The organism is Ruegeria sp. YTSA144 (genome assembly GCF_059610125.1).
Genome location: NZ_JBXWNA010000003.1, coordinates 224672 through 281824, shown reverse-complemented (window position 1 = coordinate 281824; position 57153 = coordinate 224672). Strand labels below are relative to the sequence as shown.

At 58.3% G+C, this 57153-nt stretch carries 53 protein-coding genes and 1 tRNA gene (2 of these 54 only partly in view); 31 read left to right on the top strand and 23 right to left on the bottom strand.

Annotation, left to right across the window (positions count from 1 at the left end; all coding sequences use genetic code 11):
• Together AC2FF8_RS10170 and AC2FF8_RS10165 are read right to left on the bottom strand one after the other, a co-directional pair.
• Window positions 1-518 carry the 5' portion of a maleate cis-trans isomerase family protein gene (locus tag AC2FF8_RS10170; protein ID WP_496879607.1) on the bottom strand. 193 nt of this gene lie to the left of the window's left edge, so only the first 518 of its 711 coding nucleotides appear in the window; the start codon lies at window positions 516-518; its stop codon lies beyond the left edge, outside the window.
• Window positions 515-1660 carry a M24 family metallopeptidase gene (locus AC2FF8_RS10165; RefSeq protein ID WP_496879606.1) on the bottom strand — a complete coding sequence of 382 codons (1146 nt, stop codon included), beginning with the start codon at window positions 1658-1660 and terminating at the stop codon, window positions 515-517. Before AC2FF8_RS10165 ends, AC2FF8_RS10170 begins: the two co-directional genes overlap by 4 nt.
• Before the next feature lie 194 nt (window positions 1661-1854).
• Between AC2FF8_RS10165 and AC2FF8_RS10160 the strand changes: the two genes are divergently transcribed.
• A complete protein-coding gene (locus AC2FF8_RS10160) occupies window positions 1855-3039 on the top strand; it encodes a M24 family metallopeptidase (protein ID WP_496879605.1) in 1185 nt (394 codons plus the stop codon).
• Window positions 3040-3072: 33 nt separating this feature from the next.
• Here AC2FF8_RS10160 and AC2FF8_RS10155 read toward each other — a convergent pair whose 3' ends face one another.
• Window positions 3073-3915: a LysR family transcriptional regulator gene (locus AC2FF8_RS10155; RefSeq protein ID WP_171168415.1), complete on the bottom strand. Its 843-nt coding sequence runs from the start codon at window positions 3913-3915 to the stop codon at window positions 3073-3075.
• A gap of 106 nt (window positions 3916-4021) precedes the next feature.
• On the opposite strand from AC2FF8_RS10155, the gene AC2FF8_RS10150 reads away from it, so the two are divergent.
• From AC2FF8_RS10150 to AC2FF8_RS10130, 5 genes are read left to right on the top strand one after another with little or no spacing between them, the layout of a single operon-like run.
• Window positions 4022-4621, top strand: coding sequence for an amino acid synthesis family protein (locus AC2FF8_RS10150; protein WP_171116235.1), 600 nt, complete (start codon window positions 4022-4024; stop codon window positions 4619-4621).
• Complete coding sequence (locus AC2FF8_RS10145; RefSeq protein ID WP_496879604.1) at window positions 4593-5381, top strand: alpha/beta fold hydrolase; 789 nt, start codon at window positions 4593-4595, stop codon at window positions 5379-5381. The genes AC2FF8_RS10150 and AC2FF8_RS10145 overlap by 29 nt, the downstream gene beginning before the upstream one ends.
• Entirely contained in the window at window positions 5378-6295 is a 918-nt protein-coding gene (locus AC2FF8_RS10140) for a flavin reductase family protein (protein WP_496879603.1), read from the top strand. The genes AC2FF8_RS10145 and AC2FF8_RS10140 overlap by 4 nt, the downstream gene beginning before the upstream one ends.
• A gap of 3 nt (window positions 6296-6298) precedes the next feature.
• Window positions 6299-7333 (top strand): LLM class flavin-dependent oxidoreductase, encoded by a 1035-nt coding sequence (locus AC2FF8_RS10135; RefSeq protein ID WP_496872967.1) that lies wholly within the window; start codon window positions 6299-6301, stop codon window positions 7331-7333.
• A gap of 9 nt (window positions 7334-7342) precedes the next feature.
• A complete protein-coding gene (locus AC2FF8_RS10130) occupies window positions 7343-8821 on the top strand; it encodes an aldehyde dehydrogenase (protein WP_496879602.1) in 1479 nt (492 codons plus the stop codon).
• Between the two features lie 369 nt (window positions 8822-9190).
• Here AC2FF8_RS10130 and AC2FF8_RS10125 read toward each other — a convergent pair.
• The 9 genes from AC2FF8_RS10125 to pyrH all read right to left on the bottom strand — a co-directional run bounded on the left by AC2FF8_RS10125 (window position 9191) and on the right by pyrH (window position 19538).
• Window positions 9191-9280, bottom strand: a tRNA-Ser gene (locus tag AC2FF8_RS10125).
• 134 nt (window positions 9281-9414) lie between these two features.
• The gene (locus tag AC2FF8_RS10120; RefSeq protein ID WP_496879601.1) at window positions 9415-11841 is read right to left on the bottom strand and encodes a DUF3772 domain-containing protein; all 2427 of its coding nucleotides are present in this window, start codon (window positions 11839-11841) and stop codon (window positions 9415-9417) included.
• Window positions 11841-12875 carry a cysteine synthase A gene (locus AC2FF8_RS10115; RefSeq protein ID WP_171632905.1) on the bottom strand — a complete coding sequence of 345 codons (1035 nt, stop codon included), beginning with the start codon at window positions 12873-12875 and terminating at the stop codon, window positions 11841-11843. The genes AC2FF8_RS10120 and AC2FF8_RS10115 overlap by 1 nt, the downstream gene beginning before the upstream one ends.
• 68 nt (window positions 12876-12943) lie before the next feature.
• On the bottom strand, window positions 12944-14059 hold the full coding sequence (locus AC2FF8_RS10110) for an NUDIX domain-containing protein (protein WP_496879600.1): 1116 nt from the start codon (window positions 14057-14059) through the stop codon (window positions 12944-12946).
• 27 nt (window positions 14060-14086) lie between these two features.
• Window positions 14087-14527 (bottom strand): TrgA family protein, encoded by a 441-nt coding sequence (locus tag AC2FF8_RS10105; RefSeq protein WP_257600602.1) that lies wholly within the window; start codon window positions 14525-14527, stop codon window positions 14087-14089.
• 15 nt (window positions 14528-14542) lie between these two features.
• Window positions 14543-15751 carry a class I SAM-dependent methyltransferase gene (locus AC2FF8_RS10100; RefSeq protein ID WP_496872970.1) on the bottom strand — a complete coding sequence of 403 codons (1209 nt, stop codon included), beginning with the start codon at window positions 15749-15751 and terminating at the stop codon, window positions 14543-14545.
• Between the two features lie 69 nt (window positions 15752-15820).
• On the bottom strand, window positions 15821-17218 hold the full coding sequence (locus AC2FF8_RS10095) for a cryptochrome/photolyase family protein (RefSeq protein ID WP_496879599.1): 1398 nt from the start codon (window positions 17216-17218) through the stop codon (window positions 15821-15823).
• A 76-nt stretch (window positions 17219-17294) separates the two neighbouring features.
• On the bottom strand, window positions 17295-18521 hold the full coding sequence (locus tag AC2FF8_RS10090) for an aminotransferase class V-fold PLP-dependent enzyme (protein WP_496879598.1): 1227 nt from the start codon (window positions 18519-18521) through the stop codon (window positions 17295-17297).
• Between the two features lie 264 nt (window positions 18522-18785).
• On the bottom strand, window positions 18786-19538 hold the full coding sequence (gene pyrH / locus AC2FF8_RS10085; RefSeq protein ID WP_496879597.1) for a UMP kinase: 753 nt from the start codon (window positions 19536-19538) through the stop codon (window positions 18786-18788).
• A gap of 97 nt (window positions 19539-19635) precedes the next feature.
• Here pyrH and miaA point away from each other — a divergent pair, with 97 nt between their 5' ends.
• The 5 genes from miaA (at window position 19636) to AC2FF8_RS10060 (ending at window position 27389) form a co-directional block, all read left to right on the top strand.
• Window positions 19636-20529 (top strand): tRNA (adenosine(37)-N6)-dimethylallyltransferase MiaA, encoded by an 894-nt coding sequence (miaA, locus tag AC2FF8_RS10080; RefSeq protein ID WP_496879596.1) that lies wholly within the window; start codon window positions 19636-19638, stop codon window positions 20527-20529.
• A gap of 354 nt (window positions 20530-20883) precedes the next feature.
• Entirely contained in the window at window positions 20884-22548 is a 1665-nt protein-coding gene (locus AC2FF8_RS10075) for an ABC transporter substrate-binding protein (protein WP_496879595.1), read from the top strand.
• A gap of 136 nt (window positions 22549-22684) precedes the next feature.
• Window positions 22685-23731 (top strand): ABC transporter permease, encoded by a 1047-nt coding sequence (locus AC2FF8_RS10070; protein WP_480684460.1) that lies wholly within the window; start codon window positions 22685-22687, stop codon window positions 23729-23731.
• 13 nt (window positions 23732-23744) lie between these two features.
• Window positions 23745-25208, top strand: a complete 1464-nt coding sequence (locus tag AC2FF8_RS10065; RefSeq protein WP_425078148.1) for an ABC transporter permease — start codon at window positions 23745-23747, stop codon at window positions 25206-25208.
• Window positions 25209-25301: 93 nt separating this feature from the next.
• Complete coding sequence (locus AC2FF8_RS10060; protein WP_257600593.1) at window positions 25302-27389, top strand: dipeptide ABC transporter ATP-binding protein; 2088 nt, start codon at window positions 25302-25304, stop codon at window positions 27387-27389.
• A gap of 115 nt (window positions 27390-27504) precedes the next feature.
• On the opposite strand, the gene AC2FF8_RS10055 is transcribed toward AC2FF8_RS10060, so the two are convergent.
• From AC2FF8_RS10055 to AC2FF8_RS10045, 3 genes are all read right to left on the bottom strand, one after another.
• Window positions 27505-28491 (bottom strand): MBL fold metallo-hydrolase, encoded by a 987-nt coding sequence (locus tag AC2FF8_RS10055; RefSeq protein WP_170344599.1) that lies wholly within the window; start codon window positions 28489-28491, stop codon window positions 27505-27507.
• Window positions 28492-28621: 130 nt separating this feature from the next.
• Window positions 28622-29584 carry a LuxR C-terminal-related transcriptional regulator gene (locus tag AC2FF8_RS10050; RefSeq protein ID WP_496879594.1) on the bottom strand — a complete coding sequence of 321 codons (963 nt, stop codon included), beginning with the start codon at window positions 29582-29584 and terminating at the stop codon, window positions 28622-28624.
• A 97-nt stretch (window positions 29585-29681) separates the two neighbouring features.
• Complete coding sequence (locus AC2FF8_RS10045) at window positions 29682-30260, bottom strand: lytic transglycosylase domain-containing protein (RefSeq protein ID WP_496879593.1); 579 nt, start codon at window positions 30258-30260, stop codon at window positions 29682-29684.
• Between the two features lie 203 nt (window positions 30261-30463).
• On the opposite strand from AC2FF8_RS10045, the gene ssb reads away from it, so the two are divergent.
• Both ssb and AC2FF8_RS10035 read left to right on the top strand, forming a co-directional pair.
• The gene (gene ssb / locus AC2FF8_RS10040; RefSeq protein ID WP_170344602.1) at window positions 30464-30958 is read left to right on the top strand and encodes a single-stranded DNA-binding protein; all 495 of its coding nucleotides are present in this window, start codon (window positions 30464-30466) and stop codon (window positions 30956-30958) included.
• Between the two features lie 18 nt (window positions 30959-30976).
• Entirely contained in the window at window positions 30977-32047 is a 1071-nt protein-coding gene (locus AC2FF8_RS10035) for a site-2 protease family protein (RefSeq protein WP_496879592.1), read from the top strand.
• A gap of 9 nt (window positions 32048-32056) precedes the next feature.
• On the opposite strand, the gene aroB is transcribed toward AC2FF8_RS10035, so the two are convergent.
• Both aroB and AC2FF8_RS10025 read right to left on the bottom strand, forming a co-directional pair.
• Window positions 32057-33169 carry a 3-dehydroquinate synthase gene (aroB, locus tag AC2FF8_RS10030; RefSeq protein WP_496879591.1) on the bottom strand — a complete coding sequence of 371 codons (1113 nt, stop codon included), beginning with the start codon at window positions 33167-33169 and terminating at the stop codon, window positions 32057-32059.
• Window positions 33170-33757 (bottom strand): shikimate kinase, encoded by a 588-nt coding sequence (locus AC2FF8_RS10025; protein WP_170344605.1) that lies wholly within the window; start codon window positions 33755-33757, stop codon window positions 33170-33172.
• A gap of 79 nt (window positions 33758-33836) precedes the next feature.
• Between AC2FF8_RS10025 and AC2FF8_RS10020 the strand changes: the two genes are divergently transcribed.
• From AC2FF8_RS10020 to AC2FF8_RS10005, 4 genes are all read left to right on the top strand, one after another.
• Window positions 33837-33986 (top strand): hypothetical protein, encoded by a 150-nt coding sequence (locus tag AC2FF8_RS10020; protein ID WP_257600588.1) that lies wholly within the window; start codon window positions 33837-33839, stop codon window positions 33984-33986.
• Complete coding sequence (locus AC2FF8_RS10015) at window positions 33976-35496, top strand: hypothetical protein (RefSeq protein ID WP_257600587.1); 1521 nt, start codon at window positions 33976-33978, stop codon at window positions 35494-35496. The genes AC2FF8_RS10020 and AC2FF8_RS10015 overlap by 11 nt, the downstream gene beginning before the upstream one ends.
• Before the next feature lie 2 nt (window positions 35497-35498).
• Complete coding sequence (locus tag AC2FF8_RS10010; protein ID WP_496879590.1) at window positions 35499-36455, top strand: site-specific tyrosine recombinase XerD; 957 nt, start codon at window positions 35499-35501, stop codon at window positions 36453-36455.
• A 63-nt stretch (window positions 36456-36518) separates the two neighbouring features.
• Window positions 36519-37826 (top strand): HlyC/CorC family transporter, encoded by a 1308-nt coding sequence (locus AC2FF8_RS10005; RefSeq protein WP_170344609.1) that lies wholly within the window; start codon window positions 36519-36521, stop codon window positions 37824-37826.
• A gap of 146 nt (window positions 37827-37972) precedes the next feature.
• On the opposite strand, the gene AC2FF8_RS10000 is transcribed toward AC2FF8_RS10005, so the two are convergent.
• On the bottom strand, window positions 37973-38161 hold the full coding sequence (locus tag AC2FF8_RS10000) for a hypothetical protein (protein ID WP_496879589.1): 189 nt from the start codon (window positions 38159-38161) through the stop codon (window positions 37973-37975).
• 79 nt (window positions 38162-38240) lie between these two features.
• Between AC2FF8_RS10000 and AC2FF8_RS09995 the strand changes: the two genes are divergently transcribed.
• The 5 genes from AC2FF8_RS09995 (at window position 38241) to AC2FF8_RS09975 (ending at window position 45699) form a co-directional block, all read left to right on the top strand.
• Window positions 38241-40658 carry a GcvT family protein gene (locus tag AC2FF8_RS09995; RefSeq protein WP_496879588.1) on the top strand — a complete coding sequence of 806 codons (2418 nt, stop codon included), beginning with the start codon at window positions 38241-38243 and terminating at the stop codon, window positions 40656-40658.
• A gap of 31 nt (window positions 40659-40689) precedes the next feature.
• Window positions 40690-41289 (top strand): nucleotidyltransferase family protein, encoded by a 600-nt coding sequence (locus AC2FF8_RS09990; RefSeq protein WP_496879587.1) that lies wholly within the window; start codon window positions 40690-40692, stop codon window positions 41287-41289.
• Between the two features lie 749 nt (window positions 41290-42038).
• Complete coding sequence (locus tag AC2FF8_RS09985) at window positions 42039-43475, top strand: DegQ family serine endoprotease (protein WP_425078138.1); 1437 nt, start codon at window positions 42039-42041, stop codon at window positions 43473-43475.
• Window positions 43476-43655: 180 nt separating this feature from the next.
• A complete protein-coding gene (locus AC2FF8_RS09980) occupies window positions 43656-44336 on the top strand; it encodes a response regulator transcription factor (protein WP_152457754.1) in 681 nt (226 codons plus the stop codon).
• Window positions 44337-44385: 49 nt separating this feature from the next.
• Window positions 44386-45699, top strand: coding sequence for an ATP-binding protein (locus tag AC2FF8_RS09975; protein WP_480684474.1), 1314 nt, complete (start codon window positions 44386-44388; stop codon window positions 45697-45699).
• Here AC2FF8_RS09975 and AC2FF8_RS09970 read toward each other — a convergent pair.
• Genes AC2FF8_RS09970 through AC2FF8_RS09960 form a run of 3 tightly spaced genes read right to left on the bottom strand, consistent with a single transcriptional unit; the run spans window position 45696 to window position 48439 of the window.
• Window positions 45696-46163, bottom strand: a complete 468-nt coding sequence (locus AC2FF8_RS09970) for a CYTH domain-containing protein (protein ID WP_257600581.1) — start codon at window positions 46161-46163, stop codon at window positions 45696-45698. The two genes, AC2FF8_RS09975 and AC2FF8_RS09970, sit on opposite strands and share 4 nt — an antisense overlap.
• Window positions 46160-46915 carry a ParA family protein gene (locus AC2FF8_RS09965; protein WP_425078134.1) on the bottom strand — a complete coding sequence of 252 codons (756 nt, stop codon included), beginning with the start codon at window positions 46913-46915 and terminating at the stop codon, window positions 46160-46162. Before AC2FF8_RS09965 ends, AC2FF8_RS09970 begins: the two co-directional genes overlap by 4 nt.
• A 3-nt stretch (window positions 46916-46918) precedes the next feature.
• Window positions 46919-48439, bottom strand: a complete 1521-nt coding sequence (locus AC2FF8_RS09960) for a CHAD domain-containing protein (protein WP_496879586.1) — start codon at window positions 48437-48439, stop codon at window positions 46919-46921.
• 306 nt (window positions 48440-48745) lie between these two features.
• Here AC2FF8_RS09960 and AC2FF8_RS09955 point away from each other — a divergent pair, with 306 nt between their 5' ends.
• Window positions 48746-49093, top strand: coding sequence for a TfoX/Sxy family protein (locus AC2FF8_RS09955; RefSeq protein WP_210092247.1), 348 nt, complete (start codon window positions 48746-48748; stop codon window positions 49091-49093).
• 53 nt (window positions 49094-49146) lie between these two features.
• Here the strand turns inward: AC2FF8_RS09955 and ndk are convergent, their stop codons facing one another.
• The gene (ndk, locus tag AC2FF8_RS09950; RefSeq protein WP_496879585.1) at window positions 49147-49569 is read right to left on the bottom strand and encodes a nucleoside-diphosphate kinase; all 423 of its coding nucleotides are present in this window, start codon (window positions 49567-49569) and stop codon (window positions 49147-49149) included.
• A 119-nt stretch (window positions 49570-49688) separates the two neighbouring features.
• Complete coding sequence (locus AC2FF8_RS09945; RefSeq protein ID WP_496879584.1) at window positions 49689-50891, bottom strand: multidrug effflux MFS transporter; 1203 nt, start codon at window positions 50889-50891, stop codon at window positions 49689-49691.
• 194 nt (window positions 50892-51085) lie between these two features.
• Between AC2FF8_RS09945 and AC2FF8_RS09940 the strand changes: the two genes are divergently transcribed.
• The 8 genes from AC2FF8_RS09940 to AC2FF8_RS09905 all read left to right on the top strand — a co-directional run.
• Window positions 51086-51361, top strand: a complete 276-nt coding sequence (locus AC2FF8_RS09940) for a hypothetical protein (RefSeq protein ID WP_425078131.1) — start codon at window positions 51086-51088, stop codon at window positions 51359-51361.
• 60 nt (window positions 51362-51421) lie between these two features.
• Complete coding sequence (locus tag AC2FF8_RS09935; protein WP_496879583.1) at window positions 51422-53272, top strand: ABC-F family ATP-binding cassette domain-containing protein; 1851 nt, start codon at window positions 51422-51424, stop codon at window positions 53270-53272.
• The gene (locus AC2FF8_RS09930) at window positions 53269-53658 is read left to right on the top strand and encodes an ACT domain-containing protein (protein ID WP_496879582.1); all 390 of its coding nucleotides are present in this window, start codon (window positions 53269-53271) and stop codon (window positions 53656-53658) included. The genes AC2FF8_RS09935 and AC2FF8_RS09930 overlap by 4 nt, the downstream gene beginning before the upstream one ends.
• A gap of 2 nt (window positions 53659-53660) precedes the next feature.
• Window positions 53661-54278, top strand: coding sequence for a MarC family protein (locus tag AC2FF8_RS09925; protein WP_170344623.1), 618 nt, complete (start codon window positions 53661-53663; stop codon window positions 54276-54278).
• A gap of 42 nt (window positions 54279-54320) precedes the next feature.
• Window positions 54321-54902, top strand: coding sequence for a retropepsin-like aspartic protease family protein (locus tag AC2FF8_RS09920; RefSeq protein ID WP_170344624.1), 582 nt, complete (start codon window positions 54321-54323; stop codon window positions 54900-54902).
• Window positions 54903-54950: 48 nt separating this feature from the next.
• A complete protein-coding gene (locus tag AC2FF8_RS09915; RefSeq protein ID WP_496879581.1) occupies window positions 54951-55571 on the top strand; it encodes an ImuA family protein in 621 nt (206 codons plus the stop codon).
• Window positions 55572-55633: 62 nt separating this feature from the next.
• On the top strand, window positions 55634-56848 hold the full coding sequence (locus AC2FF8_RS09910) for an MFS transporter (RefSeq protein ID WP_170344626.1): 1215 nt from the start codon (window positions 55634-55636) through the stop codon (window positions 56846-56848).
• Window positions 56845-57153, top strand: the 5' portion of a protein-coding gene (locus AC2FF8_RS09905; protein ID WP_425078125.1) for a YceI family protein. Its footprint extends 288 nt past the window's final position; only the first 309 of its 597 coding nucleotides appear in the window; the start codon lies at window positions 56845-56847; its stop codon lies off the right edge, out of view. The genes AC2FF8_RS09910 and AC2FF8_RS09905 overlap by 4 nt, the downstream gene beginning before the upstream one ends.

Genomic DNA, 57153 nt, shown 5'->3' with positions numbered 1-57153 from the left:
ATCCGAGCAACCTTTGCCTCTTCGGCCTGCCCGAATGTCCCGAAAACATCCATGGTTATCCCGTTTTCCGAAAACGCGGCTCGCAGCGGTGCGTTGACCTCTTCGACATAAGGCGACAGAAGCGCAAACTTGGACACGCCAAGATCCGCGGCGCAGGCCGTAGCCGCGCGCAAAGGGTTTGTTACCTCTTTTGTATTGCACGACTGTTTGACAAGTTCCTCCACACGCTCTGATCCAATGACGGAACTTGCCGACGTGCAGCCATAACCCACCACCCGGAAAGGACGCGCGCTGGGCAACAATCTTGCCGCTGCCGGCAGGGCCCCTTCCATCTCGGCCAGGCTTTCTGGTGTCACTTCGATGCCGCTGGGTATCCGTGTTACAAACAACGGGTTTTTCCGGTCCGAGAAAAACGCGCTGAATTCCGGCTCAATCGTCTCGTCGACCTGAAGTACGATCAATCCAAGCGGCGGGGTTTGCGGGTCGTCTTCGTCAAGCGTGTAAGGCACGTAGGTCATAGCTCGATCATCTCCGGCCCGATACGCGGGCTGATAAAGCGCGGGGCTTTGTCTGTTACGACGATGTTTTCTTCGTGAACCAATATCTTGTCACCAACCGCAATACCCGGCTCCAGGGTCAGCACCATGCCAGGCTCAAGAACGGTCTGGTCCGTCGGGATGAGGGACGGCCATTCAGTCAAGGACATGCCCAACCCGTGCCCCAGCCGACCGGCATCCGTGCCTTCGGATGCCTTGGTCAGCACCGTGTTCATGGCATGAAACAACTCTGCGGCCGTTGCGCCGGGCCGGGCGATTTCGAATGCAGCATCTGACGCGTCTATCAGCCTGGCATAAGCAGATTTCACGTCGGGACTTGCTGGGCCAACCGACCAGTTGCGATCGAAGTCACTGAAGTAACCATCCCAGACCAAGCCGGTATCAAGCATCAGTACATCGCCATCTTTCAAGGGGGACGAAGACGCCGGCGAAATCACGTCAGAATAACCGCCCTGCTCTGCCCCACCTGCGAGATACGGCACCCAGTCGGCACCCTCTTCCAGACACAGTATCTGGAAACCGCGAAATACTTCATCCAAAGGCACGCCGACCCGTGCAATCTCGGGAACGCGCGCGAACGCGCGACCAGCTATGGCGCATGCAGTTTCGATCTTGGTGATTTCTGCACCGGATTTGACCATGCGAAGCTGGCGCAAAATACCCTGATCTCCGGTGATGCAACGCGAACCGAGACTGTTTCGCAGGCGTTCAATGTCCGACAGCGGCATACGCGCGTGCGCCTCGTGCCCATCCGGCATTCCGATACGACCTTTGGGGGGCGTCAGTTCCGTCAGAGCATCCGTCAAAAGCGAGACGCCGTCATCCTGAAGGTCAGGTGAGATCCACGTTCGGATGTCGTCGATCCAGGTTTGCCCCATCAATGAGGCGCCGATCGAGGGGATGACCGCGACCGGTTTGCCAGCCGCAGGCAGGATCAGGAACCAAGGGCGGGTCGGGCTTTCCCAGAATCTGGTCAGGTATCCGGTAAAGTAGCGCACATCGGTTTCCGTGGTCAGCAGCAGCGCCGACAGGCCCGCGGCATTCATCAACACCTGTGCGCGTTCGGTACGCGCGGCAAGTTCTGCTGGCTCGAACCCTCTCATCCTGCGACCTCAGCGGTGATGCGTCGCATGCGGGCTGAACCGTTGAAACGTCGCAGCCTGAATGGCCCGGTCTTTCGGCCCGTTCGATGTGAATTGATATCGGTTTTCATGCAGCCCCCCGAATTATCGCTCGTTGACGTGAGCGGATCGGTAGGGTTCTGTCAACCAAAGTCTAATGTTGACCGGAGGCGCCAATGACCCACTCTGATCCAGCCTTCAGCCGGGCGGAATATGATCGTCGTCTTGCCAAGACCCGAAAGGCGATGGCCGCAAAAGGAATTGACTGCCTTTTTGTCGAAGACCCTTCGAACATCGGATGGCTCACCGGGTATGAGGGCTGGTCTTTTTACGTTCACCAGGGTGTCTTGATCTTTCTTGACGCGGACCCGATCTGGTGGGGGCGCCGGCAGGATGCAAACGGTGCGCTGCGCACGGTGTGGATGGGGGACGATCGGGTTTTCGGATACGCCGATCACTTTGTGCAGTCGACCACGCGGCATCCTATGCAGGATCTGGCCCAGCTTATTGCGGACTGCGGACACGGCCGCAGCCGAATTGGGGTGGAGCTGGACAATTATTACTACTCGGCCAAAGCCCATATTACACTGACAACGGAACTGCCCGAGGCGACGCTGATGGATGCAACGGCCTTGGTCAACTGGCAACGGGTCGTGAAATCCAACGAAGAAATCGCCCTGATGCGCAAGGCGGCCCGAATTTCAGAGTTTGTGACTGACGGCGTGCTTGAACGCGTTGAACCCGGCCTGCGCAAGAACGAGCTGGTCGCACAGATATACCATGACGCGATAACGGGCGTCGGGGATGACTGGGGGGATTACGCGGCCATCGTACCACTTTTGCCGTCCGGCTCAGACGCCGCCGCGCCGCATCTGACCTGGAATGGAGATGTGTTCAAATCGGGCGAATGCACCTTCTTTGAGTTGTCCGGCTGCTATCGCCGATATCATGCTCCGTTCTGCCGGTCGGTATTTCTGGGTCAACCGCCTGATCATCTTAGAAGGGCCGAGGCGGCCTTGGTCGAGGGGTTGGAAGCGGGTCTGGAGGCTGCGCGCCCCGGCAATCGCGCAAAAGATATCGCCAAAGCGCTGGCGGCGCCTCTCGAACGTGCAGGGATCGAACGCGGTGCCCGCTGCGGCTATCCTGTCGGCCTCAGCTATCCTCCGGACTGGGGCGAGCGCACGATCTCGTTGCGGGACGAAGACAATACCATCCTCGAAGCTGGCATGACATTTCACTTTATGCCCGGGCTATGGATGGATGATTGGGGGCTTGCGATCACCGAGACCATCCTGATCAAGGAAAACGGCCCCGCAGAGTGTCTGTGCAAACGACCACGCAAAATATTCGTCAAGCCCTGACAGGTGCACGAACGATTGCAGGCCCGCGCCGGATCAAACCCGTATCTGTTCAATCAACCAGTCACGAAACAATGCGGCCGCCGGATTGCTGGCGTCGGCGGAAAGATAATACCCTTCGTTGCATTCGACAGTGCTGTCATGTGCGCTTTCGACAAGACCGGTTGCCATCGCATGTTTCGCTAGAAACTCGCTGATCAGGGCAACCCCGCTGCCATGAACGGCCAAATGAAGCGCCATGCCGAACGTATCGACGAAAACAGCAGGCTGCCGTTGCACGCCCTGCTTGTCGAGCCACGTCTTCCATCCACTGGACGTGCCGACTGCTTCTATCAGGGGAAGGTCAAACGGATCCCCGGCAAGCGTCGGCGCCTTGACAGCGACAAGCCTGTCAGGTCTCAGGCGCTCGGCCCCCCTGCCCACTTGTTTCTCTGACCCGAACCTGACCTGAACATCAGCTTGCGACGCGTGAAAATCGTCAGGCCAGATTGCACTGAGCAGCCGCACGCTGATCTCTGGATTGCGTGCGGTGAAGTCCGCGAGGTTTGGGGCGATGACCCATTGCGCGACGCTGACAGATGTGGCCACCGTCAGGACATCTCCTGGTGCGCTTGCGTCGGCCCTTCCGGCGGCGGCGGCAAGTGCCTCAAGCGCGCTGCCGACTTCGGGCAACAGTTTTCGCCCGGCATCCGTCAGGGCCAAACTGCGCGGATGCCTTACAAAAAGTGCTGTCCCCAGACGCATCTCAAGGGATTTCACCTGCTGACTGACGGCCGATTGGGTCAGGCCGATTTCCTCGGCAGCCGCAGTAAAACTCAGGGTCCGGGCTGCTGCCTCGAAGGATCGGAACCAGGTCAGCGGTGGAAGTGATTTTCCCATTGATCAAGTTAGCCATTAATCTTTCTAATGCGAAAGCACATAATTCAATCATTTGTCAAAAACCACACCCGTTTCTACCTTCTCCCAGCGCGACAGGAGAGGTGTGATGAAGCCGGAAATACGCAAGATTGTTACCTACGACGAGGAAGTTCTTGTCGAGGGATTTCGCCCTGCGGAAATCCCATGGCGCATGTTTGCCGTGGCCGCAGTGATTACCAATCCCTGGGCGGGTCGATATGTCGAAGACCTAAAACCGGAAATCCACGCCTACGGCCCCGTACTGGGAAAGATGATGACGGACCGCATGATTGCGTTGGCCGGCAGTGGTGACGCGATCGAAGCCTATGGCAAGGCAGCCGTCGTCGGGCTGAATGGCGAGGTCGAGCACGCCTCGGGCATTATTCACACTCTTCGGTTCGGCAACCACTACCGGCAGGCGGTCAGCGCGAAATCCTATCTGGCTTTCACGAACACGCGCGGCCCCGCAAATGCGCCGATCATGGTTCCATTGATGGACAAAAACGATGCCGGGCGGCGTTCTCACTACCTGACCGTACAATTCTCGATCCCGGACGCACCACGCGACGATGAAATTGTCGTCGTATTGGGGGCCGCAACCTCGGGCAGACCGCATCACCGCATCGGCGACCGGTATCAGGATCTCAAGGATTTGGGCCATGACGTGGACAACCCGGCCGCGGTCTGAAATCGGCGGGCTGGCCGCGATCCAGGCAGGCGCAGGTCCGGACATCCTGTTGCTTCACGGGGTTGGCCTGCGGGCCGAAGCCTGGAGCGCGCAGTTGGACGGGTTGGCGTCTGAAGCGCGCCTGACGGCACCGGACATGCCCGGCCACGGGGAAAGCCCGCTCGGCTTTATCGGCACGGAACTGTCGGAATACAGTGATGCTGCACACAACTTGCTGGGCAATCTGAACGGTCCGGTCCTTGTTGTCGGCCACTCGATGGGCGCGATGATCGCGTTGGACCTTGCCGCCAAGTCGCCAGATCGGATTTGCGGCGTCGTAGCAATGAATGCCGTTTTTGAACGCAGTGCAAAGGCAGCGCAGGCCGTTCAGGAACGTGCTGCGGGACTGGATGGTGAAACACCGGTTGATCCAACCAGCACGCTGCGCCGGTGGTTTGGTGACATCGGTTCGCCTGAACGTGATGCCTGCCGCGAATGGCTGACGGCCATGGATCCGGCGGCTTACAAGCTGGCCTATACGGTTTTTGCCCAAAGCCAAAATCCGCGGCGCGGCGCGTTGGAGAAACTTGGCTGCCCCGCGCTGTTCATAACCGGCAGTCAGGAGCCGAACTCCACACCACACATGTCGCGTAGAATGGCCGAAGTCACCCCGAACGGACGCGCCCTGATCATCGATGGGGCGGCCCATATGATGCCGATGACACATGCAAGTCAGGTCAACGCCGCCATCTCCAGCTTTCAAAGCGAGGTGCAATCATGACCGAACTCGACCCCCGCGACCTTCGGCGGGCATTTGGCAAATTCATGACCGGCGTGACCGTCGTTACCACGCGCAACGCCTCTGGCATGGCCCTGGGCTTCACGGCGAATTCCTTCACTTCGGTTTCGCTCGACCCGCCGCTGTTGATCGTCTGCCCTGGCAAGAACTTGTCTTCCTACGGCGAATTCTCGGCCTGCACCCATTTCACGGTGAGCGTTCTGGCCGAGGGGCAAGAGGATGTGTCCAACACCTTCGCCAGCTTCAAAGGTGATCGGTTCGCCAAAACCGACCATAGCCTTGACGCGCGCGAGATCCCGTTGATCACCGGCGCGGTTGCGACATTTTCCTGCCGGACCCATCGGGTGGTCGAGGCAGGAGACCATTGCGTTTTGATCGGACAGGTCGAAGCCTATTCCCACAACGACCGCCCGGCGCTGGGCTACGCGAACGGGCGGTACTTCAGCCTTGGTCTGGAACGCGGCGCGCTTGAACCGACTGGGCGCAGGATCGTCTGTGGCGCAATCATCGAACACGAAGGCCGCGTGCTGCTAGAAAAAACGGATGCCGGTTTCAGGCCGCCGCAGGTCACACTGTCCGACCGGCGACAGTTGCGGGACAGCCTTCGGCAGGATCTGCATGATCGTGGCATCGACGCAAATCTCGGCGTCGTCTACTCGGTCTATGACGATGCCACAGCGCATCATGTCTACGTATTGGGCAATGCACCGGACCTTCCCAAACACGGCAAGCTTGAGGCCGTCGCGATTGAAGATTTGGCGGCCCTTTCCTACACGACGACGCCAATCACCACCATGATTTCCCGTTTTGCGCTGGAAAGCCGAACCCGCGACTTCTCACTTTATCTGGGCAGTGCGCAGCAGGGCGACGTGCACAGCTTTTCTGAAAGGACCTGATGGATGGAGTTTTCCCTTTTTGCACACATGGAACGGCTGAGCCCCGATCAACCCCATGAGAAGCTGTATGAAGAATTCATCGCGCTGTGTAAAATGGCCGATGAGGCGGGAATGCGTGCCGTCTGGACCGGTGAGCACCACGGGATGGACTTTACGATCGCGCCCAACCCTCTGATGTCTTTGGTAGATATCGCACATCACACCAAGAATGTGCGGCTTGGCACCGGTACAGTGGTTGCACCGTTCTGGCATCCGATCAAACTGGCGGGCGAAACGGCTGCCGCGGACCTGATGACAGGCGGCCGTATCGAGCTGGGCATCGCCCGCGGCGCCTATTCGTATGAATATGAACGGATGATGCCGGGAATGGATGCATGGGATGCTGGCCAGCGCATGCGAGAAATCGCGCCGCTTTTGCCCCGGCTGTGGGAGGGTGACTGTGCCCATGATGGAGAGTTCTTCAAGTTCCCTGCCACCACCTCGGCCCCCAAGCCGGTGCAACCCGGAGGGCCGCCCATCTGGATCGCGGCGCGGGATCCGAACAGTCATGAATTCGGTGTGCAGAACGGCTTTAACATTCAGGTCACACCGCTTTGGCAGGGCATGCACGAGATTGAAACGCTGATGGGCCGCTTTGAGGATGCCTGCGCAAACCATGAGGGGCCGCGCCCCAAGATCATGCTTCTGCACCACACCTATGTTGGCAATGACGATGCTGATCTGGATCGGGCCGCTCGGGAGTTGTCTTGCTTCTACAACTACTTCGGGGCCTGGTTTCAAAACAAGCGGCCGGTCCGGCAGGGCTTGATCCAGAAGCTGACCGACGAAGAGATGGCGGCCAATACGATGATGGCCCCGGAAAACCTGGCGCGCGATCTGACTATCGGAACCGCAGAGGGTGTCACGGAACGTCTGAAACGTTATGAAGATCTGGGCTATGATGAGTATTCGTTCTGGATAGACAGCGGTATGAGTTTCGAACGCAAACGCGCATCGCTGGCCCGTTTCATCGACGACGTCATGCCAAAGTTTCAGTGAGGATCGATGATGCATCAGAAACCACATTTCCAGCTTTATATCGACGGCGCGTGGACCGAAGGGGCACACGGGCAAGTGATGCATTCGCAAAACCCGGCGACGGGCCAAGACTGGTCCAGTTTCGCCTGTGCCGCACCCGAAGACGTGAACCGCGCCGTGTCCGCGGCGCGTCGGTCACTTGATGATCCCGCGTGGCGCGACATGACGCAAACCGCACGCGGCAAACTGTTGTTCAAACTTGCGGAACTGATCGAGGAAAACGCCAGTCATCTGGGCCAGCTTGAGACCACAGACAGCGGCAAGCTGCTTGCCGAAACCGCAAGCCAGACAGCCTATGTCGGTGACTATTATCGATATTATGCGGGTCTCGCGGACAAGATCGAAGGAGCGGTTCTTCCGATCGACAAACCGGACATGCACGTCTTCACCATGCGCGAACCGATTGGCGTGGTGGTCGCTATCGTCCCCTGGAACGCACAGATGTTCCTGACCGCAACCAAGCTTGGCCCCGCGATGGCGGCAGGATGTTCGGTCGTGTTGAAGGCCTCTGAAATTGCGCCCGCTCCGATGCTGGAATTCGCACGGCTGATCGATGAAGCTGGCTTTCCGCCCGGTGTTGTCTCTGTCATTACGGGGGATGCCGAAAACTGCGCCATCCCGCTTACCCGGCACCCGGACGTGGACCGGATCGCATTCACCGGCGGCCCGGAAACAGCGCGCCATGTCGTGCGCAATTCGGCTGAAAACTTTGCGGTGACCACATTGGAACTGGGCGGGAAATCCCCGATCATCGTTTTTGATGATGCCAATCTGGATGGCGCCGCCAATGGTTTGATTGCGGGAAACTTCGGCGCCTCGGGTCAAAGCTGCGTGGCCGGCTCGCGCGGATTGATACATCGCCCGGTACTGGAAGCGCTTGTTGACAAGATCGAAGAGAAGATGAAGGGCATCGCAATCGGAGATCCATTGGAAACGGCCACCCATATTGGCCCGCTCTGCACCACTGATCAGGTGGAAAGAATTCAGGCGACTTTGGCGAAAGCCACAGAACAAGGCGCACGCGTCCGCTTCGGGGGGAAACCTCTGGACCGGCCGGGCAACTTCATGGCCCCTACGCTGGTGGAATGCACGAGCGCAGAGACAGAGACGCTGAAGGTCGAAATGTTCGGCCCCGTGATGTCTCTGCTGCCATTCGATACGGAAGAGGAAGCGATCACATTGGCCAACGACTCGCAGTTCGGGCTTGGATCCGGCGTTTTCACTGAAAATGTCGCCCGCGCCCACCGGGTTTCATCCCGTCTGAAATCGGGAATTTGTTGGATCAACACGTACCGCGCAGTGTCCCCGATTGCTCCGTTTGGTGGATACAACCAATCCGGCTATGGCAGGGAAGCGGGAATCGAGGCCATTCACGATTACACAAGGACCAAAACCGTCTGGCTGAATACGTCAGAGCAGCCAATGTCGAACCCGTTCGTCATACGCTGACAAGAGTTTGTTTCAGTGTCCTTTTGAAAGCGCAGGTCTTGCGCTTGTCCATCGCACCAAGATCTCTGAGCCCAGCTCGTTATGATGCAAGGCCTTGTGGTTTCGGGGCGGGTTTCGAAGCACCCGTACGGCGCTCTTAAACCCATTCGAACAGACCATCTTATGATGGGTTCCAAATACGGCATACGCATTCCCGGCAATGCAGGAGGGACAGTCCAAAGATACAAACGGGGTTATCTCCGGCGCTTCATGGACGCCATCGAAGTCGGCGATGACCTGGTACGCATAACGGGGCAGTGAGCTAGGATAGAAACGGCAGTGGTTGCTCGACAAGTCGAGCGCTCAGCAGTTCCCTGATTCACTTTGGAATGGCGGAGAGACAGGGATTCGAACCCTGGAGACGGTTTCCCGCCTACACACTTTCCAGGCGTGCGCCTTCGACCACTCGGCCACCTCTCCGTGCCGGCGATATTTGGACGAATGCAATCGGATTTGCAAGGCCCCAATTCTGCGAATTCAGGGGAATGGCTTAAATAATTCTGTACACCCACAGAGGGATGACAAGAGGCCGACGCATGCTGGGATCTGGTCGCTCAAACCTCATCACCCGAATCCGAGTCCATATCCGCCTCGGTCAAATCCGCCGGAGCTTCTGCGACTTTGCGTGGCTCATCCTGCTCAGATATGGAAGCGTCCTGCTTGCTCGGGTCAGAGGCCCGCAGGGTTTCGGGATTTCGCAACCAGACATCACGTTGTGCGAACGGGATCTCGATCCCCGCCTCCGAGAATCTGCGGTTGATTTCATGGTTCATGTCGGATTTCACCGACAGAACCCAGTTCACGTCCCGCAGGATCGCCCGTATTTCAAAGTCCAAAGAGTCTGCTCCGAACCCCTGGAACACAACGCTTGGCGCCGGGTTGGCCAAAACCATCGGATGGTTGTTGGCGATTTCGCCCAGAATGGTTTCCACCAGCCGCGTGTCAGTTCCGTATGCAACACCCACCGGAACGATCACCCGCCCGATCGTGTTGCCGCGGGTATAGTTTGTTACAACACCGCTGATCAGGTCAGAGTTCGGAACGATGACATCCGTCCTGTCGAACGTCTCGATCCGGGTCGAGCGAACGGAAATGTCCCGCACATATCCCATCATGCCATTCACATCGATCCAATCCCCTTTGGATATCGGACGCTCGACCAAAAGGATGATGCCTGAAACGAAGTTCGACACGATTGTCTGCAAACCAAAGCCGATGCCGACGGACAGCGCTCCGGCGACAATCGCCAGCGACGACAGATCAAATCCTGCCACCATGATTGCCACCAACGCGGCAAGGAATATGCCAACGTATCCCGAACCCGCGACAATCGCGTTTTGCCCACCGGGGTCTATGCTGGTTTTCGGCAGAAGCGAATTGCGCAACCCGCTTTGCAACAGACGCGTCAGCGTATAACCGATTGCAAACACGGCAACAAAGGTCAGAAAGTTGCTGGGCGAGATCGTTACCCCGCCGATATCAAACCCAAGCAGCAGGCGCGACCATGCTTCCAGCAGATCAGTTTCCCGCGCACCCCAATAGATCGCCAGAATTGGCAGCGCCAAGATGGCCAATGCAAACCCGACCAGTACGGAAAAAAGCGAATCCCCCGCGGCTTCGCCCTGCCCGGTGACCCAGCCGTAAATCTGACTGATGAACCGTTGCAGGATGACCAAGGCCCCGATCAGCACCAGTGTCTTGACCGCAGGAAACACGATGGCTTCGGCCGCATTGGTGAATCCGAAAATTGCCAACAAAGGAGACACGATCCCCAACAGGAACAAAGCCCGGCGCAGGAATTCGACCAATTGGCTGAACCCCGCGGAACGGGTCGGGGCAGCCTGATCCGGTGGCCCGTCCGTTGTTCGAATCTGGCGTATTCGCAACAACAACAAAGCCGTAGCGACAATGATCGGGAAACTGACCACGGCACGGGTCGCGTCGGAGATGTTCTCGATCCGTTCGAACAGCAACGCCAATTCGTGCAGAACCAGCATCAGGGCGAGCAGATCGATATACACGCGCAGTTCGGTGATGCGCGCCGCGGACAGACGTTTGAACCCTTGCGACGCGCCGATCACGTAAACCTGGCGACCAATCCAATCATAGAAAAACACGATCGCTGCCCAATACGGAACATTCTGAAGCAAAAGGCTGCCCCGCAACCCCGGAACGCCGGTGAGACTGATCGCCGTGACCACGGCCACCACACCGATCCATGGCAACAAAATGCGCAGTAGTGAGATTACGAACGACCAGACCCCCGTCCCGGCCCCGCCGAGCAACCTCAGGTAGTCGCCTCCAATTTCGGACCACCGTTTGCCAAAGATCAGCAACACGGCTGAAATGATCAGAAGTATGAAGATCGCGAGCCCGCGCGCGCGAATTTGTTCGCGTACGACATCTGAACGAAAGTTAGTGATCGTTTCGTTTGCCAGGCTTAGAATGGCCTCTTTGACGTCCACCCATGCCGGCCCCCAATACGCCGGGTTGATCGGCGACGGGCCCTGTTCGAAGAACTCTTTTTTCTGCCGCGCGCGAATGATCTGATCAATTTCGCTGATCAGCCCATTTGCTCGACTGTAGGCTTCTTCGGAGATGATGCGCGGCACACGCAGACTGTTGAGCTGTTCTTCCAAATGCGCGCGAAGCTTGGCTATATCTTCGGGTTCGGTCGCGTCCCCTTCGGGTTTGGGGCCCAACGCCTTTAGCTGACTTTCAAGCGTTGTGATCCGGTCGGTATTTGCCCCACGAGCCCGATTGAAGTCTTCCCTGTATCTGCTTATTTCCGAACGTAAATTCTCTAGCGCAGCGTCAGATGCCCGGTTCGCCTCGATAACGGCTTCGGCCCGGCTCGCGGTTTTGATCCAACCTTGGTAATACTCGCTTTGACGATCCGTCAGTTGCGCGACGGCGCTATTCGAAAAGCCGACGAAACTCAGGAACAGCAGGGTCAGAAACAGGCGGACCTGTCCAAGCATCACACGTCCTCGAAAACGCCGGGAATGCTGCGTGGTGCCTCGGTCATCCAATCCGGAACCGGAAGCTCTTTTTCTCGCAGGAACTCGGGGTTGAACAGCTTTGATTGATACCGAGTGCCGTAATCGCACAGGATGGTCACGATGGTATGACCTGGCCCCATTTCCTTAGCCAGGCGCACCGCCCCTGCCATGTTGATCGCGGTTGAGCCGCCCATGACCAGACCTTCCTCACGCAGAAGATCAAAAATGTAGGGCAGCGCTTCGTTATCGGTGATCTGATAAGAAAAATCCGGCGTGAACCCTTCCAGGTTTTTGGTGATACGCACCTGCCCGATACCTTCGGCGATCGAGCCACCTTCCATCGCGATCTCACCCGTCGTGTAATACGAATACAGGCCAGCCCCCATGGGATCGGCAAGACCGATTTTGACGCCCTTGGGCTGCAAAACCTGGGCCACGCCTGCCAATGTCCCACCCGACCCGACCGCGCTGACGAACCCGTCAACCTTGCCGCCTGTCTGTTCCCAGATCTCGGGCCCCGTGGTTTCCACATGTGCCTGACGGTTCGCCACATTGTCGAACTGGTTGGCCCAGATGGCGCCATTGGGTTCTGTCTGCGCCAGTTCCTCGGCCAGACGGCGGGAATAATGCACGAAATTGTTGGGGTTGCGATACGGGGCTGCTGGCACCTGAACCAACTGAGCGCCAGCCAGACGCAGCATATCCTTCTTTTCTTCCGACTGGGTTTCGGGGATAACGATAACCGTTTTGAATCCCATCGACGCACCGACCAGAGCCAGACCAATACCAGTATTGCCGGCAGTGCCTTCCACGATGGTACCGCCCGGTTTCAGATCCCCGCGTGCAATGGCATCTTTGATGATAAAAAGAGCAGCACGATCCTTTACCGACTGTCCCGGGTTCATGAACTCGGCTTTGCCAAGAATCTCGCATCCAGTCTCTTCGCTGATGCGGCGCAGCCGGATCAACGGTGTTTTTCCTACTGCGTCAGCAAGATCTCGTGCAATGCGCATGGTCGCCCCTTGTCATTTGGTATCTTCGAAGATTTACAGCCGCACCGCCGCGACCACAAGCGAGATAGTCACGCGCGCAAACGATCCCGATGGCGGGCCAGCCAGTACGCCAGGGACACCAATTGCAAATCCTTGAAAAGATGGCGGTCCGTCATATCGATAAATTCGTCGAATGGCAGAATCCGGCTGCGGATATCTTCACCCTCAGTGTCCAAGCCACCGGTGATTGTTGTCTCAGTTAAACTGCCAAGCCCGACATAAAGATACATGAAACCCGTAGACGACCCGCTGGAGGAATACGCGCCGCCCGCATATTCCAGCCTGTCAAATCTAACTCCTGCTTCCTCCATGGCCTCGCGATGCGCCGTCTGTTCAGGCGTTTCGCCGGGGTCGATCATCCCGGCAACTGCCTCCCAAAGCCAGGGCTCTGGATCGTTGATCAAAAACACCGGCGGTCTGAACTGCTCGACCAAAAGCACGGTGTCACGGATCGGGTCATAGGGCAGAACCGACACGGCGCTGCCCTGCATCAAACCGCCCCGGTGCAGCACGGGGCCCATGCTGCCGTCATGCTGTCGGAACTGAAGATCGATTTCCTCCATCCCGAAATAGTCGACGTAAACGCGTTCGTGACGGTGCACAATTACGTCTTCGGCTATGTTCCGCGGGTCGCCGGTTCGCCGTTGCCCGGCCATGATCTTAGCCCAGGCACGGGTTTGAATGGCACGCACGCTGCGCGCCATGGTTTTGGGATCGACTTTACCGAAATAGGCCATTTCTTCTTCGGCGGCGAGCGCCGTAACCTCGCCCAATTTGTCCGCCCAGCCCTGCAACGACCACAACTCACCGGGTTGCCATGCGCCCGGTGTCGGGAAAAACACCTGCGCCTGTACTTCGCCCCCATCCTCCAGAATGACCTTCAACGATTTCAGGTCATAGTCGAAGGATCCTTCGTAATAGGCCAGCCTGGCCAGATCATCGGATGACAAGCCCTGCACCAGCAACCCTTCGGCTACGGCTCCTTCAGCAGACAGGATCATAGGGAAATCCTGCCCCTGAACCGCGTGAACCGCGTGATCGCGCAGCTTGGCAGTATGAAACGTGATTTCGCTCAGCGGACGGCCCAAGACACGCTGCAACAGCGGCAGGTACCGCAGCGTTCCATAGAAGAACAAATCAGACAAATTCAATCTCTCTTGTGACGAAACGGTTCAGCGCCATTTGCGGCTGGCCTGTTCCGTGGCCAGCCCGGCGACAACGGCGCCAATAGCAAGCGTAACCAGAATTTCGGGATAGATCAGTTGCTTGCCATAATCGATACCAATCGAAAAGATGGCCATCACAGCTTCGAACGGTCCGCCATATCGATTGCGCATCGCAAGATCGAACATGCGGTAGCACCCCTGCACGAACAGTGCCCAGAATATCAGCGAGGCAACGCCGGTCAGGCCATTGTTTATGCCCGCGGTCCAACCGCGCCCGGCGCGCTTGCCCATGATTTTCCAACCACAGATCGCACCAAGAGCCATGTTCACATAGGTGAAGTAACCATAGTCCTTACCCTCTTCGCCGTTTTCGATAACCATGCTTGAAACAAGAAAGGCCAGCACGATGAGACAAACAGCGGCTACGAGACGCGAGGCAGTGGGCATGTGACGGTCCGTGGGTTAACTTGGTTTTGCTATTGTGATCTGTGTCACATCGCAATTGCCCGTGTCAAAGGCCGCACCGCATGCAGTCAAATAATAATTCCACATGCGGCGGAAACGCTCATCAAACCCCATGTCCGAGATCTGATCCCATTTGTCGTTGAACGTTTCATACCAGCGTCGCAGGGTCAGGTCATAGCTTTTCCCGAATTCTTTCGAGCGTACAACCTGCAATCCGGCCTGATCTATCTGCTGACGCAAGATAGTCGGTGACGGAAGCATCCCACCCGGAAAGATGTATTTCTGAATGAAATCAACGCCGTTCTTGTAAAAATCCCAGCGGTGATCACCCACCGTTATGATTTGCAAGGTCGCCTGAGCGCCAGGCTTCAACCGTTCACGAACGGTTTCGAAATAGACCGGCCAGTATTTTTGACCCACCGCCTCAAACATCTCGATGGACGCTATGCCGTCATAGACGCCGCGTTCATCCCGATAGTCTTGCAGCTTGAACTCGACTCGATCTGATAATCCGGCCTTTTCAATACGTTCCTTGGCGTACTTGAATTGCTCCTGACTGATGGTCAGGCCGGTGACACGCAAACCCCGTTCCTTTGCGGCATATTCCGCGAAACCGCCCCAGCCACATCCGATCTCCAGAACATGATCCCCCGGTTTTGCACCCATCTCATCCACAAGACTGGCGTATTTGGCTGTCTGCGCATTCTCGAGGCTTTCCTGCCCGGTTTCAAATATCGCACTTGAATAGGTCATCGTCTCGTCCAGCCACGAACTGTAAAAATCATTACCCAGATCATAGTGATACGAGATGTTCTTCTTGGCTTGCGCCCTGTTGTTTCGGTGCAGCCAGAACCGCAGCCTTTCATAGGCCTGAACAAGAAACTGGCCCGTAAACCCGTCATAAACAGTCTCGGTTCCAAGATGCACAAGATCCATGAAAGACCGCAGATCAGGCGTACTCCAATGCCCATCCAGATACGCATCGGAAAAACCCAGTTCGCCTTCGCGGATCAGGCGCGCAAAGACATCTTCGTCGTGAATATCGACCTGCGCAACCGGTCCGGCTTTTGCGGCTTCTGCGCGAAACGTGCGACCATCGGGCAGTTTGATATCCAGTCGTCCGGAATCCATCCGGTTCAACATTTTGAAGACTTGGGCGAAATATCTGGGCAGGTTTTTCTGCCCTTCGGTCGTCGTCAGGATCATCCGCTCTCCCCTCTGCGGTACGTGTACAAAGCTAGGCGGCGAAATTGTTTCTGGCAAGTTTTCAGTTCCTTAGTGGGGTTTTCGGCTTTCATATGCGCGTAAGGCGCGGGTCCGACCTTCGGACAATCCGACGATCGGCTTGGGGTAATCCGCATCCGGGCGCAGACCCCATGATCGCGGGACGGCATCAAAATAAGACAGGGCGGTTTTGCCGGGTTCGGTTTGGCCTTCAGCGATCCAGTGGCGCACAAACACCCCGTCTGGATCGAATTTCTCTGCTTGTGTCTGGGGATTGAAAATCCGGAAAAATGGGGATGCATCGGGCCCCGAGCCAGCGACCCACTGCCAGCCCATCGCGTTGCAGGCCGGATCCCAGTCGATCAGGCAATCCTCGAACCACTCCATCCCTATTTTCCAATGAGTCATCAGATGCTTGGTCAGATAGCTTGCGACGATCATCCGCGCCCGGTTGTGCATCCGACCCGTCACATACATTTGCCGCAGCCCGGCATCGACACCGGGGATTCCGGTTCTGGCCTGCCGCCAGGCGATGACCTCGGGATGGTCAGGATCGGTATTCCACGGAAAACTGTCCCATTCCGGCTTCCAGTTGGATGTCACCAGTTGGGGTGTGTGGAACATGAGATGATAAGCGAATTCACGCCAGACAAGTTGGCGCAAAAAGGCGTCGGTTCCCCGTGTTCCGGTCAACGCGGCCCGCTGGATCATGTGCCAGACGGTGCGTGGCCCGATCTCACCCAAAGAGAGGTACTCTGACAGGTTGGACGTCCCATCCTGATCAAGCCTGTCCCGAAGATCGGAGTATTGAACGATCCGGTCGAGAAACTCTTCCAGATGATCCAGAGCGGCCCGCTCGCCAGGTTGCACTTGAGGGCGCACGACCCTCGCTCCCCTGTTCATTGCACCCCCCAACCGACAATCGCTCAAGCCGTCAGAAGCAGGCCACGACACAGGTGCCTTAAGCGCAGTAACTGGCGCGTCAGGAAGTTGTACTTCCCGACCCTGAACCGCACGCCACATGGGTGTGAAAACCCGAAACGGATGACCCGATTTGGTAGCAACAGTCCAGGGTTCAAAAAGCAGATGCCCGGAAAACGACTTTGCAGTCACGTCTTTTTTTGCAAGTATAGACTTGATCTTCTTGTCGCGTTCAATCGAGGCAGGATCGTAAGCGCGAGACCAGAAGACTGAGGTTGCGCCGGTCTCGGCCATGACCTGCTGCAACTGTTCAAGCGCATCACCGCGTCGGAGGATCAGTCGACTGCCCATATTGGCCAGTGACGCTTTGAATGCCTCCAACCCCAAGCCCAAACGCCACTTTGGCGCGGCCCTCATCTGGTCGACAATATCGTCATGGATAAAAAGCGGTACAACCGGACGGCCACTTTCGACCGCCGCGGTCAACGCGGGGTGATCCGACAGACGTAAATCCCGTCGAAACCACATAATGATCGGAGCCTGCTCTTGCACCACAATCCGCCCTTGAGGTTTTTAGCTTCTACGCACCCTCAAGGGTAGTGGATCACAAAACGCGCTCAAGAGCCTCTAGAAGCTGATCAATTTCCTGCTGTGTGGTGTAATGGGTGAAGCTGACACGCAAAACACCTTGCGCCGGATCAACGCCCATCGCCCGCAAGGGGCGCACCGCATAGAAATCTCCGCCACCTGCCATGACACCATATTGCGCCAGTTCCGCCGCAACCGGTTCAGCCGGACGGTTCAACGAAAGCGCAACGGTGGGTGCGCGCCGGCTGGCGTCGGAAGGACCGATCAGACGCACCGCGTTTCGATCCTTTACCGCATCCAGAACCGGTTGCAGCAACGACACTTCGTGCGAACGCATCAGATCGTGGGCAAATACGCCCTGTTCTGCCGCGCCCGTGTCGGGCCCGCCGTGGTGGGCGCAAAGCATCTCAACATAGTCCGCCATACCTGCACTGGCCGCAATCTGCGCGTGATCGGGGCCAGCGGGGGTAAATCGTTTATACAGGACATCGCCGTTGAAATAATGCGCCTGGTTGGGCAACAACTCTCCCAATGTGCGGAGGATGACCATGCACCCCTGATGCGGGCCATAGGTCTTGTACGCTGAAAACAAATAGATATCCGGCCCCAAATCGCCAACATTCGGAAATCCGTGCGGGGCGTAGGATACGCCATCAACGCAGACAAACGCACCCGCCGCATGCGCAATGGCAGTGATCTCGGTGACCGGATTGATCTCACCAACCACATTAGAGCAATGCGGGAAACAGACCAGACGCACTTTTTCGTCCAGCATGTTTTCAAGATCCTGAGGGTTCAGCGCCCCGGTTTCCGGATCAATCTGCCATTCCCTCACCTCTATCCCGGCCTCGACCAGACGACGCCATGGGCCAGAGTTGGCTTCGTGATCCTGATTGGTCACGACGATTGCCTCGCCGGGCTTCATCCATTGCCGGAACGCCTGCGCCAGGACATAGGTGTTCTGGGTGGTTGAGGGGCCAAAACTCAGCTCATCCGTGTCTACGCCCAGAATGGCAGCCATGCGCGCACGCGCTTCGTCCATTTCGGCGCCCGCAAGGCGGCTGGCCTCATATGGGGCGTAAGGCTGAACCTTGCGCTGCGTGTAGAACCGCGTCAGCCGGTCGATCACCGGTTTGCAGGTGTAAGACCCACCCGCGTTCTCGAAAAACGCCTGGCCCTGAAGGCTGGGTTCGGAAAAGGCCGGGAATTGCGCCCGAACGAAATCGATATCCAGAGAGCTCATGCCTCATTGCTCCTTAGTTGTGCAGTCAGATCAATGAGATGCCCGCGCATGTTTCCGGACACCTCAGAAATCATGGCAGGTCTTCCAGCCCAGCCTGTGCTTGGGCCTTTGGCCGACGAAACACGGGGCAGCCCTTCGCCTTGGAAGGACACCGATACTTAGACAGGGCCGCCCACAACCGTCAAGCGAAAGCAAAACGCAAAAGCCCCGGCGCGATGCCGGGGCTTTGAAAGCTTGCAGAGTTGTCGGACGCTTACGCAGACCTCACCCCTGAACCTTGGTATAGGTCCCCTCGCCCGCGAGAATTCCGCGGAAGCCGCCGGGCTCATCAAGTCCGAAGACGATCAGGGGCAGATTGTTGTCGCGCGCCAGTGCGATGGCCGAAGCATCCATGACACGCAACCGTTTGGCCAGCACGTCATCATAGGTCACGGTATCATATCGCACGGCGTCAGCATGTTCCGCAGGGTCTTTGTCATACACCCCATCCACTCCGTTCTTGCCCATGAAGATCGCCTCGCACGCCATTTCGTTGGCGCGCAGGGTGGCTGCGGTGTCTGTCGTGAAATACGGGTTGCCAGTACCGGCGGCGAAAATACAGACCCGCTTTTTTTCGAGGTGCCGAACAGCCCGGCGGCGGATATAGGGTTCGCACACCTCGTCCATGCGAATGGCCGAGATCACGCGGGTGAACACTCCGATCTCTTCCAGTGCAGATTGCATCCCCAGCGCGTTCATCACCGTGGCCAACATGCCCATGTAATCGGCCGTGGTCCGCTCCATGCCCTGGGCTGAACCGCTCAGGCCCCGAAAAATGTTGCCGCCGCCGATGACCATGCATATCTCGACGCCCAGATCGTGAACCGATTTCACTTCTTGCGCGATGCGTTGAACGGTTGGCGGGTGCAGACCGAATCCCTGATCCCCCATCAACGCCTCACCTGAGATTTTCAACATGACCCGTTTGTACGTTGTTTTCGGGATTTCGGCTGTTTCAGAAGAAGGGGAAAGGCTCATGTTGCGCTCCGGGCTGGCACGGGGTTAATTTCCGGCGCAAAATGAAGCAAAAGCTCCGCAGGTTCAATGCGGTTGGTGAGGATAGAGGCAACCGCGCATGACCCGGCGATCAACAGACCTGCTTTTTCGGCAACTGCCTCCAATTCCCGACGACAAGCCAGTCCTGATTGCGGGGCCTACGGCATCGGGAAAATCAGCGCTGGCGCTGGAGATCGCCGAACGGCACGGCGGGGTTATCGTCAACGCGGATGCAAGTCAGGTTTATGACTGCTGGCGCGTCATCTCGGCCAGGCCATCCGCCCAGGAAGAAGCCCGCGCGCCACATCTGCTGTACGGACATGTCGCCTATGATCAGGATTATTCCACTGGCCATTGGCTGCGCGAGGTCCTGCCTCTGCTGAAAGGGCACCAGCGCCCGATCATTGTCGGTGGGACGGGCCTGTATTTTTCGGCCCTGGCCGAAGGCATGGCGCAAATTCCAGCGACTCCACAGGCGGTTCGAGCCGAGGCGGATCAGATGCCCATGGCAGACCTTCTGGAGGGGGTCGATGGCGAGACGCTTGCAAAGCTGGACACGCAGAACCGTGCCCGCGTGCAACGCGCCTGGGAAGTGCAGCGCGCCACGGGTCGCAGCCTGTTGTCCTGGCAGGCCGAAACGCCGCCACCGGAACTTCGGCTGAACGAGACCCTACCGATCGTTTTTGACGTTGATAAAACGTGGCTGCTGAACAGGATAGAACGCCGCTTTGACCAGATGCTGGAACAGGGCGCGATCGAGGAAGTGCGCGCCATGCAGGACCGGTTCGATCCCACCCTTCCGGCTTGCAAGGCCATAGGCGTGCCGGAACTCAGGGCATATCTGGACGGCACGATGACTTTGGATCAGGCGCGAGAGCGCGCAACCATTGCGACGCGGCAATTCGCCAAGCGTCAGCGCACCTGGTTCCGCGCCCGTATGAAGGCCTGGAATCACGTCGATCCCTCTGTGTGATACCCGGCACGTCTGACGTTGCACGAACAAGGCGCCCGCCAAGTCTCAAAGCTTAAGAGAACTTAATGATTTGCTGCGGTTTCCCTTAACAAACCGGGAAAAGAATGGGGAAGTCGGCATCGTTTTGGACGGCCTGAAGAAATGCGTCTCAACGACTTCAACAGATCGCGAATGTCGTTTTTGTACTACTTATGACGATTTCGAACATTGACCTTATCAGAAATCTGGTGCCGAATAACGACATGGGGATGACCAGAGTCCAAAAAACAAAATCCTTCGCTCTGGCGACCGTGAAAATCCGGGTCGCGTAGAGCCATAATCAATCAACAAAATCAGTGTCACAGGGAGACATCCATGACGAATACCGAATCCACCAAAGACAAGGTGCACTGGGCGGCCGAGATGCACGCTCAGGAATACCGCGACGGCAAGCTGAGCCGAAGGGAATTCATGACGCGCGCAACCAGTCTTGGGGTTACTGCCGCGGCGGCCTATGGCATGATCGGATTGCCGGCTCCTGCTTTGGCCGAAACCGCAAAGCAGGAAGGCGGCACGCTGCGTGTGCAGATGGAAGTCCGCGCCCTCAAAGACCCCCGTACCTATGACTGGTCGCAAATCGCGAACGTGACGCGCGGCACGCTGGAATATCTGGTCGAGTACAACTCGGACGGCTCGTTCCGCGGCATGCTTCTTGAAGGTTGGGAAGTCAACGATGACGCAACCGTATACACTCTGAATGTCCGTCCGGGCGTCAAGTGGAACAACGGTGACGATTTCACGGCTGACGACGTTGCACGCAACATCGCGCGCTGGTGCGACAAGAGTTCGGAAACCAACTCGATGGCGGGCCGCTTTGCAACCCTGATCGACGCGGATACCGGTCAGGCCGGTGAGGGTGTCATCGAAGTTGTCGACGCAACCACGGTCAAACTGAACCTGCCAAAACCGGATATCACCCTTATTCCGGGCATGGCCGACTATCCCGGCGCGATTGTTCACAGCTCGTTCAGCGAGACAGACCTGCTGAACAATGTGGGAACCGGCCCCTATCTGATGGACGAACTTGAGGTTGGCGTAAAAGCCGTTCTGGTTCGCAATCCGGATCACACCTGGTGGGGTGAAGAAGTGTACGGCCGCCCTGCCCTGGACCGTATCGAATACATCGACTACGGAACCGACCCTTCCGCCTGGCTGGCAGCGTTGGAATCCGACGAAGTCGACATGCTGTATGAATCGGTGGGCGAGTTCATCGACGTGATGGACGGGCTGGGCTATGTGAAGTCAGAAGTGGTGACCGCCGCGACCATCGTTATTCGCCCCAACCAGCTGGCCGAGATCGACGGGCAGAAGCCTTATGCGGACAAACGTGTCCGGCAGGCCCTTCAGATGGCCGTAGACAATTCCGTTTGTCTGGAACTGGGCTATGGCGGTCGCGGAGCCCCGGCGGAAAACCATCACGTGGCGCCGCTGCATCCGGAGTATGCCGAGCTTCCGCCGCAAAAGGTTGATCCCGCGGCAGCCAAGGCGCTTATGGACGAAGCCGGTTTCGGAGATTTCGAGCACGAGATCATCTCGATCGACGATGACTGGCGTCGCAACACCACAGATGCCGTCGCCGCGCAGCTGCGCGATGCCGGAATCAAGGTCAAGCGGACCGTTCTGCCGGGCAATACCTTCTGGAACGACTGGGCCAAGTACCCGTTCAGCTCGACCAACTGGAACCCGCGTCCGCTGGGTGTGCAGGTCTGGGCGCTTGCCTATCGTTCGGGCGAAGCCTGGAACGAGTTTGGCTATGCCAGCCCCGAGTTCGACGCTCTTCTGGAAGAGGCTCTGGCCATTGCCGACGCGGACAAGCGTCGTGAGGTCATGGCACGTGGCGAAGCCCTGTTGCAGGAAGACGGGGTTACCATTCAGCCCTATTGGCGCTCGCTCTATCGTCACATGAAAGAGGGTCTTGTTGGAACCGACATGCATGTGACCTTCGAACACCATCACTACAAGTGGGGCTGGGCTGCCTAAGCACTGCCAATGACACACAAGGGGCGCCTGACATGGGCGCCCCTTTCCAGCCGCAGACTTGCCGACGCGGGGTCGGACGTCCGAGGCCAGAAAATGGTCCAATGATCTGCGGAATACCTGAACAACAGGGGCCAACATGGGACTATTCATCCTACGACGGTTCGGAGTGATGCTGCTTACGGCATTATGTCTGACATTCGTCGTCTTTTTCCTGACCAACCTATACCCGAACCTTGAAAAGCTGGCGAAAACGCAGGGCAACCAGCGTATGTCGGACGAGCAGGTCGAAGCCTGGTTGGAAAACCGCGGTTACCTACAGCCAACACTCGTAAAATACGGCCAATGGTTGGGCGTGATGCCCGGTTTTCAGAAAACGCTTGAAGACGGCCAGTTCGTGGGAACCTGCACGAGACCCGGTTCGACGGCAGAGGACACGGCAAGATATTGCGGTGTTCTTCAGGGCGATTGGGGATATTCGACCGTATTCAAGGACGAAGTCGGAACCATTGTTGGCAAGCGTCTGGGCAACACAGGTTACCTGATGTTCTGGGTTTTGGTCCTGATGGTTCCTTCTGCACTGATCGTTGGTGTTCTGGCCGGTATGCGAGAGGGATCAGCCCTGGATCGATCGTTGTCGACATTCTCGATCATCACGACAGCAACGCCGGAATACGTATCGGGCGTTATCTTCATCGCGATCTTCACCTCGTCCACCGTGGGGCTGAAATGGTTCAAAGGAACCGCGACGCAAGCGATGGAGAACCCGACATTCGAGAACTTCTTCCTGCCGGTTCTGACCATTGCGCTGTACGGTATGGGTTACATCGCCCGGATGACCCGCGCTTCGATGACCGAAGTGATGACGGCGCAATACATCCGAACCGCACGGCTGAAGGGTGTCTCGTTCCCGAACATCGTCATGAAACACGCCTTGCGCAACGCGTTGATCGCGCCGTTCACGGTTATCATGTTGCAGTTCCCGTGGCTGCTGAACGGCGTGGTGATTGTTGAAACCCTGTTCAACTACAAGGGTTTCGGCTGGGCGCTGGTTCAGGCCGCTGGCAACAACGACATCCAGCTTCTGCTGGCGATTTCGGTCGTGTCGGTCTTTGTGGTTCTGATAACGCAGCTGATCTCGGATATCGGCTACGTCTACCTCAACCCGCGCATTCGCATTTCATAAGGAGGGTGAGATTATGGAACCACTAACCTGGACCGGCTCTATCGCCTTCCTGAACCCGCTGCTGATGATCGCACTGGCAGCGCTTTTCCTGTCGATCCTGGTCTGGATCATCGCCAGTATCTTTTTGCCTGAACAGCAGATTGTCGTGAATCCGGATGGATCCGTCAGTTCTGGCGGCGGTGTCCGTGGATTGATCCAGCTTGCGCTGTATTACAGTTTCCTTGCCAGCGTGGGACTGGCCGTGGCTTATCTGGTGCTGGGCATCCTGATGGGCACAGGTGCAGGGATCATCGGCGCCATTTCCCAGCAATTCCTGCCTGTATGGGTCGCGCTGATCATCATGTTCGCCATGTCGATCGCCTTCAAGAGACGGTTGGGGTTGTACGGCAAACTGTATGACAGTCCCATCGGAATGATCGGCTTTGGCCTTGTGATGTTCTGGGTCTTTACCGGCATCTTCGGCGCCCTTGATCTGATCGTGACCCATGACCCGCTGACACAGATCTCTGGCATGAAGAACAAAGTGCCGGGAACGCCTCTGCCGAATCTGGAGGACGGCGAGTATGCCTGGTATCTTCTGGGCGGCGACAATCTGGCGCGCGACGTATTCAGCCGGATGGTCAAGGGGGCCTGGGTCGTGGTGCAGATTGCACCGCTGGCAACTATGTTCGCCTTCATGGTCGGCATTACGCTGGGGCTTCCCGCCGGCTACTATGGGGGGCGTTTTGATACGTTCCTGTCCTTCCTCGCCAACCTGATCCTCGCCTTCCCGGTGATCCTGCTGTTCTACCTGCTGGTGACGCCGGAAATCGTGGCGACCGGGGTGCCGAACTACATGGCGGCCGTGCTATTCGTATTCCCGATCCTGTTCATCGGCGTATTGCTGAATTCACGCTATTACACGCGCCCGAATTTCCGTACACCGTTGCTGATCGGTGTTCTGGGTGTTGCGATCTGGCTGTATCTGTCGCTGATTTCGACCGGTGGCTACATCATCAATACCGACGCCTACCGGATCTGGGGCCTGCCGATCTATCTGGACCTGTTCGATATTCCCGGCGGTATTCTTGTGGTGTTCGTCTCTGTGGTCTTCGTCAACTCGCCCACGGTCTTCCGTATCGTGCGCGGCCTGGCACTGGACATTAAAACCCGCGATTACGTGGCTGCGGCCCAGACCCGGGGCGAAGGGCCGTGGTATATCATGCTTTGGGAAATCCTGCCCAACGCCCGTGGCCCTCTGATCGTCGATTTCTGTCTGCGCATCGGGTACACCACCATTCTTCTGGGGACTTTGGGCTTCTTCGGACTGGGCCTGCCGCCGGAGAGCCCGGACTGGGGATCCACGATCAACGAGGGGCGCAAGCTGCTGTCGATCTACCTGCACCCTGCCCTTCCTCCTGCCTTTGCCCTGCTGTCGCTGGTTCTTGGTCTGAACCTGCTGGCTGACGGTCTTCGCGAGGAAAGCCTGAAGGACTGATGTGATCGAGGCCGGGGGGCCAGCCCCCCGGACCCCCCGGGATATTTTTGGCCAGATGAAGGGGACCCCCGCATTTGGTGAGGAGTAAGCAAAATGAGCAAAATGGCGGATTATGACGGCCCGATCCTGGAGATCGACAAGCTGTCCATCTCGTTCTTTACCCGCCTGCGGGAAATCCCCGCCGTGATGGATTTCTCGGTCAGCGTAGAGCCCGGCGAAGCAGTGGGGCTGGTTGGTGAATCCGGTTGCGGTAAATCGACCGTGGCGCTGGGCGTCATGCAGGATCTTGGCAAGAACGGCCGCGTCGTCGGAGGCACGATCAAGTTCAAGGGCCGCGATCTGGCAAAGATGTCGAGCGAGGAGTTGCGCGACATTCGCGGCAATGAAATCGCGATGATCTATCAGGAGCCCATGGCCTCGCTGAACCCGGCGATGAAGATCGGCAAACAGTTGATGGAAGTGCCGATGATCCACGAGGGTGTAAGTCAGGAAGAGGCTTATTCGCGCGCGCTGGAAGTGGTGACGGACGTTCGCCTGCCGGACCCCGAGCGCATGTTGAATTCGTTTCCGCACCAGTTGTCGGGCGGTCAGCAGCAGCGCATCGTGATTGCGATGGCGCTGATGTCGAAACCGGCGCTGTTGATCCTGGATGAGCCGACAACCGCTTTGGACGTGACGGTCGAGGCCGCTGTGGTCGAACTGGTCAAGGATCTGGGCAAGAAATACGGCACTTCGATGTTGTTTATCTCGCACAACCTCGGGCTGGTTCTGGAAACCTGCGACCGTCTGTGCGTGATGTATTCGGGTGAAGCGGTCGAGCGCGGCTCGATCAAGGATGTGTTCGACGAGATGCAGCACCCTTACACACAGGCGCTGTTCCGTTCGATCCCGCTGCCGGGCGCTGACAAGAATTCGCGTCCATTGGTGGCCATTCCGGGGAACTTCCCATTGCCCCACGAGCGGCCTCCGGGCTGCAACTTCGGACCGCGCTGCGACTATTTCGAAGAGGGTCGGTGTGACGCGAAAGACATCCTGATGGAGGCGGTGCCCGGCAATGACCGGCACCACACCCGGTGCCTTAAATTCCAGGAAATCGACTGGAACGCCCCACTTGCGCTGGCCGATCAGAAAGAAAAAGGCGACATCGGCCGAACGGTTCTGAAAATAGACAATCTCAAGAAGTATTACGAGGTCGCTGCAAATGCCTTGTTTGGCGGTGGTGAGAAGAAGGTGGTGAAGGCCAACGAAACGCTCAGCTTCGAGGCGCACGAATCCGAGACACTGGCCATCGTGGGGGAATCCGGCTGCGGCAAGTCCACCTTCGCCAAGGTTCTCATGGGGTTGGAGACGGCCACGGACGGGCAGATCCTTCTGGACAACCGCAACATCGAACAGGTGCCCATCGAAGAACGCGATGCCAAGACGATCGGCGAAGTTCAGATGGTTTTCCAGAACCCGTTCGACACGCTGAACCCGTCGATGACCGTTGGCCGTCAGATCATACGGGCGCTGGAAATCTTCGGTGTCGGAAACTCTGAGGCCGAGCGCAAGAAGCGGATGCTGGAACTGCTTGATCTGGTGAAGCTGCCGCGCGCCTTTGCGGACAGAATGCCGCGACAGCTGTCGGGTGGTCAGAAACAGCGCGTAGGTATCGCACGCGCCTTTGCCGGCGATGCACGTATCGTTGTGGCGGACGAACCCGTCTCGGCGCTGGATGTGTCGGTTCAGGCCGCCGTGACGGATCTTTTAATGGAGATTCAGCGAGAGCACAAAACCACGCTGCTGTTCATCAGCCACGACCTGTCTATCGTGCGTTACCTGAGCGACCGGGTCATGGTGATGTATCTGGGCCATGTTGTGGAATTGGGCACTACGGATCAGGTTTTTGCCCCGCCCTATCACCCTTACACCGAAGCGTTGCTGAGCGCGGTTCCGATTGCGGATACCTCGGTCGAGAAACAGCACATCGTTCTGGATGGTGATATTCCTTCGGCGATGAACCCGCCACCGGGTTGCCCGTTCCAGACGCGGTGCCGCTGGAAATCCGAAGTGCCTGACGGACGGTGTGAATCGCATGTGCCGCCGGTGCAGACGCTGGCAGATGGGCATCAGGTGAAATGTCACCTGGCCGAGGGTATTCTGGCCCGGATGGAGCCGGTGATAAAAGTCGCGGCGGAGTAAACCCGTTTCTGAACCTTGGAAAGGGCCGGTCAGTAACCGGCCCTTTTTTGGCGCCGTGATTTGTGGGGAGACAGACGGCGCTTGGGAATGGCGTGAGTGGTGACCCGGTAATTCGTCAGCCGGTCAAAACGTTGTTGCCGAAATGCATGAATTCCTGGTTCATGCCGGCAATGTCACCGGCTTCAAGCTGAAGGCTGGCGCTGTCGAGCATCCTATAGCTCTGCTGTCCCTTCACCCAGTCATCGGCAGATTGCAGAGTGGTCAGCGTGTAGGACGTGATCTCATTCAGGTAATGTGTGGGGATGATCACCTTGGGCTGGAGCTTGGACACGATGTCGTTGCCCTGATCGAAGCTGAGAATATGTTCCGAGCCATCCACCGGCAGGGTCAGAACATCCACCTGACCGATTGCGTCCCAGAACTCCTGCGGCGGGTTGTGGCGGTTGTCGCCCCAGATCAGCGCTCGAATGCCGCCGGTCTCGACCAGATAGACGACCATATCCATGTGGCCCACGTTGTTCGGCGGGCAGGCTTCCACGCCGAACTCGGCCAGCGCATTGGTCCAGTCATACCATCCCGGCGCGACACAGGCGTGCTTGTCGGCAAAGCCGGTGATCTTGATGTCAGCAAACTCGAAATTGCCGACCATCCGATCCAGCACCATGGTCGAGCTTGGGCGTTCAATCGCATCGTGATCGAAATGGGCATGGGTCGACAGGGTGATGTCCACCGGGATTTGCGGGAATTCGTTGCGGAACCAAAGACCCCACGCGCCCGACGGATCATCGCGCCAGGGATCAAACAGCACTGTTGCCCCGTTGGGCGAGGTGATCTTGATCGCACAATGACCATAATAGTCGATGCCAACCGTCCCGGTGCTGGCCTGACCCGTTGCGCCTTGCAGATCGATCACATGGTTGTTGTTGCCCGGCTGTAGCCACGCCTGAGATTGCGCCTGGGCCGGTTGTGCGCCCAGCACAGAAGCGGTCGCGCCGACCCCGGCAGCGCCTGCCGCCATGAAGAAAGACCGGCGCGACAGACCCGGCGCCAGATGATCCTTGTCCCCGTTCAGGATGGTTGGTTTCAGATCTTTGCGATCCATTTTCGTGTACCTCTCTGTTGGACCCGCGCAGTTTTTCCGCGCGTCCCAACCAAAGGTAACAAGCCAAGGCATATTGGCTCAGACCGAAAAAATGGGGGCGGAATGTGGGGGAAAACCCCATATTCCGCATTCACGAAATCGAGAGCAAATGACTGCGCAGGTTCTGGCTGCGCCCTTCGAGCCCCAGCTTGCGGCGGATGTTGTTGCGGTGAAAATCAATTGTCGATGTTTCCCGCGACAGGGCCTTGGCAATGTCCTTGGTCGTTTTTCCAAACATGACCATCTGTGCAATCTCGATCTCGGTCGGGGTCATCACTGCAAATGCATCTGTCAGTTTGTCCGACAGTGCAGACGTGAGCTCGTTCAGGTTTTTCTCGGCCAGTTCGAGATAGACATACTGCGCTTCGTCCCCGGCAAGCTGCGCCCGGACCTTTTCGAGATATGGCAAAACCCGGCCGCGCACCTGTTCGACTATTTCGTGATCGCGGCTTTTGCGATCATCATCCAGACTGGACAGCAGGACGCGCAGCGCCGTGTTGGTTTCCTGCAACTCGCGGGTACGATCCGCGACGCGTGTTTCAAGCTGCGCCAGTGTTTCGTTGAGCTTTTCTTCCAGCGCGCGGCGCAGGTAAACCTCTTGCAACAAAGCCAAATCCGACTCGACCATGCGTGCGAACTGCGCCAGCCCTTCGCGGAACAACAAGGCACGGCGGTTCTGCTTGCGATCCAGAACACAAATCGTTCCGAATACCGATCCATCGGGCCATTTCAGCGGCAGGCCGATGTAAAATGTCATCCCGTGTTCCAGATCGTCATTGTCGGCCCAAACCGGATCGCATGCAGCATCTTTGACCACCAATTCTCCGTCCCGCTGCAAGACGCCCTGACAATACAGCTTGGGGTTCAACTGGAAACTCAAGCCGACCGGATATGGGTTTTCGGGATGATCCGAGGTGATCAGCACCGCATGATCCGGCGCGTCGGTTTTCATGATTAGGCTTGCAGGCACATCCGCCAGCTCTGCGACCAGATCAACCAGTTGCTGCCAGTTGGCCAGCGTTTCTTGCGGGATCTCAGGGTGGTCAACAGGCATGAGGCGGCCTCACCAGTTACTGGAGGATACACTTTCAGGTTAGTTGGACTGGTTGCGTCGGATCAAGAACCGGACGTTCTGCGCCGCGGCATCGGGTTTAACCACCCCAGATGACCTTCACGTAGTTCTGGGTTTCCTTGTACGGCGGTATGCCGCCATGCTTTTCCACCGCTTTTGGGCCCGCATTGTAGGCGGCCAAGGCCAGTGGCCAGGATTTGAACTTGCGATACTGCCAGGACAGGTATCTGGCCCCACCCTCGAGGTTCTGCTTGGGGTCATGCGGGTTGACCCCCAAAAGCTCGGCGGTCTGAGGCATCAATTGCGCCAATCCCAGAGCACCTTTGTGAGACTTCGCCTGCGGGTTCCATCCGCTTTCCTGCTGCACAAGGCGCAGGAACAAGTCTTCGGGAATGTTGTGAAGGCGGGCAGCCTGTTTCGCCAGGTCCAGATACTGGCCGCGATACTTTCCTGTATATCGCTTGCTGGTCTGCGCACGGGATGTCCTGGGTTTCAACCGCGCGGAATCGCGATACTGCGTCGCCGCACGGGTATCCAGAATCTTGGACTGCTTGAGGAAGATATCCTTGCGGCTTTTGGTAGACAGCGTTTGCGCCTGCACAGGCAAAACGGCCAGCACAAGGCAGACAACAGAAAACCCAGCAACCCAAGAACGCATCAATGCCTATCCTGCTCGATAAGAAACCAGTCGGATTATAGGTATTCCCACAAAAAATGAAAGCTTGGTAAAGACCAAAGTAAGACTCTTGCCCAACACTGTTGTATCTACTGTTTTCAACCATGATGCAGGCCGTATAGGGTCTCACGAAACAAGTCGCGCCAGATTCGGCGCACATACGCGAAAACAGAACGAGGATTTTCATGGCGGGTTCAGTCAACAAGGTCATTCTGGTAGGTAATCTTGGCCGCGACCCCGAGGTCCGGTCGTTCCAGAACGGCGGAAAGGTATGCAATCTGCGCATTGCCACGTCAGAGACCTGGAAAGACCGCAACACGGGCGAACGCCGAGAACGAACGGAATGGCATTCGGTCGCCATCTTCTCGGAACCGCTGGCCCGTATTGCAGAGCAATATCTGCGCAAAGGCAGCAAGGTTTATATCGAAGGTCAGCTGGAAACCCGCAAATGGCAGGATCAGTCCGGGCAAGACCGCTATACAACCGAGGTTGTTCTGCGCCCCTACCGCGGTGAATTGACCTTGCTCGACAGCCGCGGTGAAGGCGGCGGCAGCGGCGGTGGTTACGGCGGCGGCCAGGCCGGTGGCGGCGGGTACGGAGACCCCTACGGTGGTCCGTCCAGTTCCCCGGCACCGGCACCGGCATCGGGCGGAATCGACGACGACGAGATTCCGTTCTAGGCAATTCGGAGACACGATATGACATGGTCCTTTTCTCTCGGCCGATTGCTCGGGTCCGAACTGAGGGTCCATGTCACATTTTTCCTGCTTCTGGCCTGGGTGGGCTTTGCGGCCTATTCCGCCGGCGGCCTGCCGGCAGCCATAGACAACCTGTTGTTTGTTCTGGCCTTGTTTGCCTGTGTGGTCGCCCATGAGTTCGGTCATGCCCTCATGGCGCGGCGGTATGGAATCAAGACCCCAGACATAACACTGTTGCCGATCGGTGGGTTGGCCCGGCTTGAAAGGATGCCGGAAAAGCCTTTGCAAGAAGTCTTGGTGGCACTTGCAGGTCCGGCGGTGAACATCGTGATCTGGGTCATTCTGGTCGCCTTTGGTGCTGGACTGCCGATCGAGACACTTTCCCAGATCGATTCACCTGGTATCGGGTTTCTGAACAGGTTGGCCTACATCAACCTTCTGCTGGCCGTATTCAACATGATCCCGGCCTTCCCCATGGACGGAGGGCGCGTGTTCCGCGCCCTTCTGTGCCTGCGCATGGATCGCGTCAAAGCAACACGTGTGGCTGCGGTCGGAGGTCAGATCGTTGCGGTGGTTCTGGGGTTTTTGGGGCTGAGCTCAGGCAACCCGTTTCTGGTGCTCATCGCCGTGTTCGTGTTCATCGCCGCCAACGCCGAAAGCCAGGACGTCGCCCTGCGATCCGCGGCACGCCGGGTTCTGGCCCGGGATGCGATGATCACCGAGTTTCACGCGCTCTCCCCCAACGATACGTTGAGCACGGCAGCACAAGCCGTAATTCACACCACGCAGCACGAGTTCCCTGTGTTGGATACGGATCAATCTCTGCTTGGTTTTGTGACCCGAGATCGACTGTTTGCCGCGCTCGCAGGCGATCAGCCCAGATCGGCACCTGCCACCTCGATCATGAATGCCGATGTCCCCGCGGTCTCGCTTACCACCGGCCTCGAGACCGTGTTGGAACATCTGCACAAAGGCGCTCCGGCGATCGCTGTGGTCACTCGGGGTGGTCGCATGATCGGTTACATCACGCGCGAGAACATCGGTGAACTGATGGTCATTCAGGGGCGCTAGGCTTTCAGGTCAAGCCGTGGCAAGCGCATCTGACAGGACCGAAAGAACCGCATCTTTCGGCACATCGGACGTCACGAACGCCTGTCCGATCCCACGCGCCAGAATAAACCGAAGCTGGCCGTCCACGACTTTCTTGTCTTGTCCCATCAGATCCACCAGCGTGTCGGCACTTGGCAATTCGCCCGGAATATCGGCCAGATCCGTTTTCATTCCCATCGCCCTCAGATGCGCGCGCACCCGGCTTGGATCCTCTTGCGAACACAGACCCAGCCGAGACGACAGTTCAAACGCCAGCGCACAGCCTATTGCCACACCTTCACCATGCAGAAGGCGGTCGGAATAGCCTGTTGCGGCCTCCAGAGCGTGGCAGAACGTGTGCCCCAGATTGAGAAGAGCCCGGTCGCCTTGTTCGGTTTCATCCCGCGCGACGATATCGGCTTTCATTTGCACTGAACGCGTTACCGCGCGCACGCGGGCCGCCATGTCACCCGAGGAAACGCTTGGCCCGTTCGCCTCTAGCCAATCAAAGAATTCCGCGTCGCCAAGCAAACCGTATTTCACGACCTCGCCATACCCGGACAAAAAATCTCGCTGGGTCATGGTCCCAAGGACAGAGGTGTCGGCCAGAACCAGAGACGGTTGATGAAACGCGCCAATCAGGTTTTTGCCCTGTGGTGCGTTGATGCCGGTCTTTCCACCAACCGAGCTGTCCACTTGCGCCAGCAAGGACGTTGGAATCTGCACAAAACGAACACCACGCCGCAAAACCGCCGCTGCAAAGCCTGCCAGGTCTCCGATGACGCCGCCGCCCAAGGCCACGACAACATCCCGGCGTTCGACTTTTTCAGCGAGCAACCACTCGACGGAGCGCTCGAAATGCGGCCAGCTTTTGGTTGCCTCTCCGGCGGGCAGCGCCAGCGCGGTCATCTCGATCCCCGCGGCATTCAGCCCGGCGCGCAGCGCCTCGAGATGCAGACCGGCCACGTTTTCATCGGTCAGAACCGCGACTTTTGGCCGGGCCAGAAGTGGAGATATCCAGCCCCCCGCCCGCGTCAGAAGATCCGGACCGATTTCAACATCATACGAACGGTCATCCAGGTCTACATGTACTGTTTGGTGCATTTATTTGAGTTCCAAAACATCAGGGCGTGTCATCAGGGCGTCGACAACGCGGCCTGCCATATTTTCGATCGAGGTCTCACCATCCGAATCCACAGCCAGATCGGCCTGAGCATAAACCGGCACGCGGGCCTCATAGAGGGCTTTCAATGTCGCATACGGATCGGCCGTGCGCAGCAGAGGACGGGTGTCTTTGTGGCGCACACGGTTCCACAGAACATTCAGGTCCGCGCGCAGCCAGACGGCAGCGCCCTTTTCGGCGATGATGCGACGGTTTTCCGGCTGGAGAAACGCCCCACCCCCCGTCGAGAGGATGCCTTTTTGTTCATCCAGCAAGCGCCTGATGACCTGCGATTCCTTGGCGCGAAAGAAAGGTTCGCCGTCACGTTCAAAGATTTCAGGAATCGTCATGTTGGCGGCTGATTCTATCTCGGCATCGCTGTCCAGAAACGGAACACCCAGCCGGGCAGCCAATGCGCGCCCCACCGCGGTCTTGCCAGCCCCCATCATACCCACCAGAACCACGGTTTTGTGCAGATCAAAGCCGCCCTGTGTGTCTGTCGAATGTGTGTTATGCTTAATTTCGCTCATTTAAACGTGAATGACGTGATCTTGGGAAAAATGCCAGTTATAACTTGGCCAAAATCAAAAATTGAGGCAGCGTGGCGCCATGGGCCGACTGATCAAATTCCTGATATATGTTCTTTGCCTGGTCTTCATTGGGCTGGTCGCCTATGCCTATATTGGCCCATTCTTTGGTGCGGATTTTTCTGCGCCTCAAAGTGAAATCCGCGAACCGGTCGTATTGGATGTCGACTAGACAGGCGCTGTTGGCGGTCTTTCTGGCGGGATCGGCACATGCGCAGACCCCGTTATCCGCGATCGAGTGGCTTGCGGATCCGCCGCAAAACCTGCCCGGAACCGTATTGCTGGAACCGCCGGTGGCACAGAACGGCGGATTGCCCGAAATTGAGGTCACGCCGCTTGAAGCGTTGTCGCAACCTTTGGGCCTGGTCGCATCATCCGTCACCGGGTTGCCCGTGGATTTGTGGCAAGGCAGCGATGCGAACCGGCTGGCGGAGCTGATCGCGAAGACGCCCGTTCGCGACAACCCGGCCATGCAACGCCTGTTGTTTACATTGCTTCTGTCGGAAACCCGCGCACCGGCGGGTCCTGATGCGCAAGAGGTCATGCTGCTGGCGCGGCTGGACCGTCTGATGCAACTGGGCGCGGCTGATCCCGTGCAATCGCTGGTTCAACTGGCCGGGCCGACCGATACACAGGATCGGTTTCAGCGCTGGTTTGACGCAACGCTGCTGACCGGCGATGAGGATCGCAGCTGCACCGCCCTTATCGCCGAACCGCACCTGTCAAAGGACTACGCCGCGCAAGTGTTCTGTAAAGCCCGGCGCGGAGATTGGGCATCGGCCGCGCTGACGCTTGAAGCCGCGCATGCCCTGGACATCCTGCCACCGGAAGAACTGGCGGTTCTGGATCGTTTTCTAAGCCCTGAACTCTATGAAGGCGCGGCTTATCTGCCCCAACCTGAAAACCCTGATCCATTGAGTTTCCGACTGTTCGAAGCGATCGGAGAACGGCTTCCGTCCGCCTCGTTGCCACGAGCTTTCGCCAACGCGGATCTTCGGGATGTGGCCGGATGGAAAGCACAGATCGAAGCCGCCGAACGGCTTACACGCATTGGCGCTTTGACGCCCAATCAATTGCTTGGACTTTATACCGAGCGGTCCCCGGCTGCGTCCGGCGCAGTTTGGGACCGGGTCGCGGCCATCCAACGATTTGAAAGTGCATTGGATACGCGAAACGCTGAAGCCATTGGAAAAACATTGCCACCGGTCTGGCAGCAGATGCGCAGCGTCGGGCTTGAAGTACCCTTCGCCGAATTGTTCGCCGAGCGTCTGTCGAAGGTTTCGCTGTCGGTGCCGGCAACTGAAAACCTGCGCTGGCGCATTCTGATGTTGTCTGACCTGTACGAACAGGCAGCACTATCCGCACCGGACAACTCGATCGATACCCTGTTTCTTGCGGCGCTGGCACAGGGTGATCCGGGGCGGGCGGTTTCTCCTTCTCCGTTGGCGGATGCGGTTTCTCAGGGGTTCGAATGGGCGGCGCCCGCACCCAACGACATTGACGCCTTGCTGGACAACGGTCAGCTTGGTGAAGCCATACTGGAAGCCATGCAGCTGTTTGCGCATGGTGCACGGGGCAATCTGGTGGATCTGACCGCAGCAATCGCAACCTTCCGACGCGTGGGCCTGGAAGACACCGCGCGGCGCGCCGCGTTGAGCCTGTTGATCCTGCAAGAGCGTTGAAGATGGCTATCCCGGCGACAAACGAACTTTGGATTTCGACCTTTCTACAGGCACAGGCCGCGGAACTTGGCGCGGCGACAAACACGTTGCTGGCCTATGGGCGCGACCTGAAGGACTTTGCGTCCTGGTTGGGGCACAGGGGATCCGGATTCAATCAGGCAGATCGTGATCAGATCGAAGCCTACCTGATCGACTGCGAGGCAGAGGGCTTGTCGCGCTCTACCCGCGCGCGGCGATTGTCAGCCATCAAACAGCTCTACCGATTTGCGTTCGAGGAAGGCTGGAACGAGACGAACCCCGCCATCCAGATCAAAGGTCCGGGACGGCAGAAGCGATTGCCCAAAACACTGGACGTGCCCGAAGTCGACCGTCTTCTTGATGCCGCCCGACAAACCGGGCGCAGCAAGGCCGATCGCATTCGCAATACCTGTTTGATGGAAGTTCTCTATGCCACCGGGATGCGCGTGACCGAACTTGTGTCCCTGCCCGTTTCCTCGGCCCGAGGCGATCCGCGCATGCTGTTGGTGCTGGGTAAAGGTGGCAAGGAACGCATGGTGCCCCTGTCCCCACCGGCGCGGGATGCTTTGGCCGCCTGGTTGACCGTACGGGACGAAGCCGAAGACCAGACCGTCGAGAAAGGCGGTCAAAGATCCCGCTTTCTGTTCCCGTCGCGCGGCAAGTCCGGCCACCTGACGCGGCACAGGTTCTTTCTGCTGGTCAAGGAACTGGCCGTTCAGGGTGGTGTTTCTCCCGAGAAAGTCACCCCGCATACCCTGCGTCACGCCTTTGCCACGCATCTGCTGGCCAACGGCGCTGACCTGCGTTCGATCCAGACTTTGTTGGGCCACGCCGACGTCGCAACGACCGAGATTTATACTCATGTTCTGGATGAACGGCTGACTGAACTGGTGTTGCAACACCACCCGCTGAGCAAAGACCCTGACGAAGACCGGGGCTAAGCCCTTGATCCAGCGGGGCGGCATCCCCATAACGGATGCATCACCCTAACCCACCAAGGACCAATGGAACCCTCACCTTCTCTGATCGACAGCACATTCTGGTTTACGTCAGGTGCGATCCTCTTGTTGCTCGTTTTGTCCGGCTTTTTTTCGGGTTCGGAAACAGCGCTCACAGCCTCTTCTCGCGGAAAACTGAGGGCTCAGGCCGACAAAGGATCACGCGGGGCGAAAAAGGCGCTAGAAATCACCGATGACAATGAACGCCTGATTGGATCGGTTCTTCTGGGCAACAACCTTGTCAACATCCTGGCGGCCTCGCTGGCGACGGCCTTGTTCACCCGGCTGTTCGGCGAAAGCGGCGTGGCATTGGCGACACTGGTCATGACTCTGCTGGTGCTGATCTTTGCCGAAGTGCTGCCAAAGACCTACGCCATCACCAATTCCGAAAAGGCCGCGGCGGCTGTCGCGCCGATTATCAGCGTCGTCGTGACGGTGTTTTCACCCATTGTGGCCGCGGTGCGGCTGCTGGTGCGCGGTGTGTTGCGTCTGTTCGGCGTGCAGATCGATCCCGACAGCAACATTCTGGCCGTGCGCGAAGAGATTGCCGGCGCTCTGCAACTTGGTCATTCCGAAGGCGTGGTCGAAAAAGAAGACCGCGACCGCATCTTGGGTGCGCTGGATCTAGGCGACCGGACGGTGGAAGAGATCATGCTGCACCGCTCGAATATCGAGATGATCGACGCCAATGCTGCCCCCGAGGCGATCCTGAAACAATGTCTGCAAAGCCCGCACACCCGCTTGCCTGTGTTCCGGGACGAGCCGGAAAACATCGTGGGTGTTGTCCACGCCAAGGACCTCTTTCGCGCCATGTATGCGCAGGCAGGCAGCAGCGACGGCGGGACCGACCGTTTGGCAAGCTTTGACATCGGAAAGGTGGCAAACGCCCCTTACTTTGTGCCCGAGACCACGACCTTGGACGACCAGATGCGGGAATTCCTGCGCATGCACAGCCATTTTGCGTTGGTTGTGGATGAATACGGGTCACTGCGGGGCCTGATCACGCTTGAAGATATTCTTGAAGAAATCGTGGGCGAGATCGCCGATGAGTTCGACATAGACGAAGAGGTGCCTGTAATACGCACCGAAGATGGCCAGTATCTGGTCGAAGGTTCCATGACGATCCGGGATGCCAACAGGGCACTGGACTGGTCTCTGCCGGATGACGAGGCGAACACACTTGCCGGCCTGGTGATTCACGAGGCACAGATGATCCCTGACGTCGGTCAGGTGTTTTCGTTCCACGGTTTCCGGTTCGAGGTCACGGCGCGTGAAGGCAACCGCATCACCGGATTGAAAGTGCGCCCCCTGTAACGCCTGCGATTTTTCCGAAACGTTCCGAGCACTGGCAAAGCGCCTGCCGTCAACTGAACGACCCAATGGCGCTGAACCGGGCGCGGATATTCCGATCATCGCACTGTCCGGCCCAAGCACGGAGCCGGGCACGACGGCCAGTTTGATCACCCCGGCTTGGTTTCAGCCGTGCAGTACAGTGAAAAAGCCGCCTTCAAGGCAGAAAAAAACCACTGGGCGATGCCGCACTGAAAAAGACGCAGGCCGCCGTTTTGTTTCGCTCGGTTATAGGTTTCGACGCGCTTTGGCTGTGCGAGAAGGCTCTGCAAATCCAAAGCTCGTGCAATACGTGACATGCGACACTTGTTGTCGCTAACAGACGAGTAATATTCCCATCGGCTCGACAGTTTTTCCAAAACCATAGGGAGGAACACTGTGAAAACCACCTGTCAGGTTGCCGTCATCGGAGGCGGCGTCGTCGGCTGTTCGGTGCTCTATCACCTCACCAAGCTGGGCTGGTCGGGCGTGATGCTGCTGGAGCGGTCCGAACTGACCAGCGGATCGACCTGGCATGCGGCGGGCGGGTTTCACACGCTGAACGGCGACACCAACATGGCCGCGCTGCAAGGCTATACCATCCGGCTGTACAAAGAGCTGGAAGAGATCACCGGCATGTCCTGCGGGCTGCACCATGTGGGCGGCATCACCCTGGCCGACAATCAGGACCGGTTCGACATGCTGCTGGCCGAACGCGCCAAGCACCGCTTCATGGGGCTGGAGACCGAGATCGTCGGCCCCGACGAAATCAGGAAGATCGCCCCCATCACCAACACCGACGGCATCATCGGCGCGCTGTATGATCCGCTGGACGGGCACCTCGACCCCTCGGGCACGACCCACGCCTATGCCAAGGCCGCGCGCATGGGCGGGGCCACGATCGAAACCCACTGCATGGTGCGCGAGACCAACCAGCGCCCCGACGGCACCTGGGACGTGGTCACCGACAAGGGCACCATCCACGCCGAGCATATCGTCAACGCCGGCGGCCTCTGGGCGCGCGAGGTGGGCGCGATGGCAGGCATCTACTTCCCTCTGCACCCGATGGAGCATCAATACCTCGTCACCGACAACGTCCCTCAGATCGAGGCGATCATCGACGCGGGTGGCGAGCATCCGCATGTGATGGACCCGGCTGGCGAAAGCTATTTGCGGCAAGAAGGGCGCGGGTTGTGCATCGGCTTTTACGAACAGCCCTGCAAACCCTGGGCTGTGGACGGTACGCCATGGGAGTTCGGGCACGAGCTGTTGCCGGATGATTTCGACAAAATTACCGACAGTATCGAGTTCGCCTATCGCCGCTTCCCGTTTCTGGCCGAAGCGGGCGTGAAGTCGGTGATCCACGGCCCCTTCACCTTTGCGCCTGACGGCAACCCGCTGGTCGGGCCGGTGCCGGGCGTGCGCAACTACTGGTCGGCCTGCGGCGTGATGGCCGGGTTCAGCCAGGGCGGCGGCGTCGGCCTGACGCTGGCGCAATGGATGATCGAAGGCGAGCCCGAGCGCGACGTCTTTGCCATGGACGTGGCCCGCTTCGGCGACTGGATCACCCCCGGCTATACCCGCCCCAAGGTGATTGAGAACTATCAGAAACGGTTCAGCGTCGCCTACCCGAACGAGGAGCTGCCCGCAGCACGCCCCAACCGCACCACGCCGATGTATGACATCTTTTCCGATCTGGGCGCGGTCTGGGGCCAGCAATACGGGCTCGAGGTCGCCAATTATTTCGCGCAAGAAGGAGAACCCGGCTATGAAACCCCGTCCTTCCGCCGCTCAGACGCGTTCGAGGCAACGGGCCGCGAGGTACGTGCCGTGCGCGAAGGCGTCGGCATCAACGAGGTGCACAATTTCGGCAAATACCTGATCACCGGCCCTCGCGCCCGCGACTGGCTGGATCGGATCATGGCCGGGCGCATCCCCGCCCCGGGCCGCCTGTCGCTGACGCCCATGCTGTCGCCCAAGGGCAAGCTGATCGGGGATTTTACCGTGTCGTGTCTGGCCGAGGAGGAGTTCCAACTCACCGCCTCATACGGCGCGCAAAACTTCCACATGCGTTGGTTCCGGCAGCATCAGCAAGACGGCGTAACCGTCGAGAATATCAGCGACAAACGCAACGGATTCCAGATTGCCGGCCCCAAGGCCCGCGAGGTTCTGGCCGCCTGCACCCGCGCTGATATCAGCGACATGCGCTTCATGGACGTGCGCCGCATGGGCGTGGGCATGACTGACTGCATCGTGCAGCGGGTCAGCTATACCGGCGATCTGGGGTTCGAGATCTATTGCGATCCGATGGCGCAGCGCCAGCTGTGGTGGACCCTGTGGCAGGCCGGCCAGCCGCACGGCATCACACCCTTCGGCATGCGCGCGATGATGAGCCTGCGGCTGGACAAGTTCTTCGGATCATGGATGCGCGAATTCTCACCCGACTACACGGCGGCCGAAACCGGGCTGGACCGGTTCATCGCCTTCAACAAGAGTGCGGACTTCATCGGCCGCCCCGCCGCCGAGGCGGAACGCGCAGAAGGCCCCGCGCGCAAGCTGGTGGCCTTCGAGGTTGATGCAGTCGATGCCGACGTGAACGCCTATGAACCGATCTGGCTCGACGGCAAGGTCGTGGGTTTTTGCACCTCGGGCGGTTATTCGCATTGTGCCCGAAGATCCGTCGCCATCGGTTTTCTGCCACCCGAACGCGCAACAGATGGGCTTGAAGCAAAGATCGAAATATTGGGCCAGATGCGCAAGGCAAAGGTCATCTCGACACCCTTGTTTGACGCAGACGGCGCCCGAATGAGGGGATGACTTGGGCGCGGGCCGACGGCATTGTACTGAAATGACTGAAATACCCATTATCCTTCTGGCGGCGGGCCAATCCAGCCGTATGGGCGGCATCGACAAATTGATTCAGCCGATCAACGGCATCCCGTTGGTCGCCCGCTCGGCAAGCGTGGCCTGCGCCGTGGGACCTGTGATCGTCGCCCTGCCCCCTGAACCAAATCCAAGATATGGCGCGCTTGATGGCATGGATGTTCAAATCGTTCCGGTCCGGGATGCGGCAGAAGGCATGAACGCCAGTTTGCGCGCCGCGATCCAAAAACTGCCGCCGGATGCTCCCGCCGCCATGGTTTTGCTGGCCGATCTTCCCGATCTGACGGAAGCTGACCTGGCAACAATCCTGAAAGCGCGACAAACCCATCCCGACAACCTGATCTGGCGTGGCACAACCGAGGATGGAAAGCCCGGTCATCCGGTGGTGTTTGACAGATCCCTTTTTGATCAACTGTCACAGTTGCAAGGGGACGACGGTGCCCAGGAGATCGTGCGAAAGTATCAAGACAGTGTTTATCTGCATCCCCTGCCCGGCCGAAACGCGCTGTTGGATCTGGATACCCCGGATGACTGGAAGGACTGGCACAGAAAACATGCCCTCTGAACAAACACGGCCCGGTCTTGTCGACCGGGCCGGTGCCCAAAACAGGACTACCACTTTGCTCAATCTCCAAAGCGCGGCCAGTGTGCTTTCAGAAACACCCCGGCTCTCAAACAGCCAAACCTAAACAAGACCCCCTCGTTAACACGCCGTTATCACTTATGGTGATCGAGTTAGCCGCCAGCGCCCCCTAGCGCTTTTGGCTCCCCTCACTTGGGCACCTTCATCCTCACCTATCCGATCGTTTGAAACAACGTAAAATTGGAAGGAAGGGTTAATTTGGGTCTTCTGCAAATGGCTTTTACGCAACATCGCGCCAAACTGAAATCAACCTTAAGGCGATCGACTGTTTTCACAAGCGGTAGCGATTCGGGATTAAGCGCAAACTTATTTGCCATTATCCGCAATCAAAAACATTTTTTTTGTGTCAAGCCATGTCTCGACCAAACCCACCCACAACCATTGGAAGAGCAGACCTTTTTCCCATCATTCGGAGGGATGATTGTCAACAAAACAAAACAAATTCAATGTTTTTGAAAGTTTGACGCCGTTTTTAGCAACAATCCTCCGATTCGCCCTGGTTCGGATCGGTGAAAATCCGCGAATCCCGATCAACGTCAACCGCAACACAACACCGACTTTGTGGCAAAATTAAGATTTATTAATTGATCAGTCAGGAAACGCCAATTCTGAGCAGGCATCTGTTGTCTCAACGCGCAGCCGCAACTGCGTGATGATAACAGGAGACACAAATGAGCATCCGCAAATCCTCGCTTCTACTTCCCCGCACATCCAACTGGGCAGGTGCCAGCGCGCTCGGCGCGGCCCTTCTGGCAACGACGGCCATGCCGTCCATGGCGGACGAGGCATTGGCTGATCTGGTTGAGACCGTTTCACCGTCGGTCGTGACCATCATCGCCGAACACGACGCAGCGCCGACCCCGGCCCAGGGTCAGAACTTTGACTTCGATGGGCACCCTTTTGGTGAATTCTTCAAACGCTTCGGCGGCCCGGAAGGGTTCAACATGCCGCAACGTGGCCCGTCCCAGGGCCTGGGCTCGGGATTTGTTCTGGATGAGGCCGGATACATCATCACCAATCACCATGTCGTCGACAATGCCTCGACCGTGACCGTGCGCCTCAGCGATGATCGCACCTTCGACGCCGAAGTGGTCGGAACGGATCCGCTGACGGATATCGCGGTTCTGAAAATCGACGCGGGGACTGACCTGCAAGCCGTGGAACTTGGCGACAGTGACGCAATCCGCGTGGGCGAAGACGTGGTCGCCATCGGCAATCCCTTCGGCCTGAGCTCGACCGTGACCACAGGCATCGTTTCGGCAAAGGGCCGCAACATCTCGGAAGGACCCTATGCAGAGTTCATCCAGACGGATGCGGCAATCAACAAGGGCAACTCGGGCGGCCCCCTGTTCAACATGGAAGGCGAAGTGGTTGGCGTGAACTCGGCCATCTATTCGCCCAGCGGTGGGTCGGTCGGTCTTGGATTTGCCGTCACGTCGAACATCGTTGAACACATCGCAGCCGATCTGCGGGATGACGGACAGGTGAGCCGCGGTTGGCTGGGCGTGTCGATCCAGAACGTAAGCCCGCAACTTGCGGCCGCGTTGGGAATCGAGGCTTCCTCGGGCGCGCTGGTCTCTGACGTGGTTGCAGGCAGCCCGGCAGATGGTGCCCTGAAGCAGGGAGACGTGATCCTGACCTTCAACGACGATGCCGTAGACTCCAGTGGTGATCTTCCCATCCTTGTGGGCACGACCAAGGTCGGCACCGACAGCACTCTGACCGTGTTGCGTGACGGCAAGATGGAAACGGTGACCTTGACGGTTGGCCAGCATCAGGCCGCATCGGCCGAGGCAGACAAACCGGTCGAGGCAGAAGTTGCGGGCACGACGCTGGGTGTGACCGTGGCCCCCCTGACCGAAGCGGTTCGGGCAGAAACCGGTGTTGCTGAAACTGTCGAGGGCGTCGTCGTCACCGACCTGAAGCCCGACAGCCCCGCGGCAAAGGCCGGCCTGAAGCGCGGCGATGTGATCGTCAAGCTCGGCAATCAGGACACTGTTACTCCGGACGCGCTGAAGGCGGCGCTGGACAGTGAGAAAACCGATCCTGCCCTGGTGCTGATCAACCGTGGCGGCAGCCAGATCTTCGTCGCGGTCGAACTGGCCTGACCCTGAACATGCGTGCGCCGCTTGATGGGGATTTTCGGCGCACGCCTCACCCGGCGGATCAGAGTTGTCCACTATCCGCCGGGCTTGCCGGGTGCCGGCCCAGCACCCGGCAAGAACTTCTTCTAACCATATGCTTTAGTTAAAATTTGTGATTAGATATCGGAAGAAAGGAGCCCGAGCATGAGCCGCCGTCTGTTGATCGTCGAAGATGATGCTGACACCAGGGACTTCATCGCCAAAGGTTTTGGCGAAGAAGGGTACGTGGTCGAAACCGCGGCTGACGGTCGTGAGGGGTTGTACCATGCCACGGATGGTGGGTTCGACGCCATTGTTCTTGACAGGATGCTGCCCGGTCTGGACGGGCTGTCGCTGATCAAGTCCATGCGGGCCGCCGGTTTGAAAACCCCGGTTTTGATGCTGACGGCGATGAGCGCCGTGGACGAAAGGGTCAAAGGGCTGCGCTCGGGCGCTGACGATTACCTGGTCAAGCCTTTTTCGTTTCAGGAACTGCACGCCAGAATCGAAGCCCTGTTGCGTCGCCCTCAGGAATCCGAAGAGACGCCGACTTTGACCTGCAAAGACCTTCAGATGGATTTGTTGACCCGCAAGGTCACACGCGATGGGCACGAGATCACCCTGACACCGCGTGAGTTTCAGATTCTCGAATTTTTCCTGCGCCGCAAAAACCGTGTGGTATCGCGCACCATGTTGCTTGAAGGCGTTTGGGATTATCATTTTGACCCGAACACCAACGTCGTCGACGTGCATATCTCGAAGTTGCGGCGCCAGTTGGACGAAGGCGGCGATGCCCCGTTGATTGAAACCGTCCGCGGAGCAGGTTACATGATGTCCGATGGATAACCTGCGGCTTTCGTTAAACAATTCAAGAACAAGGCTGGTCGCAACCAGCATGATTCTGAGCACGATTCTGACGGCATCAGTGCTTGCGTTCGTCTATGTGACCGCCAACCGAAGCATCGAGGCCGAGACCCGCTCGGTCGTATCAGCAGAGTTGACGGGGCTTGCAGATGAATACGAAAGACGCGGGCTGATTGGGTTGATCACTGCAATTGAGCGCCGTTTGCCCAGTGCCCCAGAGCGGGACGCGCTCTATCTTTTGACAGATCGGTTGGGCCTCAAACTTGCGGGCAATCTCAAGTCCTGGCCGGTGAACATTGCCGCCGGAAGCGGTTGGGTAGACTTGGAATTGCGCCGGGCAGACAATGATCAGTTCGTGTCCGTCTCAGCCGCATCGATCCGCCTGCCGGGCGGTGAGCGCCTTCTGGTTGGGCGGGATGCTACGTCACGCCAGCAATTCGACAGGGTTCTGTTTCGCTCGGTTGCGTTGGCGCTTGGGATTGCATTGGTTCTCAGCGTCATCACCGGCTGGTTGTTCACGCGGTTGGTATTCTCGCGCCTTTCGGATATTGCCAGCACGGCCGAGAATATCGTTTCAGGCGATCTGTCAAAGAGGATGCCGCTGCGCGGAACCGGGGACGAATTCGATCAGGTTTCGGGCACGTTGAACAACATGCTTGACCGGATCGAGGAATTGATCAGCAACCTTCGGACCACCTCGAATTCCATAGCACATGATCTTCGCTCGCCTTTGTCTCGTCTGCGGCAAAGGGTCGAGGCCCTCTCTGAACCTGGCAAAAGCGATCTGGATCGCGAGATCGACATTGCACGGGCGACGGGTGAAATTGATCACGTCCTGCGCGTGCTGGGGCAACTCACTGAAATCTCGCGGGCCGAGGCCGGTCTGGGGCGCGAGCAATTCGAAACCATAGATTTGCAGCAACTTGTTGGCGATGTTGTCGAGCTTTATGAGCCGGTCGCCGCCGATCAAGGTGTGCAACTTGAAGTCAGGGGTTCCGCCCCTGCCATTCAGGGGCACCGGCCGCTTCTGTCGCAAGCTCTTTCCAATCTGTTGGAAAACGCAATGCGCTACGCGCCGGAACATACTACGATCACGATCTCGATCGGTTCTCGCGACGGTTTCACCCAACTGAGCGTCAGGGATCGTGGCCCCGGCGTTCCGCCCGAAGAACTGGATCGCCTTCAGCTTCCCTTCGTGACACTTGATCCCGCGCGGACGGAACGCAATGCAGGTTTGGGCCTGGCGCTGGTGGCCGCAATTTCACATATGCACGGTGGGAAATTTGCCGCCCGGAACTGCGATCCCGGGCTGGAAACCACGATCAATCTGGCACAACAGCGTTAATCCGGAACACCGTGTATCGCCATGGTCTTGTTCTTGTAACGCGTGTCGGCGGTGACATCCGCGCCGAACCAATCCGGTGGCACGTATCCTTTGGCCTGCTCCTCCGAGGTGAACTCCACCTCGACCAGACGCAACGGCGCCAGATCGCCAGAAAAAACGTCCAGCTCGAACAACAGACCATCGGGCAAATGGCCGGTGTAGCGCTCTTTTTCAACCCTGCGCCCTTCCGTTTCCGGCCAGAAGGTTTCGAACTGATCCGCGGTGATCTCGGCCTCGCGCTCTACCCGGACCAGGCCACCAACCCCTTTCAAGGTCAGGAAATACGCATCGTTCTTTTGCCTCAGCCGCAGCTCGGTGGAATCGTCGGGCGCGGTCAGATAACCCTGTCTTACAACGGCTTTTTTCGCTTTGCTCAGGTCCGGCAGGTTTGAAACCAGAAACTTGCGTTCGATTTCCTTGCTCATTGGTTCGAAATCACTCCGTTTTCCAGCTCTTCAAACAGCGCCCTGTAAGACGCACAAGACGCACTGCGCCCGGCATAGGTACAGACCGGCGCACGATACTGACCCATCTTTTCGATATCCGCGGCGAAAGGAACCACCGTCTGCAAAAAGCGTTTTGGATACAGCTTGCGCATCGCCTTCATGGTTTCCTGATGCAAAACCTTCCGGTGTTGTACCATCGAAAAAAAGGCCCGCAGTTTTTTCTTGCGCAGCTTGTGTTGTTCAAAAAAGCTCACCAGCTGATCGAAACTCCGCTCGGACAGGGGCGTCGGAATGACCGGCACGACGATTTCATCGGCAGCTTTGAAGATATTCTCGGACAGGGTCGAAAAATTGGGCGGGCAATCCAGAATGATCACGTCATAGTCGCTGCCCGCGGCAATCAAAGCTTTTTTCAACCGCGAGCGTTTGTTTCGCATCCGCGACAGGAACACGTCGAAGTCGCGGAAGGTCAGGTTCGCCGGAAGAACGTCCAGCCCTTCGAAATCGCTGGCCCGGATTGCCTTGGTAAACCGTTCCACATCTTCGAAAAACCGCGCATCCGTCAGCTTTTTCGAAGGCTTCACCCGAAAGTAGAACCCCGATGCGCCCTGGGGGTCGAGATCACACAACAGCACCTGTTGCCCCGCCTGCGCATAGGAATAAGCAAGGTTCACCGAAGTTGCGGTTTTGCCGACACCGCCCTTGTTGCTGTAACAGGCAATGATCTTCATTCCTCACTCCTTTTGTCGGTGAAACAAGGTCCGGAACAAGTGCCGGGTTTCCGGCCCGTCGAATTTCTGAAAGCTGGCAATCACGCGGCTCCGCTCGGCCTTTTGGCGTTGATCCAGAACCGCAATCAATCCCCCCACGGCCAGACCCATCCGCGCATCCACATGACCCCGCGTGTCGCTGTGTTGCGCGACAAAAGCCAACAAGGACTTTTGCTGAACAGAGCAGTCGTTGAACACGCCCAGATTGTCCTGTAGCTTTTTCAATGGCTTGATGATGTTCTTGAAGCTCTTTTCATCGAACAGAGGCCCAAATATCTCCATCAGATAACGCAGTTTCTTGCAATCAATACGAAGGTCATGCACGGTTTCGTCCGGAGTCTCGTCGGTGATGCCGCGTGCGGTTTTGCAGACTTTTCGATACCGTTTCCAGATCAATGCGCACGCATATTCATGTGCTGCCCGTTTCGCGTTAGATCCGGGCGTCAGGCGATCCGATCCGTTGAACATCGCCGTCAGATCGGACATACGGGCGTTGTATTCGTCACTGCGCAACCGGCGGGACAAACGTGACAGCTCCTTGGCGCGCTCCTCCTCGAAAAGGTCGAACATCTCTTGCAGGCCCGCGTGAAGACTGGGCGGTACCAGACTGAAGTATTTATCTTTTTCCAGAAGATAGACATCCAGATCACGCATGCGCCCGGTGGCGTCCATGAGATCGGAAAAGACACGTTTCAATTGCACTGTCTGCGCGTCTGAAAAAACGCCTTTGAACAGGCTGATCACGGATCGGACCTTCCGCAGAGACACCCGGTAATCATGCAGAAATTCCGTGTCGATATCGGCGATTATTCCTTCTTCGTTTTGCCGGGCAACTTTCAGATAGGTTTGAATGATATCTGCCGCGACCTGAATGGATGGCTCAGCTTTTCCCAACTGGATTTCTGGCTTGGCGCGATAGGCAGCCATGCCCGGGAAAAGCCCGGCGTAAAACGCTTCTACACCCGCCTGCCCCTCGCACGCGGTGGAAATCGCGGTGTTCACCTTTTGGAATTCTTTCTTATACCCCCGCAGCCGCTGAAGCTGAACGATTGCTGCCTGACCCGTCTGCGAAGACAGGCACCAGACCGTTCCCCTGACCAGCGTTTTGTCAAGCTCATCCAATACGGCGAGGGATTTCACCTGAATCTCCCCGGCTCCGATCTGCATCAGCGCGCGCAGTTTGGGGAAACCCTTCAAAGCCGCTTTCACGGGGCCCTGCGGTAGCTCTTGAACAAACCGTCCCTGCCCCTTGCAGCGTTGAGACAGCGGCGCACGGCCATTTCGAAAAAGCCACAGTGTTTCTCCGACCTCAAGCAGAACACGACCTGAATTCCGCAACGATTGATCGTGGCAATCCAAAAGCACGAAAGATCTCGATTCCGTCGGTGGGCCGATCCTGATCGCAAACCCGGGAATGAGCTTTTCAACAAGCGACTGGTCAATGGATTGGGACAGAATGCACTGAATACCTGAAGGTTCGGTCATGATCCACCAATCCGGGGCGTTTTCAGGTATTCATTGACGCTGGTCTCAACGATCTTCGGCACGTTGGTTCCTTCTTCGACGGTTCTGATCCTTCATCACGTTCAGCCTATTCGGCTGTTACCTTGGCCAGCAGACTGTCTGGCCCTGGACCGACCCGCTTTTTGGTGTCTTTCGGCTATTGAAACCCGGACCGCCGAGGCAGCATGACCTCATGAGAGCGGAAACACCACAAGACAGCAAGACATTATGTTTCGACAATGCGCAAACATGGGTGACAGACCCCGGAGGTGCAATTAAGACAGGCTCATGAGCGATCCGGTTTCTTCGATCCGCAACCTTGGCCCGGCTTTCGAGCAGGCCTGCGCGCGTGCCGGCATCCACTCGGCTGATGAACTGCGAGAGCTGGGAGCGGATGAGGCCTATGCCCGGCTTTTGCGGGCTGGCACCAAAGCACATTTCATCGGCTACTATGTTTTGGTGATGGGGCTTCAGGGACGCCCCTGGAATGATTGCAAGGGTGAAGAGAAAAAGAAGCTGCGACAGCGTTTCGACGCGATCAAGGCCGGCAACAGCGCCGCGCCGGAAAACCGGATGGTTGCTGATCTGGATGCCATCGGGGTCCGCGTTGCACCCAAAGATCTAAAGCAGGTCTGAAAAAAAAAGGCCGCCCCTGACGGAGCGGCCCGATCTTTCGGCATTAAACCGGCTTAGCCGACCAGTTCGATGCCCGAGAAGAAATATGCGATCTCAACAGCCGCGGTTTCCGGTGCATCCGAACCATGGACCGAGTTTTCGCCAACCGATTCAGCAAATTCCGCACGGATGGTGCCGGGTGCTGCGTCCGCCGGGTTGGTTGCGCCCATGACTTCGCGGTTCTTGGCAATGGCACCTTCGCCTTCCAGAACCTGAACAATGACCGGAGCCGACGACATGAACTCGCACAGTTCGTCGTAGAACGGACGCTCGGCATGAACTTCGTAGAACTTGCCGGCTTGTTCCTTGGTCATGTGGATGCGCTTCTGCGCAATGATGCGCAGGCCAGCTTCCTCGAACTTGGCATTGATCTTGCCGGTCAGGTTGCGGCGGGTTGCATCGGGTTTGATGATCGAAAAAGTGCGTTCCAGTGCCATATCGGGCCTCTCCTTGGTCTGACGGCGCGGGCTGGGCCGCGCGAAATTCATCGCGCGCCGCCTAACACGGTATTTCGCCGGTGAAAAGTGGAATGATGGCGCGATTGCGCCTTTGGGCGTCAGATTGCGTCGGGAAGCGGGTCTCGTGCATCCACCCAACGGACATACAGAACCGCCAGAAGACCCAGAAAGCTGCTGGCTGCCATCATCGACAGCACCAGATACGGGCCGTTCTCGGGGCTGACCGCCGCTCCGGTAATCGAAGTGATGACCGCACCGAGCGCGACGATCAGGGCCCCTGAAAGGCCCGCCGCGCTGCCGGCCAGTTTCGGTCGAACCGACATGACGCCCGCAGACGCGTTAGCGTTCGTCAAACCGTTTCCAAAACCAACAAAGATGGCTGATCCAAAAAACACCCAAACCGACCCCATCCCACCTAAAAACAGCAACAGCCCGCAGAACGGCCCGACCGAGGCGATGATACGTCCGGCCAGAATCATCGTCGTCAACCGAGTACGCGCGGCGATCCGACCCGTCACGAAATTGCCGACCATGAAACCGCCGGTGATGATTCCGATCCCCAGGCCCAGCGTCGCGGGGCTCAGATCGAACCAGGCGGCGGCCACCAGGGGCGCCCCGGTGATGAAACTGTAGAATCCCCCGATCGAGAATGCCGCGCACAACGCGTAGCCCCAGAACCGCCGGGCACGAAACAGGTGCGGGTATTCGCGCATCTGCGCAGCGAAGGTGGCCGACCGGTTGTGGTTGGTCTCGCCCATGTCCGCCCAGAGCAGCGTCAGCAGCGCCGCCCCTGCAACAGTGTAAAAGACGAACCCGGCCCGCCACCCGAACAGCATGTCCAAACTGCCGCCCAGCATAGGGCCCAGCATCGGTGCCAAAGCCATCGCCATGGCGACATATCCCAGCTTGCTGGCCGCCTCGTTGGGCGGAAACTGGTCGCGGATCGACGCGGCAGACAGCACCGAGCCCCCGACCACGGCGGCCTGCATCAGACGGAACCCCAGAAAGGTCCAGATCGATTCCGCCAGAACACAACCCAGTGACGCCGCCACGAAAACCGTCATGCAGACCAAGAGAACCGGCCTGCGCCCGAACCGGTCGGACATCGGCCCAAGGATCAGTTGCAGAACCGCGGAAACCGCCAGGTAGCCCGCGATGGACAGGTTCACCAGTGCATAATCCGCGCGAAAATCGACCGCCATGTTGGCAAGAGACGGCAGAAACATGTTCAGCGACAGCACCGACAGACCGGTCGCAAGGACAAGGGTCACCAAAGAGGGCGAAGTCTGTGCCGCGCGCATACCAACTACCGTTTTGCGTTCCCGAGACGGCTACCACATGCGGGTCTGCAAGCCCATGCCCAATGCCCCGGCCATCGGATGGCGCGTTCCGAAGCGGTGGAATGTCGCACACGGAGATTTCGGATTCAAAAATCTGACTATTTTAGTAAGTTTCTTTCTGCGAACAGATTCCGAAACCTGTGAAAGACACGACCATGACATACAAAATCGTTATCCCCGCCTGTCTTCTTGCCTCATCCGCGCTGGCAGATCAGGCCCCCTTGCCGATGGAATATGAACTGTTCGAAACTGCGGTTCCGCATGTCGACCTCGAGGAATGTCCCGTGGCGTTGCAGGGCCCGGGAACTTTCTGCCGCGCGACCGTGCACCATGACGAAATACACGTTTTCGCTTTCAGCGAGGACGGCGATCAGCCTCTGGTCGGGTTCAAATCCTACCCATTCGAAAAGGCTGCCAGCGTGTTGGATTGACGGCCAATTGGCCCATTGCCCCCATTGACAAGCCGTGGGCCGTGCCTCAGTGCTCGGCCCATGTTACGGATCGAAGACATCACCTATGCCGTTGAAGGTCGTCCATTGTTTGATGGCGCAACCGCGACGATTCCCGATGGTCACAAGGTTGGCCTTGTCGGTCGGAACGGAACCGGAAAGACCACGCTGTTCCGCCTGATCCGGGGCGAGTTGGCTTTGGAATCGGGAAATATCTCGGCCCCGAAGCGCGCTCGGATTGGCGGTGTGGCGCAAGAGGTGCCCTCCTCTGACGTTTCGCTGATCAACACGGTTCTGGCCGCCGATACCGAACGCAGTGCATTGATGGCCGAGGCCGAAAGCGCCGAAGACCCGACACGTATCGCCGAGATTCAGACCCGTCTGGCCGATATCGACGCCTGGTCCGCCGAGGCCCGCGCGGCTTCGATCCTCAAGGGGTTGGGCTTTGACGACGAAGACCAGCAGCGCCCCTGTTCGGATTTCTCGGGCGGCTGGCGGATGCGCGTTGCGCTGGCGGCGGTGCTGTTTTCTCAGCCCGACCTGCTGCTGCTGGACGAACCGACAAACTATCTGGACCTCGAAGGCGCGCTGTGGCTGGAAAGCTATCTGGCCAAATATCCGCACACGGTGATCATCATCAGCCACGACCGCGGCCTTCTGAACCGCGCCGTGGGGTCGATCCTGCATCTGGAAGACCGCAAGCTGACCTATTACGCCGTGCCCTACGACAAGTTCGCGGAACGCCGTGCGGAACGGCTGGCACAGGCGGAATCGGAAAACGCCAAGGCCAAGGCCCGCATCGCACATCTGCAAAGCTTTGTGGACCGGTTCCGCTACAAGGCATCGAAGGCCGTTCAGGCCCAGTCGCGCCTGAAGATGATCGAACGCATCCAACTGGTCTCGACCCCACAAGAGGCCGCCCTGCGCGCCTTCAGCTTTCCGGAACCCGAGGAACTGTCGCCGCCGATCATCCAGATCGAAGGTGGCGTCACAGGCTATGGCGAAACCGAAGTGCTGCGTCGCCTGAACCTGCGTATCGATCAGGATGACCGAATCGCGCTGTTGGGCAAGAACGGACAGGGCAAGTCGACCCTGTCCAAACTGCTTTCGGACCGGCTGCCCCTTTTGGCGGGCAAGATGACCCGCAGCAGCAAGCTGCGCATCGGCTATTTTGCGCAGCATCAGGTGGATGAGCTCTATGTGGACGAAACACCGCTGGACCACCTGCGCCGTCTGCGCCCCGACGAGGCGCCCGGCAAGTGGCGTTCGCGACTGGCCGGTTTCGGGTTGAACGCGGATCAGGCGGAAACCGAGGTCGGACGTCTGTCGGGCGGACAGAAAGCGCGCCTTTCACTGCTGCTCGCCACGATCGACGCGCCCCATATGCTGATCCTTGATGAGCCGACCAACCACCTTGATATCGAAAGCCGCGAGGCGCTGGTCGAGGCGCTGACGGCCTATTCCGGCGCGGTGGTTCTGGTCAGCCACGACATGCATCTGCTGAGCCTTGTCGCGGATCGTCTCTGGCTGGTTTCGGACGGTACCGTCAAACCTTTCGACGGCGACCTTGAAGCCTATCGGTCCCTGCTGCTGGCGCGCGACAGACCCGTCAGGGAAAAGCCCCGGACGGCCAAATCGAAACGCCCCCCGCGCGAGACGATATTGGCCTTGCGCGCGGATCTGCGCAAATGCGAGGACCGGATCGAGAAGCTGGCGGAAATGCATGACAAGCTTTCGACCAAACTGGCCGATCCGGCGCTGTACGAGGACGACAGGATCAACGACCTAGAAACCTGGAACCGCAAGTTCACCGAAGTCACCGAGGCCATGCAAAAAGCCGAGGCTTTATGGATCGCCGCCGCCGAACGGCTTGAACAGGCAGAAACAGCATGAAAACACCCGTCAAAGACACCGACGCTATGATTGCCGGTATGCATCCCCACTTGCAGCCCGGTGAGTTTGCCTTTGTCGTATGGCCTGAAGACAAACCCTGGCCAAAGGGCACGCAGGCCAGCTGTGTCGAGGACGAAGGGTTGTCTCTCATCGTCCCGATCAGTGCGGCACCGGAAGGTGCCGTCGCGATGCGATGCATCACGTTGCAGGTTCATTCCTCGCTGGAAGGTGTTGGTTTGACCGCCGCCGTTTCCAGCGCGCTGGCTGGGGACGGCATTCCCGCAAACATGGTCGCGGGGTATCACCACGATCACGTCTATGTCCCATCAGGGTGTTCGCAAGATGCCATGCGTATCCTGCAAGACCTGCAACGGAGCAGCAGATAACAATGGACAGTGCATTTCTGATTACCGCGTTCACAACGCTTTTCGTGGTCCTCGACCCGCCCGCGCAAACGCCGATCTTCGTGGCTCTGACTCAGGGCATGGACTGGCATACGCGCCGCTCCATCGCGGTTCGGGCCTGCCTGACGGCGGGCTTCATCCTGGCCCTGTTTGCCGCCTTTGGCGAAGCCCTGCTGGGGTTTGTTGGCATCTCGATGGAGGCGTTCCGCGTTGCAGGAGGCGTCCTGCTGTTCCTGACCGCGCTGGACATGCTGTTTGAACGCCGCACCAAGCGACGCGAAAGCAGCGCCGAGGAAGAGGAACACCCGGACCCGTCCGTTTTCCCCCTGGGCATCCCGCTGATTGCAGGCCCCGGATCGATTGCAACGATGATTCTGCTTGCGGGCCAGCAGCCGGGCATTCAGGGCCTTGCTATTGTCATCGGCGTGATGCTGGTTGTGCTGGCGATGGTCTTCGTGATGTATCTGACCTCTGGCGCGGTCGCACGGATTTTGGGCAAGACCGGGCTGAACGTGTTGACCCGGCTGCTGGGAATGCTGCTTGCGGCCTTGTCGGTGCAGTTCATTCTCGATGGCCTCAAGGCCTTTGGTTTTGCGTCTTAAACCCCCATATATGTGACGTGCAACTTGAGTGGGGTGAACCCTGTGGACAGCGTCGATATCGGACAACTGGTCTATCTGGTCGTGCTTGGGCTGGCCGTCGCGTTCTGGTTCGTTTCGCAAAACCGCCAGTCGCTGAACAAGACGTTGCAGCAGGTGATGGCCTGGGTGTTCATTTTCGTTGGCGTCATCGCCGTCATCGGCCTGTGGGAAGACATCCGGTCTTCGGTTGGCCCTGCCCCGCAGATGACCGTCACCGGCAACGCGATCGAGGTGCCTCGTGCCTATGATGGTCATTATTACCTTCCGGTTTTGGTAAATGGTGAGCCGATCAACTTTCTTGTCGACACAGGCGCCAGCCAGATCGTGCTCAGCGCTCAGGACGCTGCGCGCGTAGGTATCGATCCTGATCAGTTGAACTATTTCGGCCGCGCCCTGACCGCCAACGGCGAGGTCCGCACAGCGCCGGTGCGGCTTGAGACCCTGACCGTAGGCCCCATTACCGATCAGAACGTATCGGCCTGGGTCAATGAAGGCGAACTGGATAAGTCGCTTTTGGGAATGGAATACCTGCATCGTTTCTCGAGCGTCCAATTTGCAAATGGCAAGTTGATCTTGTCCCGTTGACGGCCCTGGCCGCTTGAGAACAAAAATAGAACATGCTAATGTTCCGGCATGTCCACTCAGCTTCTTGGCCACAAACCTGCGCGTCAGGCACCGGGGGTAAGCCTCCATCCGCAGATCACCCTGCAACTGGGCCGCGTGCACGAGGCATGCGGCTCCGCCCGGCGCAGCTTTGCCATGTGGCTGGCCAGTCAGACACAGGGGCCGGTCTTGTGGATTTCCCCCGCGTGGGAACCCGGCCAGCTGAACCCCGATGGGATGATGGCCTTTGCCGATCCGGCCCGGTTCATCTTTGTTCAGCCCACCCGTGCCGAGGATCTGCTGTGGTGTCTGGAGGAGGCGCTGCGCAGCGGGGCCATTCCGCTGATCGTCGGCGACCTGCCCGGCGCGCCGGGGCTGACACCGATACGCCGGATGCATCTGGCCGCCGAACAAGGGGGGGCGATGGGGCGGGCTCCGCTTGGTTTGCTGCTGACACCCGGAGACGGTGGCGCGCAAGGGGTTGAGACGCGCTGGCATATGGCGGCCACCCATCGGGACGAGGCTCGGATCTGGACCCTGACCCGCCGCCGCGCCCGTGCCCTGCCCCCGGTCACATGGCAGGCCACCATGACCGCCGCCCGTGCCGGGTTGCATCTGGAACGGATCGAAACCGAAGACACACCGGCTTAAAGCCACGCGGATCACGCAAGATGTGACTGGTCAAAACCCGGGCCGCGCCCTAGCGTCACCACATGAGCCATCCGATCCATGACAGCCGCTATTCCTGGCTTCGCCTTCTGATCACGCTCGCCATTGCAACAGTGGCGAATGTGGGCATGTGGGCGGTGATCGTGGTCATGCCCGCAGTCGAAGCCGAATTCGGGGCCGGTCGTGCCGAAGCCTCGATGCCGTACACTCTGGCGATGATCGGTTTTGCCCTGGGCAATATGTGGTTGGGGCAGTTGGTGGACCGGCTGGGCGTCACCAGCGCCCTGATCGGAGCAGCCGTCTTGAGCGCGCTGAGCTATGTGCTGGCAACGCTGGCACCGAGCATAATGTTGCTATCCGCGGCGCATCTTTTGCTTGGGCTAGGCACGTCGATTGGGTTTGGCCCGCTGATCGCCGATATCTCACATTGGTTCATGAAACGGCGCGGCATTGCCGTCGCATTGGTCGCCAGTGGGAATTACCTGTCCGGCGCCATCTGGCCCACCATGCTGTCCGGAATTCTGGCGCGGGATGGATGGCAACAGGTCTATCTGACGCTCGCCGTGCTGACGCTTGTCGTCGTCATTCCCCTGTCGCTGCTGCTACGCCGCAGGGTGCCGATCGAGGCACACGGCACCGCCGCAGCATCCGCCCACATCAATGCACGAAGCGTCGGTGTATCACCACGCGCGCTGCAATATATTCTGGGCCTGGCCGGGATCGGTTGTTGCGTCGCCATGTCGATGCCGCAGGTTCATATCGTCTCGTATTGCGTCGGGCTGGGATATGGGCCCGCAGTCGGGGCCGAGATGCTGTCGCTGATGCTATTGGGTGGCGTTGTCAGCCGCATCATCTCGGGTCTGCTGGCTGACCGGCTGGGCGGAGTCATGACGCTTTTGATCGGTTCACTCCTGCAATGCATCGCCCTGTTCCTGTTCCTGCCCTACGACGGAATGGTATCGCTTTACGCCATCAGCCTGCTCTTTGGCCTGGCACAGGGCGGCATCGTGCCCAGCTATGCGCTGATTGTCCGCGAATACATGCCGCCGCAGGAAGCTGGCGCGCGGGTCGGGTTCGTCATGATGATGACCATTCTTGGCATGGCTCTCGGCGGCTGGATGTCAGGATGGATCTACGACCTCACCGGAAACTACCAACTGGCGTTCGTGAATGGCATTCTTTGGAATGGCCTGAACATTGCGATCGTTCTGATGCTGCTCAGGAGATCCCGCCCCGGACGAGAACGGGTTATGGCATGACCCTTCTGACCCGTCGCAGCCTGCTTGCCGGGTTGGCAACCCTGCCCCTGACCCGGGCGGCACATGCCGCATTGCGGCCATATATCTTGTCGGATGAAGGCACCCGGATCGGGTTCACTTTTGATCTTGCGGGGGTGGCTCAGTCAGGGACAATGCCGATCCGGACCGCCGATGTTCAGATTGACACAGGTCGGCTACAGAACAGTGAGGTCACAGTGACACTGGACGTCAGCAAAGCCAGAACGCGGCTGCCCTTTGCCCGTATGCCCATGCTCAGCCCCAGCGTATTGGACGCGAAACAGCAC

What these genes read in the sequence shown, in the direction of transcription:
- AC2FF8_RS10120 (WP_496879601.1), bottom strand. Translation starts at nt 11,841, where the DNA reads ATGCTTGGACAGGTCCGCCTGTTTCTGACCCTGCTGTTCCTGAGTTTC.
- ssb (WP_170344602.1), top strand. Translation starts at nt 30,464, where the DNA reads ATGGCGGGTTCAGTCAACAAGGTCATTCTGGTAGGTAATCTTGGCCGC.
- AC2FF8_RS10000 (WP_496879589.1), bottom strand. Translation starts at nt 38,161, where the DNA reads ATGTCACGTATTGCACGAGCTTTGGATTTGCAGAGCCTTCTCGCACAG.
- ndk (WP_496879585.1), bottom strand. Translation starts at nt 49,569, where the DNA reads ATGGCACTGGAACGCACTTTTTCGATCATCAAACCCGATGCAACCCGC.
- AC2FF8_RS10165 (WP_496879606.1), bottom strand. Translation starts at nt 1,660, where the DNA reads ATGAGAGGGTTCGAGCCAGCAGAACTTGCCGCGCGTACCGAACGCGCA.
- AC2FF8_RS09910 (WP_170344626.1), top strand. Translation starts at nt 55,634, where the DNA reads ATGAGCCATCCGATCCATGACAGCCGCTATTCCTGGCTTCGCCTTCTG.
- AC2FF8_RS10105 (WP_257600602.1), bottom strand. Translation starts at nt 14,527, where the DNA reads ATGCCCACTGCCTCGCGTCTCGTAGCCGCTGTTTGTCTCATCGTGCTG.
- AC2FF8_RS10020 (WP_257600588.1), top strand. Translation starts at nt 33,837, where the DNA reads ATGGGCCGACTGATCAAATTCCTGATATATGTTCTTTGCCTGGTCTTC.
- AC2FF8_RS10015 (WP_257600587.1), top strand. Translation starts at nt 33,976, where the DNA reads ATGTCGACTAGACAGGCGCTGTTGGCGGTCTTTCTGGCGGGATCGGCA.
- AC2FF8_RS10090 (WP_496879598.1), bottom strand. Translation starts at nt 18,521, where the DNA reads ATGAGCTCTCTGGATATCGATTTCGTTCGGGCGCAATTCCCGGCCTTT.
- AC2FF8_RS10005 (WP_170344609.1), top strand. Translation starts at nt 36,519, where the DNA reads ATGGAACCCTCACCTTCTCTGATCGACAGCACATTCTGGTTTACGTCA.
- AC2FF8_RS10095 (WP_496879599.1), bottom strand. Translation starts at nt 17,218, where the DNA reads ATGTGGTTTCGACGGGATTTACGTCTGTCGGATCACCCCGCGTTGACC.
- AC2FF8_RS09985 (WP_425078138.1), top strand. Translation starts at nt 42,039, where the DNA reads ATGAGCATCCGCAAATCCTCGCTTCTACTTCCCCGCACATCCAACTGG.
- AC2FF8_RS10145 (WP_496879604.1), top strand. Translation starts at nt 4,593, where the DNA reads ATGACGTGGACAACCCGGCCGCGGTCTGAAATCGGCGGGCTGGCCGCG.
- AC2FF8_RS10140 (WP_496879603.1), top strand. Translation starts at nt 5,378, where the DNA reads ATGACCGAACTCGACCCCCGCGACCTTCGGCGGGCATTTGGCAAATTC.
- AC2FF8_RS09945 (WP_496879584.1), bottom strand. Translation starts at nt 50,891, where the DNA reads ATGCGCGCGGCACAGACTTCGCCCTCTTTGGTGACCCTTGTCCTTGCG.
- AC2FF8_RS10130 (WP_496879602.1), top strand. Translation starts at nt 7,343, where the DNA reads ATGCATCAGAAACCACATTTCCAGCTTTATATCGACGGCGCGTGGACC.
- AC2FF8_RS09935 (WP_496879583.1), top strand. Translation starts at nt 51,422, where the DNA reads ATGTTACGGATCGAAGACATCACCTATGCCGTTGAAGGTCGTCCATTG.
- AC2FF8_RS10055 (WP_170344599.1), bottom strand. Translation starts at nt 28,491, where the DNA reads ATGGATCGCAAAGATCTGAAACCAACCATCCTGAACGGGGACAAGGAT.
- AC2FF8_RS09925 (WP_170344623.1), top strand. Translation starts at nt 53,661, where the DNA reads ATGGACAGTGCATTTCTGATTACCGCGTTCACAACGCTTTTCGTGGTC.
- AC2FF8_RS09970 (WP_257600581.1), bottom strand. Translation starts at nt 46,163, where the DNA reads ATGAGCAAGGAAATCGAACGCAAGTTTCTGGTTTCAAACCTGCCGGAC.
- AC2FF8_RS10160 (WP_496879605.1), top strand. Translation starts at nt 1,855, where the DNA reads ATGACCCACTCTGATCCAGCCTTCAGCCGGGCGGAATATGATCGTCGT.
- AC2FF8_RS10155 (WP_171168415.1), bottom strand. Translation starts at nt 3,915, where the DNA reads ATGGGAAAATCACTTCCACCGCTGACCTGGTTCCGATCCTTCGAGGCA.
- AC2FF8_RS10100 (WP_496872970.1), bottom strand. Translation starts at nt 15,751, where the DNA reads ATGATCCTGACGACGACCGAAGGGCAGAAAAACCTGCCCAGATATTTC.
- AC2FF8_RS09960 (WP_496879586.1), bottom strand. Translation starts at nt 48,439, where the DNA reads ATGACCGAACCTTCAGGTATTCAGTGCATTCTGTCCCAATCCATTGAC.
- AC2FF8_RS10115 (WP_171632905.1), bottom strand. Translation starts at nt 12,875, where the DNA reads ATGCGCATTGCACGAGATCTTGCTGACGCAGTAGGAAAAACACCGTTG.
- AC2FF8_RS09990 (WP_496879587.1), top strand. Translation starts at nt 40,690, where the DNA reads ATGACTGAAATACCCATTATCCTTCTGGCGGCGGGCCAATCCAGCCGT.
- AC2FF8_RS10150 (WP_171116235.1), top strand. Translation starts at nt 4,022, where the DNA reads ATGAAGCCGGAAATACGCAAGATTGTTACCTACGACGAGGAAGTTCTT.
- AC2FF8_RS09915 (WP_496879581.1), top strand. Translation starts at nt 54,951, where the DNA reads ATGTCCACTCAGCTTCTTGGCCACAAACCTGCGCGTCAGGCACCGGGG.
- AC2FF8_RS10065 (WP_425078148.1), top strand. Translation starts at nt 23,745, where the DNA reads ATGGAACCACTAACCTGGACCGGCTCTATCGCCTTCCTGAACCCGCTG.
- AC2FF8_RS10135 (WP_496872967.1), top strand. Translation starts at nt 6,299, where the DNA reads ATGGAGTTTTCCCTTTTTGCACACATGGAACGGCTGAGCCCCGATCAA.
- AC2FF8_RS09975 (WP_480684474.1), top strand. Translation starts at nt 44,386, where the DNA reads ATGATTCTGAGCACGATTCTGACGGCATCAGTGCTTGCGTTCGTCTAT.
- miaA (WP_496879596.1), top strand. Translation starts at nt 19,636, where the DNA reads ATGACCCGGCGATCAACAGACCTGCTTTTTCGGCAACTGCCTCCAATT.
- AC2FF8_RS10045 (WP_496879593.1), bottom strand. Translation starts at nt 30,260, where the DNA reads ATGCGTTCTTGGGTTGCTGGGTTTTCTGTTGTCTGCCTTGTGCTGGCC.
- AC2FF8_RS09930 (WP_496879582.1), top strand. Translation starts at nt 53,269, where the DNA reads ATGAAAACACCCGTCAAAGACACCGACGCTATGATTGCCGGTATGCAT.
- AC2FF8_RS10035 (WP_496879592.1), top strand. Translation starts at nt 30,977, where the DNA reads ATGACATGGTCCTTTTCTCTCGGCCGATTGCTCGGGTCCGAACTGAGG.
- AC2FF8_RS10010 (WP_496879590.1), top strand. Translation starts at nt 35,499, where the DNA reads ATGGCTATCCCGGCGACAAACGAACTTTGGATTTCGACCTTTCTACAG.
- AC2FF8_RS10050 (WP_496879594.1), bottom strand. Translation starts at nt 29,584, where the DNA reads ATGCCTGTTGACCACCCTGAGATCCCGCAAGAAACGCTGGCCAACTGG.
- AC2FF8_RS10060 (WP_257600593.1), top strand. Translation starts at nt 25,302, where the DNA reads ATGAGCAAAATGGCGGATTATGACGGCCCGATCCTGGAGATCGACAAG.
- AC2FF8_RS09965 (WP_425078134.1), bottom strand. Translation starts at nt 46,915, where the DNA reads ATGAAGATCATTGCCTGTTACAGCAACAAGGGCGGTGTCGGCAAAACC.
- aroB (WP_496879591.1), bottom strand. Translation starts at nt 33,169, where the DNA reads ATGCACCAAACAGTACATGTAGACCTGGATGACCGTTCGTATGATGTT.
- AC2FF8_RS09955 (WP_210092247.1), top strand. Translation starts at nt 48,746, where the DNA reads ATGAGCGATCCGGTTTCTTCGATCCGCAACCTTGGCCCGGCTTTCGAG.
- AC2FF8_RS09980 (WP_152457754.1), top strand. Translation starts at nt 43,656, where the DNA reads ATGAGCCGCCGTCTGTTGATCGTCGAAGATGATGCTGACACCAGGGAC.
- AC2FF8_RS09940 (WP_425078131.1), top strand. Translation starts at nt 51,086, where the DNA reads ATGACATACAAAATCGTTATCCCCGCCTGTCTTCTTGCCTCATCCGCG.
- pyrH (WP_496879597.1), bottom strand. Translation starts at nt 19,538, where the DNA reads ATGAGCCTTTCCCCTTCTTCTGAAACAGCCGAAATCCCGAAAACAACG.
- AC2FF8_RS10025 (WP_170344605.1), bottom strand. Translation starts at nt 33,757, where the DNA reads ATGAGCGAAATTAAGCATAACACACATTCGACAGACACACAGGGCGGC.
- AC2FF8_RS10075 (WP_496879595.1), top strand. Translation starts at nt 20,884, where the DNA reads ATGACGAATACCGAATCCACCAAAGACAAGGTGCACTGGGCGGCCGAG.
- AC2FF8_RS10070 (WP_480684460.1), top strand. Translation starts at nt 22,685, where the DNA reads ATGGGACTATTCATCCTACGACGGTTCGGAGTGATGCTGCTTACGGCA.